We start from the raw sequence: 57671 nt of genomic DNA, 5'->3' as shown, positions 1-57671 counted from the left end.
CTGCAGGACCTGCGGGCGGCGCTGGAGCGCAAGCAGTTCCGGCTGGTCTACCAGCCCAAGTTCAGCCTGCCCGATGGCCCGGTTCTGGGCGCCGAGGCGCTACTGCGCTGGCAGCATCCCGAGCGCGGACTGGTGGGACCGGACGAATTCATCGGCCTGGCCGAGCGCTCCGGCCTGATCATCCCCATCGGCGCCTGGGTGCTGGACGAAGCCTGCCGCCAGATGCATGAATGGCTGACGCTGGGCTATACCGACTGGAAGATCGCGGTCAACCTGTCGGCGGTGCAATTCGCCGACCCGCATCTGGTGGAGGTAGTGCGCTCGGCCCTGGAGCGCCACCAGCTGCCACCGCCCTGCCTGACGCTGGAGGTGACCGAATCGACCGCCATGCACGATACCGAAGCCAGCCTGGAGACCTTGCAGAAGATCGCCGACCTGGGGGTGGAGATTGCCATCGACGACTTCGGGACCGGCTATTCCAGCCTGCTGTATCTCAAGCGCCTGCCGGCCAATGAATTGAAGATCGACCGCGGTTTCGTACGCGATCTGAGCGACGGCACCGAGGACGCCGCCATCGTCTCGGCCATCGTGGCCCTGGGGCGTACGCTGAACCTGCGCATCGTGGCCGAGGGTGTGGAGACCGAGCGTCAGCAGCAATTTCTCACGGCGGTGGGCTGCGACGCCCTGCAGGGTTATCTGATGGGACGGCCGATGGCGCCCGACCTGTTCCTGCAGACCATGCGCGAGCAACACAAGAGCGCGGCCTGATCCTGGAAATTGGCCGTCCCATCACCTGCTATTCCGCGAATTGCCTGACAGCGCTTGATGTGAAGATCACGACATGGAGAAACGCGGGAAGGACGGCGTTTCAGGCAGGCTCCTGAGGGGGAGGTTGGGGCGGACGGCTCGTGATGGCGTCCGTCCCTTTTTGTTGCCGGCCCGTATGGCGCGGGTCCCGCCGGCTACAGCACCTTGCCCGGATTCATCAGCTGTTGCGGGTCCAGGGCCTGCTTGATTGCGCGCATGAGCCGCAATTCCACCGGCGACTTGTAGCGCAGGATTTCCTCGCGCTTGAGCGCACCCAGTCCGTGCTCGGCCGAGATCGAGCCACCGAAGCGGTCCACGCTGTCATGCACCACCAGGTTGATGGCCGACTGCTGGCCGAGGAATGCGCTATCGGCAACGCCCACCGGCGGCGAGACGTTGTAGTGCAGGTTGCCGTCGCCCAGGTGGCCGAAGGTCACCATGCGGCAGCCCGGCGCGGCCTGCTGCACCAGCACGTCGGTGGTGGCGATGAAGTCGGCGATGCGCGAGATCGGCACCGAGATGTCGTGCTTGATGTTCTTGCCTTCGTGCGCCTGCGCCATGGAGATGCTTTCACGCAATTGCCACAGTGCCCGCGATTGCGCCAGTGAGGCAGCGATCACGGCATCGTTGGCCAGGGCCTGTTCCAGGGCCTCGCCGATGACGCTTTCGAAGAGGGCGCGGGCGTGCTCTTCCGATTCGCTGTCCGACAGTTCCAGCAGGACGTAGTGCGCATGCCGCTGGGCGAAGGGCAGGCGCTGCTCGGGGAAGTGCTTGCAGACCAGCTGCAGGCAGAAATCCGACATCAGCTCGAAGCCGGTCAGTGCCGACGCACAGCGCGACTGCGCCAGTTGCAGCAGCTGCAGGGCCTGGGCCGGGGTATCCAGCGCCACCAGTGCCGTCACCTGCGCAAGCGGTTGCGGGAAGAGCTTGACCACGGCGGCGGTGATGATGCCCAGCGTACCTTCGGCACCGATGAAGAGGTCGCGCAGGTCGTAGCCGGTATTGTCCTTGCGCAAGCCCTTCAGGCTGCTCATCACCTCGCCCCCGGCGGTGACCACTTCCAGACCCAGGCACAGTTCGCGGGTATTGCCATAGCGCAGCACGCCGGTGCCGCCGGCATTGGTGGAGAGGTTGCCGCCGATGGTGCAACTGCCCTCGGCTGCCAGCGACAACGGAAACAGTCGCCCCACGGCAGCAGCCTGCTCCTGCAGATGCTGCAGCACGCAGCCGGCTTCCACGGTCATCGTATTGTTGATCGGGTCGACGGCGCGGATGCGGTTCAGGCGCCGCAGCGACAGCACCACGGCATTGCCCTGCTGGTCCGGCACACTGCCTAGCACCAGGCCGGTATTGCCGCCCTGCGGCACCAGCGGCACGGCGTATTGCGCACACAGGGCGACGATGGCCGCCACTTCGTTGGTATCGGCCGGCCGCAACACGGCCAGCGCGCGGCCGGTATAGCGACCGCGCTGGTCGGTCAGGTAGCCACCGGTGTCGGTGGCCTCGGTGAGGACATGGGAAGCGCCGATGGCAGTGCGGCAGGCGGCGAGGAATTCGGTGGTGGTGGCGGTCATGGCAGGCGGCGGCGCGCCACCGTCGGGTGGCGCGTGATCAGGCGAGGGTGGGCGGGGCGCTTGGTGGCAGATTTACTGGGAGGCTTTCTGGATGGCCTGGCGGGCGATTTCCTTGGCGGCCTTCTTGAAAGGGTGCAGGTAGGCCAGCGCGCAGATGAAATAGATCGTGGTCAATGCCACCTCGACCCAGGCCAGCCAGACCGAGGTGTGATTGGCGTCGCTGGTGGCGCGTACCAGGCCCTCGGCCAGGTAGACCAGGATCAGCATGGACGACCATTGCAGGGTATAGACATCGCGTTTGAGGATGCCGCGCAGGGGCAGCAGCAGCGGCACCACCTTGAGCACCATCCACGAGCCGCCCGGGCGCAGCGGCGCCAGCGCCAGTTCCCATGCCACGCAGAGCAGGATCAGGCCGACCAGGCTGGAACTGGCCCCGAGATGGAAGTAGCGCGCGCTGGTGTTCATGATGGTCTCCGTAGTTTTAATGCAGTCTCTGCCAGCCGTTTGCCCAGCGCGATGGCCAGGGCACGCGAGTCGTCCGACAGTGGCTGGTTGCCGTTGACGCCCGCCCAGTGACTGGCGCCGTAGGGGCTGCCGCCGCTGTGGGTATTCATCAGTTCGGGATGTGCATAGGGCAGGCCCAGCAACAGCATGCCGTGATGCAGCAGGGGAATCATCATGGTCAGCAGCGTCGACTCCTGGCCGCCATGCAGGCTGCCGGTGGAGGTGAACACGCAGGCCGGCTTGCCGGTCAGGGTGCCGGAGAGCCACTGGGGCGAGGTACCGTCCCAGAAATACTTCATGGCCGCGGCCATGTTGCCAAAGCGCGTGGGCGAGCCCAGGGCCAGGCCGTCGCACTGCGCCAGGTCGGCCGCTTCCACATAGGGCGCGCCGGAGCTTGGCACGTCCGGCTCCACCGCCTCGGTGACGGTGGAGACCGCCGGCACGGTACGCAGGCGGGCATCACAGCCGGGGACGCTTTCCACGCCCTGGGCGATCAGTTCGGCCAGCTTGCGGGTGGCGCCATGGCGCGAATAGTAGAGCACCAGGATGGTGGCGTTGGAGGGAGCGTTCACGGAAGAGGGGGAGGAGCTGGTCATCATGTGACTTATTATATTTCCGTTTTTTTCCTCCCAGCGTGAGGGAAAAAGAGAGAAATCTGCCCGACCGCTGCCTTTTGCTGCACCTCATTGAGGTCATAACTGCAACTTTAGGATTCAGCTTCGATTTTTGCGGGATTTTGCCGGCGGCTTGGGCGATAATCGCCAAACTTGTCATCCTGCCGCCTGTCGGCGGGAAAGAACCCGGGTGTGGCGCTGTTGCTTGCCGTCCCCCCATGAAGTCGAACCGATGCCCTCTTTGCGTTTTCCCTTTTCCCGTATGCGTGGTCTGTCCCGAGAACAGTTGAGCGATCTGTTGCGCTTCGCCGGCCGGCGACTGCGCGAGGATCGCCTGCCCCAGGTGGCCGGCAGCCTGACCTTCACCACCATCCTCTCGCTGGTGCCGGTGCTGACCATCGCGCTGGCGCTGTTTACGGCCTTCCCGCTGTTCTCGACCTTCCGCGCTTCGCTGGAAGCCTATTTCGTCGAAAACCTCATGCCCAAGGGGGTGGCCAATACCATCCTGGGCTACCTGAACCAGTTCGCGGCCAAGTCGGCACGCATTTCGGCGGTGGGCGGGGTGGTGCTGATCCTGACCTCGGTGCTGACCATGTCCACCATCGAGAGCGTGTTCAACCAGATCTGGCGGGTCAAGAAGTCGCGGCCGCTGGTGCAGCGGGTGCTGGTGTACTGGGCCATCATCACCCTGGGACCGCTCTTGATCGGGGTGTCCATCAGCGTGACCTCCTACCTGTCCAGCGCCACCGGTGGTGCGGTCAAGAGCCTGCCGTGGCTGGGCGCGGGTTTCTATACGCTGGTCTCGCTGATGTTCTCGACGCTGGCCTATACGCTGCTCTACAGCACCGTCCCCAACCAGACCGTGGACTGGCGCGACGCCCTGGCCGGCGGCCTGCTGGCCGGTGTCGGCCTGGAAATCGCCAAGCGCCTCTTCGCGGTCTACATCATGCAGTTCCCGACCTACACCATGGTCTATGGCACGGTGGCGGTGCTGCCGATCTTCCTGGTGTGGATCTACATGATGTGGATGATCACCCTGTTCGGCGCGCTGCTGACGGCGGCGCTGCCGGTGGTGCGCTACGAGCGCTGGTGGCATGTGGCCTCGCCGGGGGCGGAGTTCATCGATGCGGTGAAGGTCCTGAAATTCCTGCATGCGGCCCGCGTGGGGGTGGAGTCGGCGGTGGTGAGCATGGATGAGGTGCGTCGCGCCACGCGACTGGGGCTGGGCGAATTGCAGCAGTTGCTGAGCCGGATGAGTGAAGAAGGCTGGGTGGCCTCGGTCAAGCCGGAGACCAGCCGCCGCACCGGCTGGAACCGCCGTATCACCGATGATATGGACCGCTGGACGCTGGTGGCCAATCCCAGCACGATCCGGCTGGCGCGGGTCTATCGCCTGTTCGTGTTCGATCCCGCCGTGCTGGCGCAGGCGGGTGAGGAGGAGGCGCTGGTGAGGCGGGTGGAAGACGCCATCGACGGCGTGCTCGGCCAATCGCTGGATGATTACTGCGGCGGCGCGGGCGGTGCCAGTGCCGACCCACAGGCGCAGAGCACCGTGGCCGCCATGCCCTATGCCGCCGTGCCGCTGGATGAGCGGCGCCGCATGTGGGAGCGCTGAGGGCTCAGAACGAGACCTGCCCGGTCAGCATCTGCCAGTACATGACCCAGTCGCCCATGAAGGAATACAGGGGATGGCGGAAGGTGGCCGGCTGGTTCTTCTCCACCATGAAATGCCCGACCCAGGCAAAGCCGTAGCCACAGAACAGGGCCACTGCCAGCCACCACCACTGGTGCGTGATCAGCAGCAGCAACAGGCTCAGCAGTGCCAGCGTCGAACCCAGGAAATGCAGCTGCCGGTTGACCCGGTGCGCGTGTTCGCTGAGATAGGTCGGATAGAACTCGCTGAAGCTGGCGTAGTGACGGTCGGGCAGGGTGGCGGCCATGGGCTTCTCCAGGTGGACCTGACTGTTCCAGCTTAGTCAGCGCGGCGTGCATATGCAAACCTTGTGCTGAAGCAAGCTTCGTATGATTGCTGGAAATACTGCATGGCAGCGCGATTCCCGGTTGCCCAAAGGGCGCGCTTGACCGTACCATGTGCAGGCATCCCGGCATGGGCGGGCGCGTAACCGGTGGACGGCACTGTGGCCTCGCCAGCGGCAGCATCCAGGATCAGTTATCCTGTTGCCCCCATGAATTGGATTTTCCGGGCGTCATCGCCTACAGTCAAAACAGCTTCATACAACTAGGACGACATCATGAAAGTCTCTGAAATCCTCAAGGTCAAAGGCAACATTCTCTTCACCGTCACGCCGGACACCCCGATTCAGGAGGCGGTCGCCGCGATGGCAGAGAAAGACATCGGCTCGCTGGTGGTCATGGAATATGGCGACCTGGTCGGCATGCTGACCTTCCGCGAAGTGCTGCTGACGCTGCACAAGAACGGCGGCGCCCTGGGCGGCTCGACCGTGCGCAAGCACATGAACGACGCCCCCATCACCGTCACCCCCGATACCGATCTGAACGAAGTGCGCCGCATCATGCTGGAAAAGCACGCGCGTTACGTGCCCGTGATGGAAGCGCGCACCGTGCTGGGCGTGATGTCCTTCTACGACGTGGCCAAGGCCGTGCTGGATGCGCAAGGCTTCGAGAACAAGATGCTCAAGGCCTACATCCGCGACTGGCCGGCCGAGGAAGAAGAGCGCGAAGGCAACGCCTGAGTGCTGCCGGCCCGCTGGCGGGCGCCGCTTGCCCTGGCAGGCGGCGCGCTCATGACCGTTCCTGCTGGAGCGGTTTTTTATTGCCCGTTAGGGTTGTTGTCATTCCGGCCCGGCCTGCGTAGGCTGCGCATTCCGCTTTCCCTGACCTGATTGCCCATGCAAAAGAACAGCCAGTTCACGCTTTTCTCCCAACGGCGTTTCGCTCCCTTCTTCTGGACCCAGTTCCTCGGCGCGCTCAACGACAATGTCTTCAAGACCGCGCTGCTGACCATCCTCACCTATGACGCTCTGTCCTGGACCGCGATGGATCCGGGCCTGCTCAACAACCTCATCCCGGGTTTGTTCATCCTGCCGTTCTTCCTGTTCTCGGCCACCTCCGGCCAGTTGGCGGACAAGCTGGAAAAGGGCCGCGTGGCGCGTTTCGTGAAGCTGCTGGAAATCGTCATCATGGGTATCGCCGCCTATGGCTGGATGACGCACCACCTGTGGCTGCTGATTGCGGCGGTGGTCGGCATGGGCATCCATTCCACGCTGTTCGGGCCGGTCAAGTATGCCTACCTGCCGCAGCAGTTGAAGCGCGAGGAACTGATCGGCGGCAATGGCCTGATCGAGATGGGGACCTTCGTCGGCATCCTGCTGGGGGAAATCCTGGGCGCGGTGCTGGTGGTGCACAAGCCCTGGGGGCTGCACCTGGTAGCCGGCGTGACCATCGGCATTGCCGTGCTGGGCTGGCTGGCCAGCCTGCGCATTCCGCTCTCGCCGGCCCCGGCGCCGGAGCTGAGGGTGAACTGGAATCCCTTCACGGAAACGGTGCGCAACCTCGGTTTCTCGCGCCGCAACCGGCCGGTGTTCCTCTCCTTGCTGGGCAATTCCTGGTTCTGGTTCTATGGCGCCATCATGCTGGCGCAATTCCCTGTCTATGCGAAGAACTACCTGCACGGCGACCATAGCGTCTTCGTGCTGCTGCTGGCGGTGTTCTCGGTAGGCATCGGCGTGGGTTCGCTGCTGTGCGAGCGGCTGTCGGGCCACAAGGTGGAAATCGGGTTGGTGCCCTTCGGCTCCATCGGCCTGTCGGTCTTCGGGCTGGAGCTGTATTTTGCCAGCCAAGCCTACGTGACGCCGGCGGCGATGCTGGACCTGGGCGGTTTCCTGGCGCACGGCGGCAGCTGGCGCATCCTCGGCGATTGCCTGGGTATCGGCCTGTTCGGCGGGCTCTACATCGTGCCGCTGTTTGCGCTGATCCAGACCCGCTGCGATCCGGCGCACGTCTCGCGCACCATCGCCGGGATGAACATCATGAATTCGCTGTTCATGGTGGTGTCGGCGCTGGTGGCCATGGTCATGCTCAAGTCGGGGATGACGATTCCGCAGATCTTCCTGGCCACGGCCATCATGAACGGCGTGGTGGCGGTCTACATCTTCTCGCTGGTGCCGGAATTCCTGATCCGCTTCCTGGCCTGGCTGTTGATCCATACCTTCTACCGGGTGCGCATTGTCAATGGCCAGGCCATTCCCGATCAGGGCGCGGCGGTGCTGGTGTGCAACCATGTGAGCTATGTCGATGCCATCGCCATCATGGCGGCCAGCCCGCGCCCGGTGCGCTTCGTGATGGATTACCAGATCTTCCGGATCCCAGTGATGGCCTGGCTGTTCCGCAATGTGCGGGCGATCCCGATCGCACCGGTCAAGGCCGACCCCTGGCTGACCGAGAAGGCCTTCGTCGATATCGCCCAGGCCTTGCACGAGGGTGAATTGGTGTGCATCTTCCCGGAGGGAAAACTGACGCGTGATGGTGAGCTCAACCCCTTCCGGGGCGGCGTGCAGAAGATCATCGACCGCAGCCCGGTGCCGGTGGTGCCGCTGGCCTTGCGTGGCTTGTGGGGTAGCCTGTTCTCGCGCGATCCCAGCAACCCGGTCACGCGCACCTTCCGGCGCGGCTTGTTCTCGCGGCTGGAACTGGTGGCCGGCGAGCCCATCCCGGCCGAGCAGGTCAGCCCCGAGCTGCTGCAGGAAAAGGTGCGCGAACTGCGCGGCGACTGGAAGTAGGCATCAGGCGGGGAGGGCGCCGTGGCTCGTCGGCGGCGCCCGGGGCTGGTAAAATCGCGTCTTTCTCCCCTTTTGCGCGAATTCCATCATGTCCGGCAATACCTTCGGCACGCTCTTCACCGTCACCACCTTCGGCGAATCCCACGGCCCGGCCATCGGCTGCGTGATCGATGGCTGCCCCCCGGGGATGACGCTGTCGGAAGCCGATATCCAGCCGGAACTGGATCGCCGCCGTCCCGGCACCTCGCGCCACGTCACCCAGCGTCAGGAGCCCGATACCGTCGAGATCCTCTCCGGCGTCTATGAAGGCAAGACCACCGGTACCCCGATTGCGCTGCTGATCCGCAACCAGGATCAGCGCAGCAAGGACTACGGCAATATCCTCGACACCTTCCGTCCCGGTCACGCCGACTACACCTACTGGCACAAGTACGGCATCCGCGATCCGCGCGGCGGTGGCCGTTCCTCGGCACGCCTGACCGCACCGGTGGTGGGCGCGGCGGCCATCGCCAAGAAGTGGCTGTTCGAGAAGTACGGCACCACCTTCAAGGGCTGCATGAGCCAGCTGGGTGAGATCGCGATTCCCTTCGAATCCTGGGAGCATGTGCCCAACAATCCCTTCTTCGCCGCCAATGCCAGCATCATCGGGCGCCTGGAAGACTACATGGATGCCCTGCGCAAGGACGGCGACTCCATCGGTGCGCGCATCGACGTGGTGGCGCAGAACGTGCCGGTCGGCCTGGGTGAGCCGCTGTATGACAAGCTGGACGCCGAGATCGCCTTTGCCCTGATGGGTATCAACGCCGTCAAGGGCGTGGAAATCGGCGCTGGCTTCCGCTCGGTGGCGCAGAAGGGTTCCGAGCACGGCGATGCGCTCACGCCGGAAGGCTTCGTCGGCAACAACGCCGGTGGCATCCTGGGCGGCATCTCGACCGGCCAGGACATCACGGCCTCGATTGCCATCAAGCCCACTTCCAGCATCCGCACCCCGCGCCCTTCCATCGACAAGAACGGCCAGCCGATCGCGGTGGAAACCTTCGGTCGTCATGACCCCTGCGTAGGCATCCGCGCCACGCCCATCGCCGAAGCCATGCTGGCCCTGGTGCTGATGGACCACGCCTTGCGCAACCGCGCCCAGTGCGGTGATGTGAAGGTCGATACACCGGCGCTGCGCTGAACCGGGCAGGACCGAGCGCAAGCCGGCCATCGCGCAAGCGGTCGCCGGCTTTTTCCTGCCTGAAACAAATTGCGGCGAGCCGGGTCGAAGCCGCTCACGGCCGGCGGGCAGCGGTCCGCCGGTCGATGGACCCGGAATCAAGATCAATTATTCAATGGAGGCGGGCATGAAGCTCAAACCTATCGTCAAGAACAGTCTGCTGGCCCTGGCCGTGGTCGGCCTGGTGGCATGCGAGACCGTACAAACCACCCAGGGCGGCGCCGTGGGCATCGACCGCAAGCAGCAGATGCTGGTGTCCTCGGCCGAGATGGAAGCGGCATCCAGCAAGGAATATGCGCAGGTATTGGCCGAGGCCAAGGGCAAGGGCCTGCTCAACCGCAACGCCGCGCAAGTGCAGCGGGTGCGTGCCATCGCCAATCGCCTGATCCCGCAGACCGGGGTGTTCCGCCCCGATGCGCTGAAGTGGAACTGGGAAGTCAATGTCCTGACCTCGGACGAAACCAATGCCTGGTGCATGCCGGGCGGCAAGATCGCGGTCTATACCGGCCTGATCGACAAGCTCAAGATCACCGACGATGAACTGGCCGCCGTGATGGGCCACGAGATCGCCCACGCCCTGCGCGAGCATGCCCGCGAACGCGCCTCGCAGCAGGTGGTGGCCAATTCGGCCATTTCCATCGGTGCGGCCCTGCTGGGGCTGGGCGACGTGGGCAAGCAGGGTGGCCAGTATCTCTACATGGGCCTGATGGGCTTGCCCAATTCGCGCGCCAACGAGACCGAGGCCGATCGCATCGGCGTGGAACTGGCCGCACGCGGCGGCTATGATCCCAAGGCGGCGGTGACCCTGTGGCAGAAGATGGCAAGCCTGGGCGGCGAAGAACCGATGAAGTTCATGTCCACCCACCCCTCCAGCAGCGAGCGCATTGCCGACCTGACGGTCTATGCGCAGCGCGTCGATCCCTTGTATCAGCAGACCCGCAAGCGCTAAGCATTGAACCTCGCTGCGGACGGTATCGCAATCCGGCATGAGCCCGACGGGATGGGGAAATGCCGGATTTTTCATGTGGGCCGCAACTTCTGCGCTTTTTCTGCTGCCTTGCAGCATTATTGCCTGTTGTGGCGACGCGGCGGAAAACACGGCAAGGAGGTCAGACCCTTCGCTTTATGGCATAATCAAAAGCTATTTTTCCCGATCAGCACCCCTTTCCAGTTCCGCCGGACCGCAACATGCTCAAGACGCTCTACGACAAACTCTGGGAGTCGCACGTCGTTCATACGGAAGATGACGGCACCGCCATCCTGTATATCGACCGCCACCTGCTCCATGAAGTGACCAGCCCGCAAGCCTTCGAAGGCCTCAAGCTAGCCGGTCGTCAACCCTGGCGCAATTCGGCCAACCTGATGGTGGCGGACCACAACGTCCCCACCACCGACCGCGCCCACGGCATCGCCGACCCCATCTCGCGCCTGCAGGTGGAGACGCTGGACGGCAACGCCAAGGAATACAACCTGACCTACTTCGGCATGAACGACAAGCGTCAGGGCATCGTGCACGTGATCGGCCCCGAGCAGGGCGCCACGCTGCCGGGCATGACGGTGGTCTGCGGTGACTCGCACACGTCCACCCACGGCGCTTTCGCCGCTCTGGCCCATGGCATCGGCACCTCCGAAGTGGAACACGTGCTGGCCACGCAGACGCTGCTGGCGCGCAAGTCCAAGTCCATGCTGGTCCAGGTCGACGGCGCGCTGCCGGCCGGCGTGACCGCCAAGGACATCGTGCTGGCCATCATCGGCAAGATCGGCACGGCCGGCGGTACCGGTTATGCGATCGAATTCGCTGGCTCGACCATCCGCTCGCTGTCCATGGAAGGCCGCATGACGGTCTGCAACATGGCCATCGAAGCCGGTGCCCGCGCCGGCATGGTGGCCTTCGACGACACCACGTTGAATTACCTCAAGGGCCGTCCTTATTCGCCCTCCGGCCCGCACTGGGAGCGCGCCGTGTCCTATTGGCGCACGCTGCATTCCGACCAGGGTGCCAAGTTCGACATGGTGGTCACGCTCAATGCCGCCGACATCAAGCCGCAAGTCACCTGGGGTACTTCGCCCGAGATGGTGGTGGCTGTGGATGCCCGCGTCCCCGATCCGGACAAGGAAAAGGATGCCACCAAGCGCGACGGCATGGAAAAGGCCCTGGCCTACATGGCCCTGAAGCCCAATACCCCGATCGAGGACATCCGCATCGACAAGGTCTTCATCGGCTCCTGTACCAATTCCCGCATCGAAGACCTGCGCGAAGCCGCCAAGGTGGTGCGCGGCAAGTTCCGCGCCTCCAACGTCAAGCTGGCGATGGTGGTGCCGGGCTCCGGCCTGGTCAAGGAACAGGCCGAGCGCGAAGGCCTGGACAAGATCTTCCGCGACGCCGGTTTCGAGTGGCGCGAACCGGGCTGCTCCATGTGCCTGGCGATGAACGCCGACCGCCTGGAACCGGGCGAACGCTGCGCCTCAACCTCGAACCGCAACTTCGAAGGTCGCCAGGGTGCCGGTGGTCGTACCCACCTGGTGAGCCCGGCCATGGCCGCGGCGGCCGGCATCGCCGGTCACTTTGTGGATGTGCGCTCGCTGTAAGCGCGGAAGCGGGCCATGTGGCCCGTAGCTTCAGTTTTTGAACAGAAATCAGGAAGGACTGGGCGGCCGGATCGCCCGTCCAACCCAAGGTCAAGACCATGAATAAATTTATCCTGCACGAAGGACTGGTGGCGCCGCTGGATCGCGCCAACGTCGATACCGATGCGATCATCCCCAAGCAGTTCCTGAAGTCGATCAAGCGCAGCGGCTTCGGCCCCAACCTGTTCGACGAATGGCGTTACCTGGATCATGGCGAGCCGGGCATGGACAACAGCAAGCGCCCGCTGAACCCGGACTTCGTGCTCAACCAGGAGCGCTATCAGGGCGCGTCGATCCTGCTCTCGCGCAAGAACTTCGGCTGCGGTTCCTCGCGCGAGCACGCGCCGTGGGCGCTGGACCAGTTCGGCTTCCGCGCGGTGATCGCGCCCAGCTTCGCCGACATCTTCTTCAACAACTGCTACAAGAACGGTCTGCTGCCCATCGTCCTGACCGAGCAACAGGTCGATCACCTGTTCAATGAAGTCAAGGCCTTCCCGGGTTACCGCCTGGTCATCGACCTGGAAAAGCAGGTCGTCAGCACCACCAATGGCAGCCTGTCCTTCCCGTTCGAGATCAGCGAGTTCCGCAAGTATTGCCTGCTCAACGGTTTCGACGACATTGGCCTGACCCTACGCAAAGCCGACACCATTCGTGCCTACGAAGAGAAACACCTGCACGAACAGCCCTGGCTGAGCAACACGATCTGACAGGATCGTTGAAACAACAGCAAAGGGCGGTCAGATGACCGCCCTTGTCATTGATAACCCGAATTCGCTGCATAACTGAGAAAGAGAAGCCATGAAGATTGCTATCCTGCCGGGCGACGGCATCGGTCCTGAAATCGTCGATGAAGCCGTGCGTGTGCTCAATGCACTGGACGAGAAGTTCGAGATGGAATCGGCCCCGGTCGGCGGCGCCGGCTACGAGGCCCACGGCCACCCGCTGCCGGATGGCACCCTGAAGCTGGCCAAGGAAGCCGACGCCATCCTCTTCGGCGCCGTCGGCGACTGGAAGTACGACAAGCTGGAGCGCGCCCTGCGTCCGGAGCAGGCCATCCTGGGCCTGCGCAAGCACCTGCAGCTGTTCGCCAACTTCCGTCCCGCCATCTGCTATCCGGAACTGACCGGTGCTTCGTCGCTGAAGCCCGAGCTGGTGGCCAACCTGGACATCCTGATCGTGCGCGAACTGAACGGCGACATCTATTTCGGCCAGCCGCGTGGCATGCGCGAAGCGCCGGACGGTCCTTTCAAGGGGGCACGTGAAGGATTTGATACCATGCGCTATTCGGAACCGGAAATCCGCCGTATCGCGCATGTCGCCTTCCAGGCTGCGGCCAAGCGCGGCAAGCGCCTGTGCAGCGTGGACAAGGCCAACGTGCTGGAGACTTTCCAGTTCTGGAAAGACGTCGTCGCCGAAGTGGGCAAGGAATACCCGGACGTGGAGCTGTCGCACATGTATGTGGACAACGCCGCGATGCAACTGGTGAAGGCACCGAAGAACTTCGATGTCATCGTCACCGGCAACATGTTCGGCGACATCCTCTCCGACGCCGCCGCCATGCTGACCGGTTCCATCGGCATGCTGCCCTCGGCTTCGCTGGATGCCAACAACAAGGGCCTGTACGAGCCCTCGCACGGCTCGGCACCGGACATCGCCGGCAAGGGTATCGCCAATCCGCTGGCGACCATCCTGTCGGCGGCGATGATGCTGCGTTTCTCCTTGAACCGTGCCGAACAGGCCGACCGCATCGAGAACGCCGTGAAGAAAGTGCTTGCGCAAGGTCTGCGCACCGCCGATATTTATGAAGAAGGCTGCACCAAGGTCAATACCCAGCAGATGGGCGAGGCCGTGGTCAAGGCCCTCGCGTAAGCTCGGTGCCTCGTCCGCCCGCACAAGCCGGGCAGGGCGGGGCGCCTGAAATGCCGGATGGTCCGGCGCATATGTGTTTAATCTGAGTTGTTCACCATGGATGTTCTAAATAGGGAAAGATGATGAAACTGGTTGGTTTGGTTGGCTGGCGTGGAATGGTGGGTTCGGTCCTGATGCAACGCATGCAGGACGAGGGTGATTTCGATCACATCGAACCGGTATTTTTCTCGACGTCGAATGCGGGCGGCGAAGCGCCGTCGTTTGCCAAAACGGCAACGACGCTCAAAGACGCCAACAGCATCGATGAGCTGAAGAAATGCGACATCATCATTACCGCACAGGGTGGCGACTACACCAACGAGATCTTCCCCAAGCTGCGTGCAGCCGGCTGGGACGGCTACTGGATCGACGCCGCCTCCTCGTTGCGCATGAAGGATGATGCCGTGATCGTGCTGGACCCGGTCAACAACAACGTCATCAAGGACGCACTGGCCAAGGGCGTGAAGAACTACATCGGTGGCAACTGCACCAACTCCATCCTGTTGATGGGCGTGGGTGGCCTGTTCAAGGAAGGCCTGGTTGAGTGGGTCAGCTCCATGACCTACCAGGCAGCCTCCGGTGGCGGCGCCAACCACATGCGCGAACTGTTGAAGGGCATGGGCGTCATCAATGCCGCTGTGGCTGAAGAGCTGGCCACGCCGTCCTCGGCCATCCTGGACATCGACCGCAAGGTTGCCAAGACCATCCGTGAAGACGTGCCCACCGAGTTCTTCGGCGCACCGCTGGCCGGCGGCCTGATCCCCTGGATCGACGCCCAGCTGGAAAACGGTCAGTCCAAGGAAGAGTGGAAGGGCCAGGCCGAAGTCAACAAGATCCTCGGTAACGAGAAGATCATCCCGGTCGACGGCCTGTGCGTGCGTATCGGTGCCATGCGTTGCCACAGCCTGGCGCTGACCATCAAGTTGAAGCGCGACCTGCCCCTGGCCGAGATCGAGTCCATCATCCGTGCTGGCAACCAGTGGGTGAAGTGGGTTCCCAATGACCGCGCCATCACGGTCAAGGAACTGACCCCGGCAGCCATCACCGGCGGCCTGGAAATCGGCGTGGGCCGCGTGCGCAAGCTGAACCAGGGTCCGGAATACATTTCCGCCTTCGTCATCGGTGACCAGTTGCTGTGGGGTGCGGCCGAACCGCTGCGCCGCATGCTGCGCATCATCCTGGGCAACCTGGAGTAATGCGACGGCCGGAAAATATCCGGCCGGCAACTGCCGTGCGTTGCTGCAATGCGAATAGGGCTTGCCTATCCCGTTGTCAGTCTGCAACAATAGCCCGCCAGCTTTTCCGCAAGGAGAGGCTGGCGGTTTTTTCTCATCTTGAGAACTTAAGTACACTTGCGGGTGTAAGTTCTTGATGATAATTTGAAAAAGCCCATTCATTTCATGAAAACCAACATGGCGGCGCGCGTGATAAGCGCCTGCTGGATTTGATGAAATGGATCTGCATTTCCGTTCCCTGAGCTGCAAAACGATGTTTCCACAACAGCAAGGGCAGCAGGGACAGGAGCAGCGCGAGCCGGCACGACAGGGCCGCGCGGCACATGCCCCACTCACGGCTTCCACCGGATCGAACGCGAGCGTGACGGGTTTCAAGCGGAACGTTTCTCTAAGCCATATAAAACATGCCTCTGAATACTAACAAGAAGCTTCCCCTGTCCCAGATGAAGACCCTGAGCGCCGCCATTGCGCTGGCCCTGGCCCTGCCGCTGGGCGCGCAGGCGGCCGGGCTGGGCAAGCTCACCGTGCTGTCGGCCCTGGGCCAGCCCCTGCGGGCCGAGATCGAGGTCACCGCCGTAAGTCCCGAAGAAGCCGGCAAGCTGTCGGCCCGGCTGGCACCGGCCGAAGCCTTCCGCCGCGCCAACATGGAGTACAACCCGGTGCTGGGCTCGCTCTCGTTCGTGGTGGAGCAGCGCCAGGGCCGTCATTTCATCCGTATCAGTTCATCCCAGCCGGTCAGCGATCCCTTCGTCGATCTGCTCATGGAGCTGAGCGCGGGCGACTCGCGCCTGCTGCGCGAATATACGTTCCTGCTCGATCCGCCTGACAGCAAGGCCCCGCGCAATGCCCAGGTGGCGCCGCTCACGCCAGGCACCGCCGCCGCGGCCGCGCGCAGCGAGAGCGCCGCTGCGGCGGCTCCTGCAGCGACTGCTCCGGCGGCGGGAGCACCCGCAGCTGCAGCGGCGGCTCCAGCTGCAACTACGACCCCGACCCCCTCGGCCGACGCCGAACCGACCTCGGCGCCGACCCCGACCCCGGCTGCACCGTCGACCGCCACACCCGCTGCCACGGCCGCGTCCAACACGGCGCCCATTCCCGTCAGCGGTGAAGAGCCGGCGCCCACCATCGTCCAGCGCGCCGCACCGTCGGCGCTGGCCGAAGAACTGATCCGCCGCCAGCAGGCGGCTCCCGAGAACACCCCGGCGTCGGCCAGTCCCGATGCGGTGGCCGCCGCCCAGCCGCCGGCCCAGAGTGCCTCCGGCAGCATTACGCCGGCCGCTCCGGCTGCTGCTGCCGGTTCCCCCGCCGGCAAGGGCGCCGACTATCGCGTCAAGCCGGGCGATACCCTGGGCGCGATTGCCGCCCGCAACCAGCCGGCCAATGTCTCGCTGGACCAGATGCTCATCGCCCTGTATCGCGCCAATCCCGACGCCTTCCAGGGCAACAACATCAACCGCCTGCGAGCCGGCAGGATCCTCAGCATTCCCGATCAGCCCACCGCCGCCGCCGTCGATCGCGATGAGGCACGCGGCATGGTCGTGGCGCAGGCGCAGGACTTCAACGCCTACCGCAACAAGCTGGCCGGCCAGGTCGCCAACGCGCCGGCGGGCAAGCCGGGCGCCAGCCGCCAGAGTGGCGGCGGCAAGATCACCACGCGGGTGGAAGAACGTTCCGGCACCCAATCGGCGCGTGATCGCCTGGAGCTGTCCCGCGCCAACAAGGGCAATGGCAAGACCGGCAGCGCCGGCGCTGCCGCCGAAGACAAGGCCGCCAGCGAGCGCGCTCTGGCTGAAGCCAATGACCGCGTCAAGGATCTGGAAAAGAACGTCGACAATCTCCAGAAGCTGCTGGAGCTGAAGAACAAGACCATCGCCGAATTGAGCGCGCAGCAGAAGGATGGTGAAGCCGCCAAGCCAGCCGCAGCCCCGGCGACGACTGCCGCCGCCGATGCCGCTGCGCCCAAGACCGAGGACAAGCCCGCCGAGGCGCCGGCTGCACCGGCACCGGCCGTCGCGTCCTCGACCACACCGCCGGCGGCCAGCGCCAAGCCGGCGGACAAGAACGGCGGCAGCTTCATCGACAAGGTCAAGGAAAACCCCGCCATCCTGGCCGGTGCTGGCGTGCTGGTCGCGCTGCTGGCCGCCGGTGGTGGTGTGCTGGCCATGCGTCGTCGCAAGAAGAAGTCCGAGGAAGGCGCCGTCGAACCTGCCGTCGAACCCGAGCCTGCTTCTCCTGCACCTGCAGCAGCGGCTGCGGCAGCGGTGGCTGCGGCGGAGCCTGAAGCAGAACCCGAGGTTCCGGCGACCGCAGCGGTCGTCGAGCCCGTGGTCGAGGAGGCCGCTCCGGTGGCCGCCGTGGTTCCGGAAGAGCCGGTCGATCCGATCTCCGAAGCCGACATGTACATCGCCTATGGCCGTGACGAGCAGGCCGAGGACATTCTCAAGCTGGCCCTGCAGACAACGCCCGAGCGCCAGGCGCTGCACGCCAAGCTGCTGGAAATCTATGCCAAGCGCGGCGATGTGGCGAACTTCAACAAGGTCGCGCTCGACCTGCATCAGCTCAGCGGCGGTCTCAACGAAACCTGGGTCAAGGCCGCAGCCCTGGGCCTGGAAGTCGATCCCACCAATCCGCTGTACGGTGGTGTCCCGGCCGAAGAGGAACCGATCCTCGGCAGCGAGGAAGAGCAGGGCATGGAGTTCGACCTCAGCGACTTCAAGGGCGCCGAGCTGCAAGCCACGCCGGCCCCGCCGGCAGGCGCGGCCATGGACCTGGGCAAGGACATCGATTTCGACCTGGACCTGGAAAACGGCGCCAAGCCCGATGCCGACGAGCCCATCCTGCCGGCATCGAGCGGCGCCACCTCGGCATCGGCCCTGCTGGACAGCCTGGATGAGACGCCCGCTTCACCTGCTCCCGCTCCCGCTACGGATCTGGCCGATCTGGACCTGAGCCTGCCGGAGCAGGACGCAGCAGCGCCAGCCTCCACCAACCTGCTGGAAGAAGATGAAGAATCCGCCTTCGAGGCCGAGATGACCACCAAGCTCGACCTGGCCGCCGCCTATGAGGAAATCGGCGACAAGGAAGGTGCTCGCGAATTGCTGGAAGAAGTCATGCGCGGCGGCAACGATACCCAGATTGCACGTGCCAAGCAAATGATGGCCGCCCTGGGCTGAAGCCCGCGGCCGCAGCGATTACAATAGCTTCATCTCGCGGGCAGCTCGCATGAGCTGCCCGTTTGTTTTCATCGTGCCGCCTGAGCCTGGCAAGCAGCGCAAGGGCGGCCTGCAGTGATCACCATGACAGACATTCCCCCCCAAGCCGACGGCCTGAGCCGGGTGGTACTGGGCGTGCAATACGACGGCGCCTGCTGGCAGGGCTGGCAGACCCAGCCGCACCGCCAGACCGTGCAGGATCAGCTGGAAGCGGCCCTGCTGCGCTTCAGCACCCAGCCCATCGCCACCACCTGTGCCGGCCGCACCGACTCCGGCGTGCATGCGCTGGAGCAGGTAGTCCATTTCGACACCGCCATCGCCCGCGACAGCTTTTCCTGGGTACGCGGCACCAACGCCTTCCTGCCGCCGACGATTGCGGTGCGCTGGGCCTGCGAGCTGCCTTATGTGGATGACGCGGCCATTGCCAACGCCAGCGCCGGTGCCGGCATAGGCGAGGTCGCCGCGTTGCATGGCGCCGAGCGCGAAGGGGCGGCGCAGCTGGCGCAATTCGGCTTCCATGCGCGCTTTTCGGCCATCGCCCGCACCTATCACTACGTGCTCTACAACCATGCGGTCCGTTCGCCGCTGCTGGCCGGCAAGGCCGGCTGGACCTTCCGGCCGCTGGACGCGGACCGCATGCACCGCGCGGCCCAGCATCTGATTGGCGAGCACGATTTCACCAGCTTCCGGGCCGTGGAGTGCCAGGCCAAGTCGCCGGTGCGCAAGATGGAAAGCATCGCCGTGCGTCGCCATGGCGACATGATCGTCTTCACGCTCAAGGCCAATGCCTTCCTGCATCACATGGTGCGCAACATCGTCGGCTCGCTGATCGTGGTCGGCAGCGGCAAGCAGGGGCCGGAGTGGATAGGGCAGGTGCTGGCCCTGCGCGACCGCAGCCGGGCCGCCCCGACCTTCATGCCGGACGGCCTCTACCTGGCGCGGGTAGACTATCCGGATGCCTGGGCGCTGCCGCAGGAGAATCGCTCCTGGCCCTGGCTGTAGCGCGTTGGGCCGCTGCGCGCACCCCTGAAATTCTTGCAAAAAGGCAATATCGATGAGCTTGCGTACCCGTATCAAGATCTGTGGGCTGACCCGCGAAGAGGATGTCCGCGCCACCGTGGCCGCTGGCGCCGATGCGCTGGGCCTGGTGTTCTATCCAAAAAGCCCGCGCTACGTCACGCCGCAACGCGCCGGCGAGCTGGCGCGGGCGGTGCCGCCGCTGGTGAGCATCGTCGGCCTGTTCGTCAACCCGACCCTGGAAGAGGTGCAACAGGTGCTGGCCGAGGCGCCCCTGACGATATTGCAGTTCCACGGCGACGAAACGCCCGAGCACTGCGCCGCGATCGCCCGCGCCGTTGTCAGACCCTTCATGCGCGCGGCCAGGATAGGAAGTTCGACGCAGCCCTCGGATTTGTTAGAATATGAACAGGCATATCGCTCCGCCAGTCCGTTTTTCACCGGACTGCTGCTCGACACCCTGGTCGAGGAGTATGGCGGCAGTGGAAAGGTTTTCGATTGGTCTCTCATTCCAAAAGAACTCGCGCCTCGGGCCGTTTTGAGTGGTGGCTTGAGCGTACACAACGTCACTGAGGCGGTGACCCGCGTTCGTCCCTACGCGGTCGATATCAGCAGTGGTGTCGAAGCCGCCAAGGGCATCAAGGATGCCGCCAGGATCGAGGCCTTCATCCAGGCCGTGCGTCTGGCGGACGCTACCCCCGCGTAGCACACCCCCCAAAGAGTTTCAGAGGAACACCATGAAAGAATTGAATCCCCTCGGCGGTTTCGCCGAGCGTCAAGCCATTCCCGCCGCCGCCTTGCATCAGACGGCCCACTACAACCTGCCCGACGCGCGCGGCCACTTCGGCCCCTACGGCGGCAGCTTCGTCTCCGAAACCCTGACCCTGGCCCTGAACGAGCTGCGCGAGGCCTATGCCCGTTACCAGCACGATGAACAATTCCTCGCCGAATTCCACACCGAACTGAAGCATTTTGTCGGCCGTCCCAGCCCCGTGTACCACGCCAAGCGCTGGTCCGAGCAAGCCGGCGGTGCACAGATCTACTTCAAGCGTGAAGACCTCAACCACACCGGCGCCCACAAGATCAACAACGTGATCGGCCAGGCATTGCTGGCCAAGCGCATGGGCAAGAAGCGCATCATCGCCGAGACCGGTGCCGGCCAGCACGGCGTGGCCACGGCCACCATCTGTGCGCGTTTCGGCATGGAATGCATCGTCTACATGGGCGCAGAAGACGTGAAGCGCCAGCTGCAGAACGTGTATCGCATGAACCTGCTGGGCGCCAAGGTGGTGCCGGTGGAATCCGGCTCCAAGACCCTGAAGGATGCCCTCAACGAAGCCATGCGCGACTGGGTCACCAATGTCGAGACCACCTTCTACATCATCGGCACCGTGGCCGGCCCGCACCCCTACCCGATGATGGTGCGCGACTTCCAGTCGGTGATCGGCAACGAGTGCATCCAGCAGATGCCCGAGATCGCCTCGCGCCAGCCGGACTACGTGGTGGCGGCCGTCGGTGGCGGCTCCAATGCCATGGGTATCTTCTATCCCTACATCGACTATGCCGATGTGAAGCTGGTCGGCGTGGAAGCCGCCGGCGACGGGCTTGATACCGGTCGCCATTCGGCCTCGCTGACCCTGGGCTCGCCCGGTGTACTGCACGGCAACCGGACCTACCTGCTGCAGGATGCCAACGGCCAGATCATCGAGACCCACTCGGTCTCGGCCGGCCTGGATTATCCGGGCGTGGGGCCGGAACACGCATGGCTCAAGGACAGCGGTCGCGCCAGCTATGCCTGCATCACTGACGAAGAGGCACTGCAGGCCTTCAACACCTGTTGCCGCATCGAAGGCATCATCCCGGCGCTGGAGTCCAGCCATGCCCTGGCCCATGCGGCCAAGCTGGCGGCGACCCTGCCCAAGGATCAGATCGTGCTGGTCAACCTGTCCGGCCGTGGGGACAAGGACATGCATACCGTGCAACAGCGCCAGGGCTGATCGCCGACCCTGCCTGACGCGTGCCGGCTGCCCGACGGGTGGCCGGCTGGTTCGACAAAATACTTCACCATCATGTCCAGAATCCAGACTACCTTTTCCCAACTGGCCGAGCAGAAGCGCAAGGCCCTGATCACCTTCATCACCGCCGGCGACCCGGCCCCGGAGCTGACCGTGCCGCTGCTGCACGCGCTGGTGGCCGGCGGCGTCGACATCCTCGAACTGGGTGTGCCGTTCTCCGACCCCATGGCCGAAGGCCCGGTGATCCAGCGCGCCTGCGAGCGGGCCCTGAAGTTCGGTATCAGCACCCATGATGTGCTGGGCTATGTGCGCGAATTCCGCAAGACCAATACCCATACCCCCATCGTATTGATGGGCTATGCCAACCCCATCGAACGCTTCGGCGTGGATGCCTTCATCGCCGCCGCCAGCGAGGCGGGTGTGGACGGCACCATCGTGGTGGACTATCCGCCCGAGGAATGTGAAGAATTCGCCCAGAAGATGCAGGCCAATGGCATGGACCCGATCTTCCTGCTGGCCCCGACCTCGTCGGAAGAGCGCATCCGCCAGGTGGCGGCCGTGAGCAGCGGCTTCTGCTATTACGTCTCTCTGAAGGGCGTGACCGGTGCCGGCCATATCGACACCGCCGAAGTGGCCGAGCGCATCGCCGCCATCCGCCAGCACGTCAAGCTGCCCATCGCGGTGGGCTTCGGCATCCGTGACGGCGCCACCGCCCGCACCGTGGGCAGCGTGGCCGACGCGGTCGTGATCGGCAGCCGCATCATCGCCGAGCTCGAAAATACCCCGCAAGAGAATGCCTGCGAGGCGGTGCAGACCTTCGTCACGGGCATTCGCCAGGCGCTCGATGCCTGAGCCTGGCCGGCAGGCGTAATCGGACAGAAGGCCTCCGGGTGCACTGAACTGCGCCCGGAGGCTTTGTCTTTTGATAGGGCGCAAGCGGCCGGTCCTTCATTTCTTGCCGGATGGAAAGCATGACCGTGCTTTACGTCCCGCCCCGGTCGGCTCTGGTACAATGCGCGCCACCGGAAAAATCTATGAGGTATCTATGAGCTGGCTCGAGAAGTTACTGCCACCCCAGATTCAACGCGGCTCCACCAGCCGCAAGGCCATCCCGGAAGGTTTGTGGGTCAAATGCCCCTCCTGCGAGGCCGTGCTGTACCGTACCGACCTGGAGTCCAATCTCCACGTCTGCCCCAAATGCAGCCACCACATGCGCATCCGCGCCCGCGCTCGTCTCGATGCCCTGCTCGACGAAGGCGGCCGCTATGAGATCGGCCAGGAAGCCCTGCCGGTCGACACCCTGAAGTTCAAGGACAGCAAGAAGTACCCCGACCGTCTCAAGGACGCCATGGAATCCACCGGCGAAACCGATGCCATGGTGGTCATGGGCGGCGCCATCATGACCCTGCCGGTCGTGGTGGCCTGCTTCGAATTCGAATTCATGGGCGGTTCCATGGGCTCGGTGGTGGGTGAGCGCTTCGCCCGCGGTGCCCAGGCGGCACTGGAACAGAAGGTTCCCTTCATCTGCATCACCGCCACCGGCGGCGCCCGCATGCAGGAAGGCCTGCTGTCGCTGATGCAGATGGCCAAGACCACCTCCATGCTGACCAAGCTGTCGGAAAAGAAGCTGCCCTTCATCAGCGTGCTGACCGACCCCACCATGGGCGGTGTCTCGGCTTCCTTCGCCTTCATGGGCGACGTGGTGATGGCCGAACCCAAGGCCCTGATCGGCTTTGCCGGCCCGCGCGTGATCGAGAACACGGTGCGTGAGAAACTGCCGGAAGGCTTCCAGCGTGCCGAATTCCTGGTCACCAAGGGCGCCATCGACATGATCGTCGACCGCCGCAAGATGCGCGAGGAAATCGCCCGTCTGCTGGCCCTGCTGCAAAACCAGGCCGCCGAAACGGTTTCCTGATAAGCGGATATACTTCAGGCCCGGATTTGCAGAAGTGCAAATCCGGGCCTTGTTTTTTCATGCATGTTTCGAATGTCTGACTACCGTTCGGCCTGAGCAGGCCCGGTCAGGGCCGTATCGAAGGCGCTCCCGCGCTTGCCGAAGGACTAGGACGGAGCGCCTTCGATACGCGGCGATGCCGCTACTCAGGACGAACGGACACTTGTGTCATCCTCATTCGGAACAGCTGTCCAGTAATCCGTATTTCGTTTTTGTGCTGTAGCTTCACCGACCGAGACGCGCCATGACTTCCCAAGCTTCCCCGAGCCCTGCCACCCCCGCCACCTTGAGCGAATGGCTGGCCCTGCTGGAACAACGCCACTTCAAGCAGATCGACATGGGCCTGGAGCGGGTCATGCAGGTCAAGCAGAAGCTGGACATCCAGTTCGACTGCCCGGTCATCATGGTGGCCGGTACCAACGGCAAGGGCTCCACCTGTGCCATGCTGGAATCGATCCTGCTGCGCGCGGGCTATCGCGTGGGCCTGTACATGAAGCCGCATTTCCTGCACTTCAACGAACGCGCCCGCATCAGCGGCGACATGGCCAGCGATGCGCAACTGATCGCGGCCTTCGAGGCGGTGGAGGCGCAGCGCGGTGACATTTCCCTGACCTATTTCGAATTCACCACCCTGGCCATCATGAAGCTGCTGGCCGATGCGAAACAGGATGTGGTGATCCTGGAAGTGGGCCTGGGTGGCCGCCTGGATGCGGTCAACGTGATCGATGCCGATGTCTCCATCGTCACCAGCATCGACATCGACCATACCGAATACCTGGGCGAGACCCGCGAAGAAATCGGCTTCGAGAAGGCCGGCATCTTCCGTCCCGGCAAGGTCGCCGTGTGTGGCGACCCGCTGCCGCCCAAGTCCCTGATCGCGCATGCCGAGAAGATCGGCGCCGACCTGTGGCTCATGGGGCGCGACTTCAACTATCAGGGCGACAAGCAGCAGTGGGCCTACGGCGGACGCGGCATGCGCCGCAATTCGCTGGCCTATCCCAGCCTGCGCGGCGCTAACCAGTTGCTCAACGCCTCGGCCGCCCTGGCCGCACTGGAAGCCTTGCGCGAAGTCTTGCCCGTGGGTGCGCAGGAAGTGCGCACCGGGCTGGCCACGGTGGAGTTGCCGGGACGCTTCCAGGTCCTGCCGGGCCAGCCGCTGGTGATCCTGGACGTGGCCCACAACCCGCATGCGGCCGCCACGCTGGCGCAGAACCTGGACAACATGGGCTTCCATCCCTACACCTATGCGGTGTTCGGCTCCATGCTGGACAAGGACATCGAAGGCGTCATCGGTCATCTGAAGGACAAGATCGACCACTGGTGCGTGACCGACCTGCCGCTGCCGCGCGCGGCCACTGCGCAACAGCTCAAGGACGCCCTGCTGGGGGCCGGCGTGGCGCCGGAATTCAGGCGGGACGCGGCGCGCAGCATCGAAACCTTCACTTCGCCGGCCGACGCCTATGCAAATGCATTAAGCAGAGCAGGGGAGAATGATAGAATTGTGGTTTTCGGGTCCTTCCTGACCGTGGCCGGCGTGATGCAGGCCCGCCGCCCCGGTCTGCACTGATTCCGAACCCGATTTCCGGAGCCGGCCGCCCCGCCCGACGGCGCCACGACCCGCCGGGTCAGGCAGGTTTTCCTAGATATTCAGATCAATTCAAGACGACTCCGCATGGGCTTGTTCTCGTTTTTCCGTAAAAACAAGCAGGACTCTGCTTCCGATCAGGGCACTTTCCGTTCGCGTTCCGACGAGCAATCGTCCGTCATTCGCAGCCGCGGCAGCCGCAGTGCCGCCAATACCTCCGGCCGGACAGCAGGCGGGCGGGCCAAGGCCGGCAAGGAGGCCGCCGCCGATCCCCTGTTGCCGGAAAAGAAACGCGCCCGGCGCCGCCTGATCGGCGCCGTCGCGCTGGCGCTGGCAGTGGTGATCGTGTTGCCGATGATCCTCGATTCCGAGCCCAAGCCGCTCAACGACGATATCGCCATCCAGATCCCATCCAAGGATCAGGCTGGCTCCGGTGTGGCGCCGGCCCCGGCGGGCGATGCCAAGCAGGCTTCGCTGGACCAGAAGGAAGAGATCGTCGAGCCGGCCAGCATCGCTCCCGAGCCGGGCACGGCACCCACCCAGCCGGCTGCGCCGCCGGTGGCTGCAGTGGCGCCCAAGGTGGTGGAGAAGCCGGTTGAAAAGTCGGTTGAAAAGTCGGTTGAGAAGCCGGCGCTGGAAAAGCCGGCCGACAAGCCCGTGGCCAAGGTCGAGGAAAAGAAGCCTGTCGTCGCCGAGCACAAGGAAGAGCCGCGCAAGGAAGCCGCCAAGCCCAAGACCCCGGCCCCCGCTGCCGCGCCTTCGGCCCATGACGATTCGGCCCGCGCGTTGGCCATCCTGGAGGGCAAGACCGGCGCTGCGGCAGCCCCGGCCGAGAAGAAACCGGCCGCCGGCGGCGGCAAGTTCGTCATCCAGGTCGCCGCGCTGGCGACTCAGGACAAGGTCAGTGAATTGCGCAACAAGCTCAGTGCGGCAGGCATTCACTCCTATACGCAAAAGATCGCGACCCAGGCCGGCGAACGTACGCGCATCCGCGTCGGTCCCTTCGGCAGCCGCGATGAAGCGGAGCGCATGGGAGCCCGAATCAAGAAGCTGGGCCTGAATGCCACGATTGTTCCTGCTTGAAATTGGCTGCAGATAGCCGCATATTGTTGTCATCGTGACGATATTTGACTACCTGGTGCTCCTGATCCTGGCGTGTTCCGTGATCATCGGCACCCTGCGCGGACTGGTGCGCGAGGTATTGTCGCTGGCCGGCTGGATCGTGGCGCTGGTGGTGGCCAACCTGTACGGCGAGGCGCTCTCGACGATGTTGCCGGACGTGGTGCCGGGCGAATTGACGCGGCTGATCGTGGCCTTCATCGTTCTGTTCATCGCCACGCGGCTGTTGATGGCCCTGGTGGCCAAGACCGTGAGCGAGCTGGTCAAGGCCACCGGCCTGACCTTGCTGGACCGGACACTGGGCAGTATTTTCGGCGTGGCGCGTGGCGTCCTGCTGGTAGTGGCAGTGGCATTGCTGTGCGGCACGACCTCGATTCCGCAGCAGGCGTTCTGGAAAGAGGCCATGTTCAGTCCCTGGGTCGAACAGGCCGCCGTGGCGGTGCTGCCCTACCTGCCGGGAAAACTGGCCGAGCATGTGAGTTTTTCCACCCCCGTCTGATGCCGGCCCCTGGCGGGGACGTCTGGTCGTGGGTAGCAGTCGTGGTTCATTTTCGTTTTCGTTTTTCGTTAGGAGTCCACCATGTGTGGCATCGTCGGTATCGTCTCTCATAGTCCCGTCAACCAGATGCTGTATGACGCGCTGCTGCTGCTGCAGCACCGCGGTCAGGATGCGGCGGGGATCGCAACCAACCACACCAACGGTTTCTCGATGCACAAGGCCAATGGCCTGGTGCGCGACGTGTTCCGTACCCGCAACATGCGCTCGCTGCCCGGCAACACCGGCATCGGCCAGGTGCGTTACCCGACCGCTGGCAGCTCTTCCTCGGAAGAAGAGGCGCAACCGTTCTATGTCAACGCCCCCTTCGGCATCATCCTGGCGCACAACGGCAACCTGACCAATGCGGAACAGTTGAAGATCGAGATGTTCAAGAACGATCGCCGCCACATCAATACCGATTCCGATACCGAAGTGCTCCTGAACGTGCTGGCCCACGAAATCCAGCAAGCCACCACCGGCTACTCGCTGGACCCGGCGGCGCTCTTCAAGGCCGTGGCCATGGTGCACAAGCGCGTGCGCGGCTCCTACGCCGTGGTGGCGCAGATCGCCGGCTATGGCCTCTTGGGCTTCCGCGATCCGTACGGCATCCGTCCGATGTGCCTGGGCTTCAACGAAAGCGACAAGGGCATCGAATACATGATGGCCAGCGAATCGGTGGCCCTGGAAGGCATGGGCTTCCGTTTCCTGCGCGACGTCAACCCGGGTGAAGCGATCTTCATCGACAACGACGGCAAGCTGTACAACCAGCAATGCGCCGAGAACCCGACGCTGAACCCCTGCGCCTTCGAATACGTCTACCTGGCCCGTCCCGACTCGATCATCGACGGCGCCTCGGTCTACGCTACCCGCCTGAAGATGGGTGAATTCCTGGCCGAGAAGATCCGCAAGCAGTTCAAGCACGGCGAGATCGACGTGGTCATGCCGATCCCCGACTCCTCGCGTCCGGCCGCCATGGAACTGGCGCTGAAGCTGGGTATCGAGTACCGCGAAGGCTTCATCAAGAACCGCTACATCGGCCGTACCTTCATCATGCCGGGCCAGGCCCTGCGCAAGAAGTCGGTGCGCCAGAAGCTCAATGCCATCGGCAGCGAATTCAAGGGCAAGAACGTGCTGCTGGTGGATGACTCCATCGTGCGTGGCACCACCAGCCGCGAGATCGTGCAGATGGCGCGCGAATCCGGCGCCAAAAACGTGATCTTCGCGTCGGCCGCGCCGCCGGTGAAGTTCCCCAACGTCTACGGTATCGACATGCCGACCCGCGACGAGCTGATCGCCTTCGGCCGCAGCGAAGAGGAAGTGTGCCGCGAGATCACCGCCGATGCCCTGGTCTACCAGGACGTGGAAGCGATGAAGCGCGCCATCTCCGACGCCAACCCGGCCCTCAAGGACTTCGAGGCATCCTGCTTCGACGGTCACTACATTACCGGCGACATCACCCAGGAATACCTGGACCGCATCGAATATGCCCGCAAGAATCCCAAGCCGGCACTGGAAGATGCGGTGCGTTCGCAGCTGAACCTGAACCTGGCCCGCGTGGATTGATCCGCGCCTGACCAGAGGCTGGAACAGCACGCCGGTGGCCGCTTCTGCGGCGCCGGCGTTTTTCTTTCGTGCGCAGCCGGTGGGAAACTGGCTTATCATTTTGCCTTTGGCCCGTGCTTGCCGCTTCCGCCCACCCTGCCATCCTGCCCACCCTGCATTTCCGAATCCCGCGATGAACGATAAAAAGACCTACGGCTTTACCACCACCATCCTCCACAGCGACCGCCAGAAGGGCATCGAGCACGGCTCGCTGCACAAGCCCATCCACACTTCCGTGACCTTCGGCTATAAAGACGCGCGCCAGCTGGCCGAAGTCTTCCAGGGCAAGCAGCCGGGCTATCGCTACGGTCGCCAGGGCAACCCGACGGTGTCGGCGCTGGAAGAGAAGATCACCAAGATGGAAGACGGCAAATCCACCATCTGCTTCGCCACCGGCATGGCCGCCATCGGCGCCATTGTCCAGGGGCTGCTGCGCGAGGGCGACCATGTGGTGTCCTCGGCTTTCCTGTTCGGCAATACCAATAGCCTGTGGATGACAGTCGGTGCGCAGGGCGCCAAGGTGTCCATGGTGGATGCCACCGATGTGAAGAACGTAGAAGCGGCCATCACGCCCAATACCCGCCTGGTGTTCGTCGAGACCATCGCCAATCCGCGTACCCAGGTGGCGGACTTGAAGCGCATCGGCGAACTGTGCCGCCAGCGCGGCATTCTCTACGTGGTGGACAACACCATGACCTCGCCCTACCTGTTCCGTCCCAAGACGGTCGGCGCCGGGCTGGTGGTCAATTCACTGACCAAGTCCATCGGTGGCCACGGCAATGCGCTCGGTGGTGCCCTGACCGATACCGGCGAATACGACTGGACCCGCTATCCGCACATCGCCGAGAACTACAAGAAGAACCCGGCGCCGCAATGGGGCATGGCACAGATCCGTGCCAAGGCGCTGCGCGACTTCGGCGCCACGCTGGGCCCGGAGGCGGCGCATCACATCGCCGTCGGCGCCGAGACCATGGCCCTGCGCCAGGAGCGCGAATGCAAGAACGCCCTGGCCGTGGCGCAGATGCTGGAAGCCGATGAGCGCGTCGCAGCCGTCTATTACCCGGGGCTGGAGTCCCATCCGCAACATGCCTTGTCCAAGGAGTTGTTCCGCTCCTTCGGCAGCCTGATGTCCTTCGAACTGAAGGACGGCATCGACTGTTTCGATTATCTCAACCGCATGCATCTGGCGGTGGCTGCCAGCAACCTGGGCGACACCCGCACCCTGGTGATCCCGGTGGCCCACACCATCTTCTATGAGATGGGCGCCGAGCGCCGCGCCAGCATGGGCATTGCCGAGTCGCTCATCCGCGTCTCGGTGGGCCTGGAAGATACCGAGGATCTGGTGGCCGACTTCCGTCAGGCGCTGGAGGCCTGAAAGCCTGGCTAAGCCCGGGTTTGGGCCAAAAGTGAAGAAATGAGAACGCCCGTCGCCTCGCAGGAGGGACGGGCGTTTTGCTTGCTGAAACGATATGAAGAAACGCAAATGAAATCTGCAAGCGTTCCCGCTTCGGCGCAGTGCGAGCTTAAGGCACCAGGTTAGCCACCGCCTCGCGATCGGCCCACTTGGTCTTGTAGGTCGGCTTGAAGTTCTGGAAGCGCTCGATCAGCGTGGCCGGATCGGCTTCATGCATCATCAGCCCGGACTGGTCGGGACTGACGAAACGTTGCGACACCAGATGGTCGACGAAGGCGATCAGGTTGTTGTAGAAGCCTTCCACGTTGTACAGGCAGATCGGCTTGTAGTGGAAGCCCAGCTGGGCCCAGGTCAGCACCTCGAACAGTTCTTCCAGCGTGCCCATGCCGCCGGGCATGGCCACGAAGCCGTCGGAAAGCTCTGCCATCATGGCCTTGCGTTCGTGCATGTCCTTGACGATGTGCAGGCGGGTCAGGCCGTCGTGGCCCAGTTCCTTGTCCAGCAAGGCCTTGGGGATGACGCCGGTGGCCTCGCCCCCGAGTTTCATGACTTCGCTGGCGATGATGCCCATCAGGCCGACATTGCCGCCGCCATAGACCAGGGCGATGTTGTTCCTCACCATTTCCTGCGCCAGTTTGCGCGCCGCCTCGGCGTAGGCGGGCGATGCACCAGGGGAAGAGCCGCAATATACGCAAATCGATTTCATGTGTCCTCTGCAGTGTCCGTCGTGACGTCTTTACTTCGTTACAATGGCCGAGCTGTCTTTTGGGCCCGTCAACATGTTGCCTGTCGGCAGCCACTGTTCGCCAGCCATGTTCCTGTTATACCATGATAGTGCAGTGCAGCATAAGTGAAAGTCGTGACGCGGGCGTGACCGGCCCCGGGATGTGACCGAAGAAAAGGACATCATGTCGAACAAGATCGTCAGTCTGGCCCTGCAGGGCGGCGGCTCGCACGGCGCCTTCACCTGGGGCGTGCTGGACCGCCTGTTGGAAGATGGCCGGCTGGGACTGGAAGGCATCAGCGGCGCTTCTGCCGGCGCCATGAATGCGGCGGTGCTGGCGCAGGGCTTTGTCCAGGATGGCCGCGACGGCGCGCGGGCGGCGCTGGAGCGTTTCTGGACGGCGCTGTCCACCGGCGCGCCGCTGGATTACCTCAATGCCGAGGGCGCTCCGGTGGTCGCCAATCCGGCGCCCATGCCGGGCATGCAGGCGCTGCTGGCGATGACCCGCTTCTTCTCTCCCACCCAGCTCAATCCGCTGGACATCAACCCGCTGCGCGACATCCTGCTGGAGCAGGTGGATTTCGAACGGCTGCGCCGGCAGCGCGAGTTGAAGCTCTTTATCGCCGCCACCCAGGTCAGCACCGGCACCCTCAAGATATTCCGCAATCCCGACCTGTCGGTGGACGTGCTGCTGGCCTCGGCCTGCCTGCCTTCGCTGCACCGGCCCATCGAGATCGATGGCGAGGCCTACTGGGATGGCGGACTCACCGCCAATCCCCCGATCTTCCCCTTGCTGCACGCCTGCGCCGCGCGCGATGTGATGGTGGTGCTGCTGCACCCCAGCCGCCGCGCCGGTACGCCGACCAGCAGTCATGACATCGGCCAGCGACTCTCGGAAATCAGTTTCAGCTCGGCCTTCTTCACCGAGCTGAGCGGGCTGGCCCTGGCCAAGCGCGAGGCGGAGAATTCCACCCTGGCCTTCGGTGCGCTGGAGCGGCGCCTGCGCCAGCTCAATATCCACATGATCGATGCCAACGAACTGATGGAGCAATTGACCAATCTCTCCAAGCTCAATACCCAGGCCAGTTTCATCGGCAGCCTGTTCCAGCAGGGACGGGAGCGCGGCTCCGAATGGCTGGAGCAGAACTTTGCCGAGATCGGCCATCGTTCCACCTTCGATCTGGGGCGCTTCCTGCCCTGAAGCCTCCATTGCCAGGGGCTTCACGCACGATCGTTCACTTTTGTCTATACTTTGCTGCTTGATCTTTCGTAGCCCCGCCTCGCAGCACCGATAACAAAGAAAACGACATGCATCCGACCATCGCCAAGCAAGCTTCACGCTCCGAATTCCTTACCGTACGCGGCCTGCGCTATCACATCCGTCACTGGGGCGACCCACAGGCGCCCAAGATCTTCATGTGCCACGGCTGGATGGATATGTCGGCCTCGTTCCAGTTCATGGTCGACGCACTGCAGGGCCAGTGGCAGGTGATCGCGCCCGACTGGCGCGGCTTCGGCCTGAGCCAGCGCAGCCCGGCAGATTCCTATTGGTTTCCGGACTACCTGGCCGACCTGGAAGCCATCATTGACCACTACGCCCCCGACGAGACCATCAACCTGCTGGGTCACAGCATGGGGGGCAACGTGGTCATGCTCTATGCGGGCCTGCGCCCGGAGCGCATCGGCCGCCTGATCAACCTGGAAGGGCTGGGCCTGCCTGCGGCCAAGCCGGAACAGGCGCCGGGCCGCTTCGTGCAATGGCTGGACGAGATCAAGAACCCGCCCCTGCTGCGCGGCTATGACACGCTGGAAGAAGTGGCCACGCGCCTGCAGAAGAACAATGCGCGCCTGTCCGACGAGCGTGCCGCTTTCCTGGCACAACACTGGGCGCAGCAGGATGGCAGCGGACTGTGGCAGATCCTGGGTGATCCGGCGCACAAGCAGGTCAGCCCCATCCTGTATCGGGTGGACGAGATGATGGCCTGCTGGAGCCGCATCACCGCGCCGGTGCTGTGGATCGAAGCGACCGACAGCGACATCGGCCGCTTCTTCGGTCCGGCCGCGATCAAGCGTGAAGAGATCGATCGTCGCATTGCCTGCATCGCCCGCACCCAGGTCGAGATGATTGATCACGCCGGCCACATGCTGCACCACGACCAGCCCGAGCGGCTGGCGCAGCTGATCGAGACCTTCCTGGCGCAGCCGGCCTGAGCGGGGCAGGGAGGAAGGGCGTAGAATGGAGACATTCCAATCACCCCGCATTCCCTGATCGGCGGCAGCCACAAGCGACCGGCCCGAGTCATCGCGCATTCCTATGTCAGAGCTCAAGTTCGACCTGCATTGCCATTCCAACGTCTCCGATGGCCTGTTGCCGCCGGAGGAGGTGGCCGCGCGTGCCAAGGCCAATGGCGTGGGCGTGTGGGCGCTGACCGATCACGACGAAGTCGGTGGCGTGGCGCGCGCGCGTGCGGCGGCGCAGGCGCTGGACATGCTGCACGTGGGCGGGGTGGAAATTTCGGTCACCTGGGCCGGGCATACGGTGCATATCGTGGGTTTGCGCATTGACGAGACCAACCGTGCGCTGGTCGAAGGACTGGCGGCCACCCGCAACGGTCGCGAGCGCCGCGCGCGCGAGATCGCCGAGGCGCTGGGCCGGCACGGCATATGCGGCGCCTATGAAGGCGCGCTCAAGCATGTGGGCAATCCGGACCTGATCTCGCGCACCCACTTCGCCCGTTATCTGGTCGAGTGCGGCCAGTGTGGCGATACCAAGGAAGTGTTCGCCAACTACCTCACCGAAGGCAAGCCGGGCTACGTGCCGCACCGCTGGGCCACGCTGGAAGAGGCGGTGCGCTGGATCCGCGGGGCCGGCGGGGTGGCAGTGATCGCCCATCCGGGCCGCTACAAGTACAGCCAGACCCAGTTTGGCGCGCTGTTCGATGAATTCAAGCAGTTCGGCGGGGCCGCCATCGAGGTCAATACCGGCAGCCACACACCGGAGCAGTATCAGGAATACGCCCAGGTGGCGCGCAGCTACGGCTTCCTGGCGTCGATGGGCTCGGACTTCCATGGCCCCGGCGAGTCGCGTGTGGACCTGGGCGGTCTGCCGGCCTTGCCGACGGGCGTCAAGCCGGTGTGGCACGACTGGGGACTGTAAGTCGGGGCTGCAGGCCGGCGAAAACTGCGCCCATGGCCGAGCTTGCCCTTGATTTACCGGGCCGGACTCCTATCTAATAACCACTTTCCCGATAGGAGTTTTCCCCATGAAACGCATCTTGTTGTTTATTGCGACCAATATCGCCGTGCTGGTCGTGATGAGCGTCATCTTGTCGCTGTTGGGCGTGGACCGCTTCCTGACCCGGTCCGGCCTGAACCTGCCGATGCTGCTGGTGTTCTCGCTGGTGGTCGGCTTCACGGGCTCCATCATTTCCTTGCTGATGAGCAAGAGCATGGCCAAGTGGTCCACCGGCGCCAGGGTGATCGAGACGCCCATGAACGGCACCGAGGCCTGGCTGCTGCAGACCGTCGGCAAGCTGGCCCAGCGCGCCGGCATCGGCATGCCGGAAGTGGCGGTCTATGATGGCGAGCCCAATGCCTTCGCTACCGGCGCGTTCAGGGACTCGGCCCTGGTGGCGGTGTCCACCGGCCTGCTGCAGGGCATGACGCAGGACGAGGTGGAAGCCGTGCTGGGCCACGAGGTGGCGCACATCGCCAATGGCGACATGGTCACCATGACGCTGATCCAGGGCGTGGTGAATACCTTCGTGGTGTTCCTGTCGCGGGTAGTGGGTTACTTCGTCGATTCGGCCCTGCGCCGCAATAACGACGAATCCGGTCCGGGCATCGGCTATACCGTGACGGTGCTGGTCTGCCAGATTGTCTTTGGCATCGGTGCTTCGATGATCGTGGCCTGGTTCTCGCGCCACCGCGAGTTCCGTGCCGACGCCGGTGCGGCCCGACTGTTGGGTACGCCGCAGCCGATGATCAATGCGCTGGCGCGGCTGGGCGGTTTCTCGCCGGAAGGCCTGCCGCAGAACATGGCGGCCCTGGGTATCAGCGACAAGCCCGGCTTCATGGAACTGTTCTCGACCCACCCGCCGCTGGAACAGCGTATCGCCGCCCTGCGCGGCCAGCGTTAAGCCCGGCGGGCAGCGACAACGGCGGTGGCGACACCGCCGTTGTGCTTTTTACGAATTGAAATCGATTTGGTATTGGAAATGGAAACGGAAACCGCATCATGAGCCAGTTTTTCGAGATTCACCCCGACAACCCGCAACTGCGCCTGATCAAGCAAGCCGCGCAGATCATCCACAAGGGCGGCCTGGTGGCCCTGCCGACCGACTCCTGCTATGCGCTGGTCTGCCAGCTCGACAACAAGGATGCGGTGGAGCGCGTGCGCCGCATCCGCGGCGTGGACGACAAGCACCACCTGACCCTGCTGTGCCGCGACCTCTCCGAGATCGCCCAGTACGCCAAGGTCGACAATCGCCAGTACCGCCTGCTCAAGGCCGCCACGCCGGGTGCCTATACCTTCATCCTGGAAGCCACCAAGGAAGTGCCGCGCCGCCTGTCGCATCCCTCGCGCAAGACCATCGGCCTGCGCGTGCCGGAAAACCGCATCGCCCACATGCTGCTGGAAGAACTGGGCCAGCCGCTGCTGGGCACCACCCTGATCTTGCCGGACGAAGACCTGCCGCTGACCAGTGCCGACGATATCCGCAGCCATCTGGAAAAGCAGATCGACCTGGTCATCGACAGTGGCGCCTGCAGCCTGGAGCCGACCACCGTCATCGACCTCACCGACGATGAACAGCCGGTGCTGGTGCGCCAGGGCAGGGGCGATGCTGGTATCTTCGGCTTGCAGGCCGCCTGAGTGATCGATTTTTTCGCATCAACAGCCCGCCGGGCTTGAATTCCCAAGCGCCGTGTTGCCCCTCTGATAAAATCCCCGCCCATGAACGATCTCATCCAGACTGTCGCGGTCTACGCGCTGCCCGTGCTCTTCGCCATCACCCTGCACGAGGCGGCGCACGCCTATGCGGCTAAGTTCTTCGGCGACAATACCGCTTATTCCATGGGGCGCATGAGCCTGAACCCGCTCAAGCACATCGATCCCTTCGGCACCATCCTCATTCCCATCCTGCTGTACTTCGCCACCAGCGGTGCCTTCCTGTTCGGCTATGCCAAGCCGGTGCCGATCAACTTCGGCCACCTGCGCAAGCCCAAGCGCGACATGGCCTGGGTCTCGCTGGCCGGTCCGGCGGCCAATTTCCTCATGGCATTGCTGTGGATGATTGCCATCTACGCCCTGGCGCTGGGGGGCGTGCAAGAAGAATTCTTCACCCTCATGGCCAAGGCCGGCGTGTTGACCAACCTCGTGATGTTCGCCTTCAACCTGTTCCCGATCCCGCCGCTGGACGGGGGGCGCATCCTGACCAGCCTGTTGCCCAACAAATACGCCTATAAGTTCGCCCAGATCGAGCCCTATGGCTTCTTCATCGTCATGGCGTTGGTGCTGCTCAAGGTGATCTACACCTGGTGGATGGCACCGGTGATGTACGGCGCCGGTCTGGTGCTGCAGCTCATTACCTATCCGATCACCTTGCTGTTCCACTGACTGAAGCGGCCAACGTGATGATCCGTATGATTTCCCATCCTTACCCCCTAGCCTACTGCCATGTATCCTGATCGCGTCGTCTCCGGCATGCGCCCCACCGGCGCGCTGCACCTGGGCCACTATCATGGCGCCCTGAAGAACTGGGTCAAGCTGCAATCCGAATTGCCCTGCCTGTTCTTCGTGGCCGACTGGCATGCACTGACCACCCACTACGACGATCCCTCGGTGATCGAGACCAGCACCTGGGAGATGGTCATCGACTGGCTGGCTGCCGGTGTCGATCCGGCCCAGGCGACGCTGTTCATCCAGTCGCGCGTGCCGGAACATGCGGAGCTGCACCTGCTGCTGTCCATGGCCACCCCGCTGGGCTGGCTGGAGCGCGTGCCCACCTACAAGGACCAGCAGGAGAAGCTGGCCGACCGCGACCTGGCGACCTATGGTTTCCTCGGCTATCCGCTGCTGCAGGCGGCCGACGTGCTGATCTACCGCGCCAGCCAGGTGCCGGTGGGCGAGGACCAGGTGCCGCACATCGAGATCATGCGCGAGATCGCGCGCCGGTTTAACCACCTGTACGGCAAGGAAAAGGGGTTCGAGGAAAAGGCGCTGGCCGCCACCAAGAAGCTGGGGAGCAAGCGCGCCAAGCTGTACCTGGAGCTGCGTACCCAATTCCAGGAGAAGGGCGACGATGAAGCGCTGGAACAGGCCAAGGCCATGCTGGACGATGCGCAGAACCTGTCGATGATCGATCGTGAACGGCTGTTCGGCTATCTGGAAGGCAGCCGCAAACTGATCCTGACCGAGCCGCAGGCCATGCTGACCGAGGCTTCGCGCCTGCCGGGGCTGGACGGGGCCAAGATGTCCAAGAGCTATGGCAACGCCATCGCCCTGCGCGAAGACAAGGATTCGGTCACCAAGAAGGTCAAGACCATGCCCACCGACCCGCAGCGGGTACGCCGCAGCGATCCCGGCGATCCGGACAAATGCCCGGTATGGCAATTTCACCAGGTCTATTCCCCGGCGGAAGTGAAGGATTGGGCGGCCAAGGGTTGCCGGTCGGCCGGCATTGGTTGCCTGGAATGCAAGCAACCGGTGATCGATGCCATCCTGCAGGAGCAGCAACCGATGCTGGAGCGCGCGCAGCCTTATCTGGACGACCCCTCGCTGGTGCGCGCCATCGTTGCCGATGGCTGCGAAAAGGCCCGCAAACTGGCCCAGGACACCATGCGCGACGTGCGCGAAGCGATGGGGCTGGGCTATTGAGCACCGGCAAGTCCTACCGGTGAGGGCGAAAACCGGTGTTCTTCCCGTATTTTTACGCCGGCCTTCATCTGAAGCGCCGGCAAAATTGACCAGTTGAGGCCTCTATCCGCTACAATCAGGCCTTTATTTTGACCATTACCTAAAGCACGCACACCATGATCAAGGGTAGCATTGTTGCAATCGTCACTCCCATGCATCCGGACGGCAGCCTCGACTACGATGGCCTGCGCAAGCTGATCGACTGGCATATCGCCGAGGGAACTGACAGCATCGTCATCGTCGGCACCACCGGCGAATCGCCCACCGTCTCGATGGAAGAGCACTGCGAACTGATCAAGGTCGCGGTCGAGCACACGGCCAAACGCATCCCCATCATCGCCGGCACCGGCGGCAATTCCACCGCCGAAGCGATCGAACTGACCGCCTTCGCCAAGAAGGTCGGTGCCGATGCCTCGCTGCAGGTGGTACCGTACTACAACCGTCCGACCCAGGAAGGCATGTACCTGCACTTCAAGACCATCGCCGAGGCGGTGGATCTGCCGGTCATCCTGTACAACGTGCCCGGCCGTACGGTCGCCGACATGAGCAACGAGACCATCCTGCGCCTGGCGCAGGTCAAGGGCATCGTCGGCGTGAAGGATGCCACCGGCAACATCGCCCGCGGCACCGACCTGATCCGCCTGGCCCCCAAGGACTTCGCGGTCTACTCCGGTGACGACGCCACCGCCATCGCGCTGATGCTGTACGGCGGCGCCGGCAACATCTCGGTCACCGCCAACGTCGCCCCGCGCGACATGCACGAACTGTGCGTGGCTGCCATGAGCGGCAACATCCCCCGCGCCGTGGAACTGAACAACAAGCTGCTGCCGCTGCACAACAAGCTCTTCGTGGAACCCAATCCGGTGCCGCTGAAGTGGGCCATGCAGGAGATGGGCCTGATCCCGTCCGGCATGCGTCTGCCGCTGGCGCCGCTGGGGGCGGCGTATCACGACACCGTGCGCGCGGCCCTGCGCGAGTCCGGTGTATTAAAATAATCGGCTTGGCCGCTTTGGCGCAGGTCTCCTGAAATCCGATTCCGCTTTCAATAGTAACGATATGACTAATAGCAAGAACGTTCGTCCGGTATCCCGCTCCGCGTACACACTTACCCAACGCAGTATCGTCGTCGCACTGGCGCTGGCCGGACTGGCAGGATGTTCCTCCATCGGCAACATGCTCGAAGGGGACCGTATCGATTACAAGAGTGCGGAAAAGGCCCGCGGCCCGCGTCTGGAAGTGCCGCCCGACCTGACCCAGCTGCAGCGCGACAACCGTTATTCCATCCCCGAGGCCAACAAGGGCGTGGCCACCGCTTCCGGCTACCAGCTGGAGCAGCAGAACAAGCCGACCACCGAGGTCACCTCGGTGGCGCCGACCACCAAGGGCGACGATATCCGCATCGAGCGTGACGGTTCCCAGCGCTGGCTGGTGGTCAAGCAGACTCCGGAACAGCTGTGGTCGCAGATCAAGGACTTCTGGCAGGACAACGGTTTCCTGATCAACGTCGAATCGCCTGACACCGGCATCATGGAAACCGACTGGGCCGAGAATCGCGCCAAGATTCCGCAGGACTTCATCCGCAACACGCTGGGCAAGGTGTTCGATTCGCTCTATTCGACCGGTGAGCGTGACAAGTTCCGTACCCGCCTGGAGCGTGGCCCCAACGGCACCACCGAGATCTTCATCAGCCATCGCGGCGCCGAGGAAGTGCTGACCGGTTCGGCCAAGGAAACCTCGGTGTGGACCGCGCGTCCGTCCGACCCGGGCCTGGAAGCCGAATTCCTGTCGCGCCTGATGGTGCGCCTGGGCGCCGAAGAGACCAAGGCCAAGGCGGCCGTCGCCAATGCGCCGTCGCTGCAGGCGCGTTCGCGTCTGCAGAAGGGCGTGGCCGGTACCAGCCTGCAAGTCGATGAAGGCTTCGACCGCGCATGGCGCCGCGTCGGTCTGGCGCTGGACCGCGTCGGCTTCACCGTGGAAGACCGCGACCGCAGCCAGGGCATCTACTATGTCCGTTACGTCGACCAGAACCAGGATGCCAAGGACAAGAAGGACGAGGGCTTCTTCTCGCGTATCTTCAGCTCCAAGGACAAGGACAAGAAGGCCAGCAAGTACCGCATCGTGGTCAAGGGCGCCGGTTCGGACAGCAGCAACATCACCGTGCAGAACGGCGAAGGTGGACCGGATACCTCGGGTATCTCGGACAAGATCCTCGGCCTGCTCAACGACCAGCTGAAGTAATCAGGACCCGGGGCTCAGATGAAGTTCGCGAGCCTCGGTAGCGGCAGCGAAGGCAATGCGCTGCTGATCTCGGCCGCAGCCGGCGACCAGCGTCCCTCCGCAGGGACGACGGTCATGCTGGACTGCGGCTTTACCTTGCGCGAAGCCGAAAGGCGCATCCTGCGCCTGGGGCTGGATCCTTCCGACGTTTCGGCCATCGTCGTCACCCACGAGCACTCGGATCACGTCAGCGGGGTCTTCAAGTTCGCCCGGCGTTACCGCATTCCCGTCTGGCTCAGTTATGGCACCTGGCAGGCGGTGGCCGAGCAGGCCGGCGATGTCGATGTGCGCTTCTGTGCCGATGGACAGAAGATCGCCATCGGCGATCTCGAATTGTCTCCCTATACCGTTCCCCACGACGCCCGCGAGCCCATCCAGTATGTGGCCGGTGACGGCGACCGGCGCCTGGGCGTGCTGACCGATGCCGGCCAGCCGACCGCTCATCTGGTGCAAGCGCTGGGCGCCTGCGACTCCCTGCTGCTGGAGTGCAATCACGACCGCGAAATGCTGGACCGCTCGCCTTACCCCGCTTTTCTCAAACGTCGCATCGGCGGCGATTATGGCCATCTGGCCAACGACGCCAGTGCCGACATCCTGCGTCTGCTCGACAAGAGTCGGCTCAAGCGCGTGATCGGCGCCCATCTCAGCCAGCAGAACAATACGCCTGAGCTGGCGCGCGCCGCCATCGAGAGCGTGCTGGGTACCACCTTCGGCGGAATCGGCATCGCCTGCCAGGCAGAAGGTTTCGGCTGGCTGGACGTCTGAAACGCGAGTTGGTCAGCTTCCTGTCAGTCCTGCCGGCGATGCCGCGCAAACCGTTCCCTGCACTTCCTTGATGTTCTTTCCTAAGCTTACGCTGCGGCTGGGTGTCCCGCCCATGACCACGCCGTACCCGGTCGATATCGCCAGGGACGTCTGTGTGGCTGTCAGGGCTTTGTCAGTACGAAGGGGAGGATGGGGCGTCGAACATCGCTTGTAGCGCGCCTATGGCCTTCTGCGGACCTGCAAGCATGTTGTGCGGGAAAGCCGGCGGGAGAGCGAGCGCGAACAGGGGGAGGGGATGGAGCGGATATGCGCAGCAGGGACGAAAAAAAACCGGCCTTGCGACCGGTTCTCTTGGCAATAATCCGAAGATTACTTGGCCGGAGCGGCTTCAGCCGGCTTGGCATCAGCGGCCGGAGCAGCGTCGGCAGGCTTTGCGTCAGCAGCAGGAGCAGCGGCCGAAGCGTCAGCAGCGGGAGCAGCAGCAGGAGCGGCGTCAGCCGGCTTTGCGTCAGCGGCGGGAGCAGCAGCGGCCGGAGCTTCAGCGGCGGGAGCGGCAGCAGGTGCCGGAGCTTCTTCCTTCTTGCCGCAAGCAGCCAGTGCAACAGCCAACAACGAAGCGATCAACAGAGTCTTTTTCATGAATATTCCTTCAATATTTAAAAATTGTGCGATGAATAATTACCGGTAATTATCGCTCTACTGGGAGGCTTTCGCCGCAGGTTGGGACCTTGCGGTCGGGCTTCGGTTCTTGCTTCTTTTTACTGCCGAAACTTCTCCGGACAACGAAAACTTTCCAGCCCATCATTATAGCTATTTTTTTCCGAAATCGCAGCGCAGACTATCTTTTTCGTAAGAATTTGTAAGTTCTTACATCTAAATCCATACGGCCGGAAGGCCTTTGCCGGCGCCGCTTTCAAGGATTTTTAAAAGTGAATTTGAGATCGCTTTGACTTAAATCTGAAGCAATCTCAAACAAATTCGATCCAGCCACTTTCATACCATTGATGCAGCGCTTCGAGCAGATCTTCCGAGGCCCGCTCGAAGTCGGTTTTTTCGAGCGCGCGGGTGTCGGCCAGGCGGGCCAGAATCGTCTTGTCGTTGCGACCGACCTGGAACGATTCGCCGTTGATGAAGACGTGCGAGCCGCGATACAGCATGCGTGTCTTGCGGTGTAATGCCAGCCCCCGCTTCTTGGCCCCCTGGAAAAAGCGAGCAAACGAGATCTGATCAGCCGGCGGTTCGAAGAAGACGCTGGGTTTCGGTTCCGACAGATGCTCGCCCAGGAAGATGGTGATGTCGTCGTCGGTGAAGCGGATCTTGTTGAGTTCGTCGCGGATGCGCCTGATCATCTCGCCCTGCAGCTCGGCCGGGCGGGCGCTGGTCTTGAGGTCCGGATCGGCGTAGCGGCCCGGCAGGTCGATGGTATCCATCATGAATTCCAGGAAGGACTCTCCCAGCTCCTGGTAGGCCGGTGCGCGGAAGCCGATGGAATAGGTCATGCATTCGCCCACGGCCACGCCGTCGTGCGCGTAGTGGGGTGGCAGGTAGAGCATGTCACCTGGTTCCAGCACGAATTCCTCCTCGGGCTGGAAGTGGCTCAGGATCTTCAGTGGCACGCCTTCTTCCAGCGTCAGGTCGTCCTGGGCGCTGATGCGCCAGCGGCGCTGGCCGTGGGCCTGCAGCAGGAAGACGTCGTAGGAATCGAAGTGCGGACCGACCCCGCCGCCATCGCTGGCATAGCTGACCATCAGGTCGTCCAGGCGCGCGTCCGGCACGAAGCGGAACTGGCGCAACAGGGCGTCGGCGGCCGGGTGATGCAGGTTGACGCCCTGCACCAGCAGGGTCCAGGCCTTCTGCCTGAGTGCCGGCAGCTTGTTGAACGGGCCGTGCTGCATGTCCCAGCCGTCGGCGCGGTGAGTGATCAGGCGCGACTCGACATCGTCGCGGCGGGCCAGGTCGAACAGTTCCTGGCGCGGCAGCGGCGCGGAGAACCCGGGGATGGCATTGCGGATCAACAGAGGCTTCTTGTGCCAGTAGTCACGCAGGAATTGGGCGGGCGTGATGCCGCCGAGCAGATCGAGTTTTTTCATGCCCGCCATTATAGGCGCGCGGGGCACACCGCAAGCGGGAGAAGGCCAGCAAGTTTGATGCAGGTATAATCGCGGGGTCGAGAAACCGTTTGAAAGAGTCCTTGCCTCGCGGGAATGGCAAGGGGATGGTTCTTAGGCCCCAACCCGGGTGGCAGTTACCCGCGCTTCGACCGCCGCACCTGCCGCTCCCGCACCACTATCGATACAAAGGACCCTTACGATGAAGATCGCGAAGAATACCGTCGTTTCCGTCAACTACAAGCTGTCGGATGCCCAGAACAACCTGATCGAGCAAAGCAGCGAGCCGATGGTCTACCTGCATGGCGGCTATCACAACACCCTGCCCAAGATCGAGGAAGCGCTGGACGGCAAGGAAACCGGCTACAGCACCACCATCCAGGTCGAACCGGAAGATGCCTTCGGCGAATACGATTCCGAGCTGGTCAAGATCGAGCCGGTCGAGCGCCTGCCGCAACCGCTGGAAGTGGGCATGCAGTTCGAAGGTTCGCCCGACGACGACAGCGAAGAGTCGGTCATCTTCACCGTCACCGAAGTGGCTGACGGCAAGGCCGTGCTGGATGGCAATCACCCGCTGGCCGGCATCGCGCTGCGTTTCGAGCTGGCCGTGACCGAAGTGCGCGCGGCTTCCGAAGAAGAAGTCGCCCACGGTCACGTGCACGGCGCCCATGGTCATCATCACCACCATGATGATGACGAAGGTGAAGCCGGCGATCACTTCCGCAGCCAGCCGCTGAACTGATCGGATGCCTGCCTGGCGCGCCAGGCGCATCGGAAAGCAAAACGCCCGCAGCGTTCACTGCGGGCGTTTTTCATTTTTGCATCCAGCGTTGTGTGGTGAGCGAGCCGGAGCATTCAGCGTCGTTCCCCGTCCGCATCGGCCACTGCGAACAGCTGCGGCAGGTGATCGTCCACCACGATCTTGAGCCAGCGTTCGCCCACGCCCACATTGCCGAGATTGCCGGTCCACAGGATGTGCGCCGGCGTCCTGGGTTTGAGGGCCTGGGCATGCACCAGCAGCACGCGGCCCGGGAATTTGCCTGCCAGTTCCGAGAACAGCCGCCGCGTCTCCGCAAAGCCGTCGCGCTGGGTGCGGAAGAAGGAGCGCTTGGGCGGAGGCCCGAAGGGGTTGCCATCGCTGAAGAAGACGATGGCCGCGCTCTTCTTCAGCGCGGCGAAGGCGAACAGGTGTTGCAGCCAGTTGCGGTTGGCGATGAGCCTGTCCTCGAATTCATTGTTGCGCCCGCCGTCGAGCAGGAAGTGATTGTTGCCGGCTGGCAGGTTGACGGTGGCGAAGAGTACGTTGCCGACTTCCCAGCGGGTGTTCTCGGCGTAGCTGCGGAACTTTGGGGTAAGCGACTGGCGCAGCATGGGCAGCCGGGTTGCACCCAGGGAAAACTCGCCGGAATAGAAGATTTCGCGCATGCGCGCCAGGCGCTCGATGGCGTCCGACCGGTTTTCGCGGTCGCGGCAGGTGATCCAGTCACTGCCGGCCAGGGACATGAACACCCCGTTCTGCGCCTGTGACAGCATCTCGTGGCGGGCATTGTAGAGGCTGTCGTCGCAGCTTTCGGAGGGCGACTTGATGCCATTGACCACCACGAAGGCCAGATTGTCAGCATCGGTCTCGGCAATGGCCTGGCGCAGCGTGTCCGCGCCCCTGGCCCCGGCAGCGGCGTGATTGATGACCCCGAACGAGAAATCCTGCGATGCCGCCGATGCCGGCCCGGCCGTCAGGACCAGGGCGGCCAGCAGGGTGCGGAGCAGGAAGCGGCGTGGAGTCATGCGATCTTTCCGTGAAAGCAGCGGATGGGCCGCAGCGCCTCAATGGCTGCGCTGCAGGGCCTTGAGCTGGTAGAGCGCCTCCAGGGCCTGGCGCGGGGTCAGCGCATCGGGGTCGATCTGTTCCAGCGACTGCAGCAGCGCCTGGGCCAGCGGATCGGGTTCGACCGCAGGCGCGGCACCGCGTTCATCGTCTTCAGCCGTCGTGGCTTGGATGGAATCGTCCGGGTCCACAGCTTCGACGAATTGCGGCGAGCTGAACAGGTCGAACTGCGGCGTCGCCTGCATGGACTGACTCTCCAGCAGGGACAGGTGCTTGCGCGCCGCGCGGATCACCGGCGCCGGCACGCCGGCCAGCTGCGCCACTTGCAGGCCGTAGCTCTGCGAGGCCGGGCCGCTTTGTACCGCGTGCAGGAAGACGATGCTGTCCTTGTGCTCCACCGCCGAGAGGTGGACGTTGGCCGCCGTGGGATGGATGTCCGGCAACTGCGTCAGTTCGAAATAGTGGGTGGCGAAGAGCGTAAAGCTGCGCGTCACGTCGATGAGGTGCTTGGCGATGGCCCACGCCAGCGCCAGGCCATCGAAGGTGGAGGTGCCGCGCCCGACCTCGTCCATCAGCACCAGCGAATGCTCGGTGGCGTTGTTGAGGATGGCGGCCGATTCGGTCATCTCCACCATGAAGGTGGAGCGCCCGCCGGCCAGGTCGTCGGCTGCGCCGATGCGGGTGAAGATGCGGTCGATGGGGCCGATCACGGCACCGCTGGCCGGCACGAAGCTGCCCACGTAGGCCAGCAGCGTGATCAGCGCCACCTGGCGCATGAAGGTCGATTTACCGCCCATGTTGGGGCCGGTGATCAGCAGCAGCTTGCGCTCGGCCGCCAGCTGGCAGTCGTTGGCGATGAAGCGCTCGATCTGGTTTTCCACCACCGGGTGGCGGCCCTGCTCGATCTGGATGCAGGGTTCGTCCACCAGTTGCGGCGCGCACCAGTTGTTGCGCACGGCATGGTCGGCCAGCGCCACCAGGGTGTCGAGCTGGGCCAGCGCGTGGGCGATGGACTGCAGGCGCAGGATGTGCTCGCCCATGTCGTTGAGAAGCTGTTCATAGAGGAACTTCTCGCGCGACAGCGAACGTTCCTGCGCCGACAGTGCCTTGTCCTCGAAGGCCTTGAGCTCGGGGATGATGTAACGCTCGGCGTTCTTCAGCGTCTGGCGGCGGCGGTAGTCTTCCGGCACCTTGTCGGTCTGGCCGTGCGTGACTTCGATGTAGAAGCCATGCACCTTGTTGTATTCCACCCGCAGGTTGGCGATGCCGGTGCGCTCGCGCTCGCGGGCCTCCAGTTCCAGCAGGTACTGGCCGGCGTTTTCGGAAAGGCCGCGCAGCTCATCGAGTTCCGCATCGAAGCCGCGTGCGATCACGCCGCCATCGCGCACCATGGCAGCCGGTTCCAGCATGATGGCGCGTTCCAGCAGGTCCAGGCATTCCACCGGCGTGGCCAGGTCTTCATGCAACTGGCCCAGGAGTGGCGCATCGGCGTCACGTCCGCACATTTCCACATAGGCGCGCAGCGAGCCCAGTTGTTGCAGGCCGGCGCGCAGGCCGGCGAGGTCACGCGGACGGGCCGACAGCAGGGCGATGCGGGTGGTGATGCGTTCGATGTCGGGCACGGCCGCCAATGTGGCCGACAGGCCCGAGCAGGCGTCGGTGCGCATCAGCGCATTGATGGCGGCGTGGCGGCCGCGCGCCACCTGCTGGTCGCGCAGGGCGTGGTGCAGCCAGTGGCGCAGCAGGCGCGAACCCATGGCGGTGCGGCAGTGATCCAGCGTGGAGAACAGGGTGGGCGCCAGCGCATTGGCATCCTGGGAGCGGATGGTCTCGGTCAGTTCGAGGTTGCGGCGGGTGGCGGCGTCCAGGCCGATGAATTCGTTCTCGGATTCGACCGTCAGCGTGCGCACGTGCTGCAGGCCGCGTCCCTGGGTCGATTGCGCATAGCGCAGCAAGGCGCCGGCCGCGCAGATGGCCGGGCCCAGGCCGTCGGCACCGAAGCCGTGCAGGGTGGCCACACCTAGCTGGTCGAGCAGGGCCTTTTCGCTGCTTGGCTGGTCGAAGTGCCAGTCCGGTACCGTCACGGCGCGGTTGGGCAGGAGCGGCTCGCACTGCTCCAGCTGGCCGTCGGCCACCAGCACCTCGGCCGCCGAGATGCGTTCCAGTTCCTGCTTCACGCGGCCGTCCAGCAGGGTGGTCTCGACCGTGAATTCCATCATCTTCAGCGCGCCGCTGGCCATGGACAGCCAGGCCAGGCCCACCTGCATCTGCTTGCGTGACTTGGAGGGCAGCAATTGCATGGCCAGCAGGCAGCGTTCGGCCTTTTCGGGCAGCAGGTCAGAGTCGGTCAGGGTGCCGGGCGTGACCACCCGTACCACCTTGCGCTCCACCGGCCCCTTGCTGGTGGCGGGGTCGCCGATCTGCTCGCAGATCGCCACCGACTCGCCCAGCTTGATCAGCCGCGCCAGGTATTGCTCCACCGAGTGGAAGGGCACACCGGCCATCTTGATCGGGTTGCCGTTGGAGGAGCCGCGCTGGGTCAAAGTCACGCCCATCAGGCGCGAGGCCTTCTCGGCGTCGTCGAAGAACAGTTCGTAGAAATCGCCCATGCGGTAGAACACCAGCGTGTTGGGGTGATCTGCCTTGATGCGCAGGTACTGCTGCATCATCGGCGTGTGGGCGGCGAGGTCTTTGGTCATTGGTCACTCATGGCGATGCGTGGATCGCGTCTTGCAAGTTCGGGAATGCGGTGCCGCGCGGGCTGGCCTGGATCGGTGGCGATCGACAGGCCACGGCTGGCGGCGGGAAGTCAGTCGGGCGGCCCGGCGCGCGGGTCACCATAAATCAAAAATGCGGACCGTGGTCCGCATGCTTGAGCCGGGATTGTACGCGCTTGGCCGGGTGCAGCCAAGCGCGCAGCCGGAGCCTGCCTCGAATTCAATCGAACGAAATGACGATCTTGCCCGCATGTTCGCCCCGTTGCATGCGGGCAAAGCCTTCGGCCGCCTGCGCCAGCGGGAAGCTGGAGTCGATCAGGGGCTCGATGCGGTGCATCGCCATCATCCGAATCATGGCTTCCAGCCCTGCGCGCGAGCCCACGACCACACCCTGCATGCGGATCATCGGGCCGATCAGCTGGCGGATGTTGAGCGGGGTCTCCATGCCGCCGACGAAGCCGATGACACCCACAAAGCCATTGAAGCGCACCGCCGTGAGCGATTCGCCCAGGCTGCTGCCGGTGGTCTCGACCACGATGTCCACGCCGCGCCCCTCGGTGGCGGCGCGCACGGCCTGGCCCCAGGCCGGGATCTGCCTGTAGTTGATGACGGTGTCCACGCCCATGTCGCGCATCAATTGCGCCTTCTCGTCCGTCGAGGTCAGGCCGATCACCCGTGCGCCGGCGGCGCGGGCGAACTGGGCCGCGAACAGGGCCACTCCGCCGGTGCCTTGCACCAGCACCGTCTGGCCGGCCTGCAGGCCGCCTTGCTGCAGGCAGGACCAGGCGGTCAGGGCGGCGATGGGCAGGGTGCTGGCCTGGGCGTCGGAGAGGTAGTCCGGCGCGGCCACGGCGTCTTCGGCCGGCACCACCACGTAGTCCTGCAGCACGCCGGTCAGCGGTCCGCCCAGGCTGCCGCTGCTGCGTTGCTCGGGCGTGAGCGCGCCATCGCGCCAGCCCTGGATATAGACCGGGATGACGCGATCACCGGGCTTGAAACGGGTGACATCCTCGCCCACGGCTTCGACCACCCCGCAGGCATCCGAACAAGGGGTGTAGGGCAAGGGCAGGGAAGGCATGTAGCCGCCGCAGAGGATGGCGAGGTCGCGATAGTTCAGGCTGGCGGCCTTGACCTTGACCAGGATCTCGCCGCGTCGGGGCGTCGGGGTGGGCAGATCGACCAGGCTGAGACGGTCGATGGCGAAGGCGTCGGCTTGCAGTGCTCTCATGCGCACAGTCTCCTCGGGAGGTGAAGGAATGGGATGGCGCAGTCTAGCAAAATCGCTGCCGACGTGTCGGAGCGCAAAAAAACAGGCGGCCACCGAAGTGGCCGCCTGCCCAGTCCGCAGGGGGTGGACGGACTGTGGGGGGGAGGGGGAGCGGGTCTCGTCAGTGCGCAGACGAGGTATCGGCCACGCGGCTGGGTTTGGGCGCCAGCCACACTGCCAGGGCGGCCAGCGAGAAGGACACCGCCGCCATCATGAAGATGTGATTGGTGGCCAGCATCACTGCCTGGTTCTGTACCGTCTGTGCCAGCGAGGCGGTGGCCTGATCGGGACTCATGCCCGCAGCCACCATGCTGTTGACGGCTTCGCCACCGCGATCGACCAGGCCGGACAGTTCGGCATGGAAGAAGGTCGCATCGTTCTCCCAGCTGGTGTTGACGATGGAGGTGGCAATCGCCCCGGCCATGGTGCGGCAGAAACTCATCAGACCGGCCGCCGAGGCGGTTTCTTCCTCATTGACGCTGGACAGCGCCAGCCCGGTCAGCGGCACGAAGAACAGCGGCAGCCCGATGCCCTGCAGGAACAGCGGCCAACCGATCTGGAAGAAGGACATGTCGGTCGTGTTGAAGGCGCGCAGGAAGGTGATGAAACCCAGCCAGGTCACGCCGATGCAGACCAGCTTGCGGGCATCGATGGTGGTGGACATCTTGGCCACCATGGGCGCCGTCATCACCGCCAGGATGCCGGTCAGGGCCGAGATGCAGCCCGACCAGGTAGCGGTATAGCCCATGTAGCCCTGCAGCCAGAGCGGGGTCAGCACCACCGAGCCGAAGAAGGCACCAAAGGCCAGGCAGATGGTGGTCACGCTGGCCGTGAAGCCGCGATGACGGAATACGCGCAGGTCGACGATGGGGTTGCGTTCGGTCAGTTCCCAGATCAGGAATGCGATGAAAAACACCACCGCCGTCACCGCCAGCAGCACGATTTCAGTCGAAGCGAACCAGTCCTTTTCCTTGCCTTCATCCAGCATCAGCTGCAGCGCCGCGACCCACACCACCATCAGGATCAGGCCCACGCGATCGATCGGCAGCTTGAACATCCTGGTTTCGAAGCGCTTGAGCATGCGCCAGCCGATGTAGCCGCAGATCAGGGCCACCGGCACGTTGATCCAGAAGATGTAGGGCCAGCTGTACTGGTCGCACAGCACGCCGCCCAGGATCGGGCCGGCAATCGGTGCCACCAGCGTGGTCATGGCCCACAGGCCGACCGCAGCGGGCGCTTTTTCCTTGGGGAAGATGCGCAGCAGCAGGGTCTGCGACAGCGGCATCAGGGGACCACCGGCCAGGCCCTGCATCACGCGGAAGGCGATCAGCATGCCCAGCGAATTGGCCAGGCCGCACAGGGCTGAGAACAGCCCGAACATGACCATCGACAGGATGAAGACGCGCACCGTGCCGAAACGGTTGGCCAGCCAGCCGGTCAGTGGCACCGTGATGGCTTCGGCCACCGCGTAGGAGGTGATGACGTAGGTACCCTGGCTGGTGGAGGCGCCAAGTGCCCCGGCGATGGTCGAGACCGAGACGTTGGCGATGGTGGTATCGAGCACGGCGATGAAGTTGGCCGCCGCCAGCAGGATGCCGGCGCCGACCAGTTGGCCGCCGCTCAGTGGTGCTTCGAACGGTGCCGGCCGGGCCGTGGGCGGAGGTGCGGGCGGCGAGCCGGCATCTGCGCTGAGTGTGGATGACATGGGAAACCTCTTCTTCTCGTGGGGCCTGGCTTACAGCGCGGCGGCCCTGGTCTCGGTGTTCTGCGCGGTCTTGGGCTGGACGTCGCCGGCCTGGATCTGGCCGCGGGTATCGATTTCCACCTCCATCGACAGGCCCACCGACAGCGGGCGCTGCGCCAGTTCCTTGGGATCCAGCGAGATGCGGACCGGCAGGCGCTGGACCACCTTGATCCAGTTACCGGTGGCGTTCTGCGCCGGGATCACGGCAAAGGCCGAGCCAGTACCGCCGGAGAGGCCCGTGACCACGCCGTGGTATTCCACCGAGCCGCCGTAGAGGTCAGCCTTCATGGTCACCGGCTGGCCGATGCGCACCTTGGTCAACTGGCCTTCCTTGAAGTTGGCGTCCACGTGCATCTGCTGCAGCGGCACCACCGACAGCAGGGTGGCGCCACTCTGCACGCGCTGGCCGACCTGCACCTGGCGGCGGGCGATCACGCCGTCGACGGGGGCGCGCAGGACGGTACGTTCCAGGTCCAGGCGGGCCTGGTCGAGCTTGGCGCGGGCCAGTACCACTTCGGGGTTGTCTTCCACGGTGGTGTTGGCGGTCAGCACCGTGCTGGCCTTCTGCGCGCCCTGGGTGGCCTTGATGTTGGCGCGTGATTGCACTTCGGCCGCTTCGGCTGCCTTCAGGTTGGCCTGGGCGGTCAGCAGGGCGGTGCGGGCGTTGCTCAATTCCTCGCCCGAGACCGAGCCCGACTTGGCCAGTGCTTCGCGGCGCTGCAGGTCGATCTCGGCACGCTTGAGGTCGGCCTGGGCCGACAGCAACTGCGCACCGGCGCGCTTCTGCTCGGCTTCGCGGGCCAGCACCTGGGCTGCCAGGCCGGCGTCATTGGCGAAGAAGCCCTTGACCTTGCGCTCGGTGCGGTCCAGGTCGGCAGCGGCCTGGTCCACTGCCAGCCGGGCGTCGGCGTCATCGATGCGCACCAGTACCTGGCCCTTCTTGACGGCCTGGGTATCGACCACGTCCACGGCCGACACGATGCCGTTGACGGCCGGGGTGACGGTGGCGATCTCGGTGGCGGTGTAGGCATTGTCGGTCTCGACATAGCGCGAGCCGATCAGGTACCAGTAGGCGCCGTAGCCGACGGCCGCGATGGCGACCACGCCGCCGAAGATGGAGAAGAGCTTCTTGCGCTTTTGCGCGGCCGCAGCCTGGGCCGCGGCTTCATTGCGTTGCTTGGCGTCGTCGGCCAGGGTCTGGGTCGCTTGGGAGTCGCTGTGGGACATGATGATCAACCTTTCGCTTGCGTATGTGGCATATCGGTATGGGGCGCGTCGGCGCTGTTCTGGCTGCTGCGGTCGTCGGCGACGCGGTAGCCACCGCCCAGGGCGCGCACCAGCGCGACATCCAGGGTGAACATGCGCGAGCGCAGGTCGGAGAGCTGGCGCAGGTTGCTGATGAGCGTGTCCTGCGCATTGAGTACGTCGAGGTAGTTGGCCAGGCCGCCGTTGTAACGGTTGCTGACGATGCGATAGGCCTCCTCGGCCGCATCGGCGGCGGCTTGTACGTCGGCCAGGCGACCGGCCAGGGCCTTTTCGCTCACGCCGACATCGGCCACGTCCTGCAGGGCCTGGGTGACGGCCTGGTCGTAGTTGGCCACGGCTTCGTCATAGCTGGCGCTGGCCGAGCGGAACTGTCCGCGCAGGCGACCGCCGTTGAAGATCGGCAGCGAGATCGCCGGGCCGACGCTGCCGATGTCCGAACCGCTGCGCGTGAGCATATCAATGCCCAGCGACTGGAAACCGAAGTAGGCCGTCAGGTTGACGTTGGGATAGAAGGCCGCGCGCGCCACCTTGATCTGCTTGCCAGCGGCTTCTGCACGCAGGCGTGCGGCCACGATGTCGGGCCGGCGGCCCAGCAGTTCTACCGGCAGTTGCGCAGGCAGGGCGAAGGGCTTGGACAGGTCGATCTTCGGGCGGACCAGTTGCAGGCCACGATCCGGCCCGGCGCCCAGCAGTGCGGCCAGCTTGTTGCGCTGCAGGCCGATGGATTCGTCGGTGGCCTTCAGGTCGGCCTGGGCAATCGCGCGACGCGCTTCCATCTGCTTGACCGAACCGCGCGTTTCCAGGCCGTTGCCGAAACGCTGGTTGAACAGGTCCAGGCTTTCCACCCGCACCTTCAGGGCGGCTTCGTTGGTATCGCGCTGGGCATACAGCTGGGCTAGGTCGGCATAGGCCGAGGCAATCGAGGTGGCCAGCGTGATGCGGGCCTGGGCGGCATCGGCGCGGCTGGCTTCCAGTTCCGAGGTGGCCGAGGCCAGTGCGGCGCGGTTCTTGCCCCAGAAGTCGATCTCGTAGCTGAAGTCCAGGGTGGTGCGGGTTTCGTTGTTGTAACCCTTGGGGACGAAATCGGGCGGCACGCCATTGTTATAGGACTGCTTCATCCGGTCCAGCGATGCATTGGCGCTGATCTGCGGAGACAGCGCTGCACCCTGCTGCTGGGCCGCGCCTTCGGCCTTCATCAGCCGCGCCTTGGCCACGGCCATGGAGGGCGCGCCTTGCAGGCCTTCCGCGATGAGGGCATCCAGTTGCGCATCTCCATAGACCTTCCACCATTGGTCGCTCGGCCAGGCCGCCTGCACGGCGCTGGCCGCCAGCGTCTGGCTGCTCTGGTATTGGCCGATGGTCTTGGGCTCGGCGCGCGGGCCGAGATCGGTGAAGGACGCGCAACCGGCCATGAGGACTGCCGTCAGCGCGGCGACCGAGACCGTCCTGGCTCGGCGCCAGGGCAGGGCACCTGGCCCCGCTGGGCCTCGTGGAGATGAAGATCTATTCATGATTTTGTAATGTGGGGTGAACAACTGAATCAGGAATTATTGGGTTTTAAAACTGTACAGTTCAGTATAGTATTGGGTTTTATGAATAGTCAAGATCGATTGCGATAAATTGCTCGTCTTTGTGCGGCAATGCCGCAACAGTGATTTCCTACAGGCATTTGATGTGATTCCGGCGGCTTTGGATGGCTTCTCCGCCTATAATTCGATATTGGCCGCTACCCCGGCCTGCATCACAGGAAAATTCATGCGCAAGAAAAGCGAAGAACGCCGGCAGGCGATGATCGACACGGCTGCCGAGGTGTTCAACGAGATCGGTTTCGAGGCCGCCTCGATGGCGGAGATCTCGGCCCGCATCGGCGGCTCCAAGGCCACGCTCTACAACTATTTCAACTCCAAGGAAGAAATCTTCGTGGAGGTGATGATGAAACAGGTGGGGTGCCAGTTCGAAGAACTGTTCATGGCCTTACGCAACGAAGACGATCTGAAAACCGGTTTATTGCGTCTGGCGACGCATTATTTGAGTGTGGTGTTCCGGCCCGAGGTGATTGCCGTCAAACGGCTGGCGTCGTATTACGCCGGCAAGTCCGATCTGGGCCCCATGCTCTACGAGCGCGGTCCCCGTCGCGGCTGGACCCGCATCGCCGAGTTCCTGAAGGTCAAGATGGACGAGGGCAAGCTGCATGGCGGCGATCCCTGGATCGCCGCCATGCAGTTCCGGGGCTTGATGGAGGCGGAATGGATGGAGATGCGCGTGCTCAACGTGGTCACCGACATCACGCCGCAACAGCAGCGCGAATCGGCCGAGCGGGCAGTCCTGGCATTCATCTACCTGTACCAGCCGCGCTGAGGCGGGTTTTCAGAAGCTCAATGCGGCCGCGTGCTGGTAGCCGATCGTCATGCCCATCGGTGTGGCGATCCAGGCCTCTTCCCGGTGGGAGGCTTCCGAGATATCGTTGGCCGTCATTTTGGCAAAGCGCTTCTTGATATCGAGCAGCAGGGCCAGTTCCTCTTCATCGAAGCAGTTCCGGTCCGACGCCAGCAGCGGCAGGACCTGTGTTCCCTCAATGACGCCCACCTTCACTTCCACCTGGCGAATCAGGCCACGTTGTTCCAGCAGCGAGAACAGCAGCCGAAACGCCGAAGGCACCGGTCCATACGGCAGGCGTTCATAGGCCAGTCCGGACAGGCTGCGTCCCCGTTGCTTATAGAAACTGAAGTCGCTGTAGAACAGCAGCTTGTTGAGTTTCGTGACGAAGACGCCTTCCGGTTCGCTCAGCAGCAGCACCAGTTGCCCCAGCTTCTCCAGGTGGATGCCCTCGGCCGGTGCAGTACGCACGCTGGCCAGAAAGGCCTTTTCCAGCGCCTGGGCGGCGGCCTTCTTTTCGAGATCAGCCAGCAGGCGGGAACGCACCTGCGGTGCCAGGTCGGCGGCGGTGCGCACCAGTTCCATGGCGGTCTCGGCCGAGCTCATGGCCATGCGCATGGCCTTGTCATGGGCATCGGACTGCAGCTTGCCGTTCTCGTAGCGACTGACGGTGGCCACGCCCCAGCCGAGTACGGCCGCCAGTTCGACCTGGGACAGTCCGAGCGACTTGCGCCACGCCGTCAGTTGCGCCGGCCGGACCATGCCGTGCTTGTCGCGATACAGATCGCGCGCCAGGGCCAGGCTGTCGTCCATCTCCATCGTCTGGAAACTTTCGCCGCAGCGCTGGCAGGCGAAATAGTTCACCGGAACCTCGAAGGCTTCCTTGTTCACCGTCCGGATTTCGGTCGTACTCACGGCCTGTACCGTGCCTTCGCCGGCACAGTTGGGGCAGATATCGAAAAGCTTGTTGTCCATCAGACGCTCCATTGAACGAGGGGCTTGGAGAGGGGAAAGGTCATCGTCCTCTCAGGGGGATGGAAGGACATGCAGGTGGTCTTGCGGCCGTCCTTGCTGACTGCCAGGCAGAGCTTGATGTACACCCGCCGAACTACCTGTTCCTCATCGACCCACTGGATGACGGCCTTGCCGAAGTGCCACACCCAACCCGCACCCCAGTCGTTCTGATTCGGGCCGTAGCTGTAATCTTCCACGCGCAGTTGTCTGAGCGCCTTGATCACGTCGCGCATGTCGAAATCGAGTTCATCCAGGAAATCCAGCGTCTTGCGCTGGCGCGAAAGGATGATTTCCTTCGGGTTGATGGCAGACAGCTGATTGAGAAAACCTTGGACCTGCAAGCGGGTGGCAGACATCGTATGGGCTCCAATATAAATCAATTGATAAGTAAATGGTTGATACATATCAAATGATGTTTCTCAGTAGATACATTTGAGCTTTGGATGCTCCATCAATTAGCGTCCGTGTGGTCACGAAAAGGTTGGAAAAAAATAAAGAAAAAGGCAGGCGTAAAAAAGCCCGGCTTACCGCAAGGGCAAGCCGGGCCACATGATGGCGGCCTGATGTGAAGCGATCAGCGCTGATGCACCTTCACTCCGGCCGAATAGGTCGCGGCAATGGCGCGGTCGTCCCCCAGGATAGCCAGGGCGAACAACTGTTCTTCCAGGCTGTCGGTGGTCGCACTGCGGCGCGCCAGCAAGGGCGTGGCCTGCGGATCGAGGACGACGAAGTCGGCGTCGCAGCCCGGCGTGAAGCTGCCGATGGTCCCCTCCAGTTGCAGGGCGCGTGCACCGCCCAGGGTGGCGAGGTAGAACATGCGCTGCGCCGGCAGATAGGTGCCGCCCATGCGCGCCACCTTGTACAGCTCGTTCATGGTCTGCAGCATCGAGAAGCTGGTGCCGCCACCGACGTCGGTGGCCAGCGACAGCGGTACGCGGGCCGCGTCGGCGCGGGCAAAGTCGAACAGGCCACTGCCCAGGAACAGGTTGGACGTCGGGCACAAGGTCGCAGCCGACTGCGTGGCCGCCATGCGCGCGCGGTCCTGGTCGTCCAGCCAGATGCAGTGTGCATACAGGGCGCGCTGGCGCATGAGGCCGTAGCCATCATAGACGTCCAGGTAGCTGCGCGCGTCGGGGTAGAGCTCCTTGACCCACTTCACTTCGTCGGTGTTCTCGGCCACATGGGTCTGGATATACGTATCCGGATATTGCGCCGCCAGTTCACCGGCCAGCTTCATCTGCGCAGGCGTGGACGTCGGTGCGAAACGCACGGTGATGGCGTAATGCTGGCGTCCCTTGTTGTGCCAGCGCTGGATCAGCGCCTCGCTCTCGCGTACGCCGCTCTCGGCCGTGTCACGCAGGAAATCGGGGGCATTGCGGTCCATCAGGCACTTGCCGGCCACCATGCGCAGGTTGCGCGCATGGCTGGCGCTGAAGAAGGCATCCACCGACTGCGGATGCACGGTGCAATACACCGCCGCACTGGTGGTGCCATTGCGCAGCAGTTCACTGAGGAAGAAATCGGCCACTTCGGCCGCATGCTCGGGCTGCTGGAAGCGACGTTCGGCCGGGAAGGTGTAGTTTTCCAGCCAGGGCAGCAGGCCCGGCGCGGGGGAACCGATGATGTCGGTCTGCGGGTAGTGGACGTGGGTGTCGATGAAGCCGGGGCAGAGGATCTTGCCGCGCAGGTCCTCGATGGCGGTGCCAGGCGGCAGGCTGGCGGCCAGCGCGGCATGGTCGCCGGCGGCCTGGATCTTGCCGTCCCGGACCAGCAGCAGGCCGTCGCTGTGCCAGTGCGTGGCGTGTTCGTCGAAGGCAGGATCGTTGCTGAAGTACAGCAGGCTGGCGCGGTAGGCTTGCAGGGATGGGCTCATGGTATTTCCTCGTTGCAGGCGGCCTGGCGCTCATTGGGCGCAGACCGTCGATTCAATATTCATCATACTGGAAGGCACAGACGTGAAGATGCTTTCCGTACAGGGATAGGGTGGAATCGATGGGGAAATCCGATTGTGTCTGGCGCCTGGAGCGGGACCGGTGATGCGGATTTCCGGAGGGTGACGGCAGGGTGTTCCTTCAGCCTCTGCCGTCCAGAGCGTGTGTGACCAGGGAAGAGGGATGGCGTTGCGCGGCCGGCTGGCGGGACCGCAATTCCCACAACTGCATCAGTTGGGCTACCACCGCGATGGCGATACTGGCCGGCTCCTTGCCGTAGATGCCGGGAATGCCGATGGGGCAGGTGATGCGTTCCAGCTGCTGCGCACTGAAGCCGCGTTCGGCCAGGCGATGTTCGAACTGCCTGCGCTTGGTGATCGACCCGATCAGGCCGAACCAGGCCGCATCTCCGCGCTTCAGGATGCGTTCGGTCAGTTGCTGGTCGAGGGCGTGGCTGTGGGTCATCACGAGATAGTACGCACCCGGCTCGGCCATGTCCACCGCGGCATTGGGCACGTCGGTGGCTTCGGTGCTGATCTGCGCCGGCAGGTCGGGCGGGAACATGTCTTCCCGCTCATCCACCCATAGCACCCGGCAGGGTAGCGTGGACAAGACCTTGACGATGGCGGCACCCACATGGCCGGCGCCGAACAGCACCACCTGCGGCTGGTGCGCACGACACAGGTCCAGCAGCCAGCGGCGGCCCTGTTGGTCGCGCACCAGCTGCGTCTGGCTTGCTGTACGCACCCTGTCCTGCAGCGTGTGCTGCGGGCCATCAGGTTGCAGCAGTTGCATGGGCTCGGGATGGTCCAGTGGCAAGGCCCGCCACCGGTCATTTCCACGGGTCCATGATTGCTCCAGTGCCTGCCACAGCTGCAATGCCTCGGCATCGCTGGCTATCCGTTCGAAACAGAGAAACACCACGCCACCGCAGCATTGTCCCAGGCTGGGACCCAGCGCGATGCGCTCCAGCCGCCGCTGCCCATCCAGCCGGGCGGGATCGTCCTGCAGCATGGCGCGTGCGATCTGCGCGGCGCGC

The 57671-nt window shown here is 63.9% G+C and carries 50 protein-coding genes (1 of these 50 running past the window's edge); 33 read left to right on the top strand and 17 right to left on the bottom strand.

What is annotated here, in order from left to right:
* Nucleotides 1–768: the end of a putative bifunctional diguanylate cyclase/phosphodiesterase gene (locus tag VE092_RS09715; protein WP_324876150.1), read on the top strand. Its footprint begins 1320 nt before the window's first position; 768 of the gene's 2088 nt are visible here — the last part of the coding sequence; its start codon lies beyond the left edge, outside the window; it ends in the stop codon at nt 766–768.
* Between the two features lie 194 nt (nt 769–962).
* Here the strand turns inward: VE092_RS09715 and VE092_RS09710 are convergent, their stop codons facing one another.
* From VE092_RS09710 to wrbA, 3 genes are all read right to left on the bottom strand, one after another.
* Entirely contained in the window at nt 963–2381 is a 1419-nt protein-coding gene (locus VE092_RS09710) for an FAD-binding oxidoreductase (RefSeq protein WP_324876148.1), read from the bottom strand.
* 72 nt (nt 2382–2453) lie between these two features.
* Nucleotides 2454–2846: a DUF2069 domain-containing protein gene (locus VE092_RS09705; RefSeq protein ID WP_324876146.1), complete on the bottom strand. Its 393-nt coding sequence runs from the start codon at nt 2844–2846 to the stop codon at nt 2454–2456.
* Entirely contained in the window at nt 2843–3481 is a 639-nt protein-coding gene (wrbA, locus tag VE092_RS09700) for an NAD(P)H:quinone oxidoreductase (RefSeq protein ID WP_324876196.1), read from the bottom strand. The genes VE092_RS09705 and wrbA overlap by 4 nt, the downstream gene beginning before the upstream one ends.
* Nucleotides 3482–3761: 280 nt before the next feature.
* On the opposite strand from wrbA, the gene VE092_RS09695 reads away from it, so the two are divergent.
* Nucleotides 3762–5114, top strand: a complete 1353-nt coding sequence (locus VE092_RS09695; protein WP_324876144.1) for a YihY family inner membrane protein — start codon at nt 3762–3764, stop codon at nt 5112–5114.
* 4 nt (nt 5115–5118) lie between these two features.
* Here VE092_RS09695 and VE092_RS09690 read toward each other — a convergent pair whose 3' ends face one another.
* Nucleotides 5119–5439 (bottom strand): DUF962 domain-containing protein, encoded by a 321-nt coding sequence (locus VE092_RS09690; protein ID WP_006462728.1) that lies wholly within the window; start codon nt 5437–5439, stop codon nt 5119–5121.
* Nucleotides 5440–5751: 312 nt separating this feature from the next.
* On the opposite strand from VE092_RS09690, the gene VE092_RS09685 reads away from it, so the two are divergent.
* The 19 genes from VE092_RS09685 to VE092_RS09595 all read left to right on the top strand — a co-directional run bounded on the left by VE092_RS09685 (nt 5752) and on the right by VE092_RS09595 (nt 29663).
* Nucleotides 5752–6213, top strand: coding sequence for a CBS domain-containing protein (locus tag VE092_RS09685; RefSeq protein ID WP_006462727.1), 462 nt, complete (start codon nt 5752–5754; stop codon nt 6211–6213).
* A 156-nt stretch (nt 6214–6369) separates the two neighbouring features.
* Entirely contained in the window at nt 6370–8259 is a 1890-nt protein-coding gene (locus VE092_RS09680; protein ID WP_324876141.1) for an MFS transporter, read from the top strand.
* 88 nt (nt 8260–8347) lie between these two features.
* Nucleotides 8348–9436: a chorismate synthase gene (gene aroC / locus VE092_RS09675; protein ID WP_006462725.1), complete on the top strand. Its 1089-nt coding sequence runs from the start codon at nt 8348–8350 to the stop codon at nt 9434–9436.
* A 166-nt stretch (nt 9437–9602) separates the two neighbouring features.
* A complete protein-coding gene (locus tag VE092_RS09670) occupies nt 9603–10424 on the top strand; it encodes a M48 family metallopeptidase (protein WP_324876139.1) in 822 nt (273 codons plus the stop codon).
* Nucleotides 10425–10663: 239 nt separating this feature from the next.
* Nucleotides 10664–12064 carry a 3-isopropylmalate dehydratase large subunit gene (gene leuC / locus VE092_RS09665; protein ID WP_006462723.1) on the top strand — a complete coding sequence of 467 codons (1401 nt, stop codon included), beginning with the start codon at nt 10664–10666 and terminating at the stop codon, nt 12062–12064.
* Between the two features lie 98 nt (nt 12065–12162).
* Nucleotides 12163–12810, top strand: a complete 648-nt coding sequence (gene leuD / locus VE092_RS09660) for a 3-isopropylmalate dehydratase small subunit (RefSeq protein WP_324876136.1) — start codon at nt 12163–12165, stop codon at nt 12808–12810.
* A gap of 91 nt (nt 12811–12901) precedes the next feature.
* Nucleotides 12902–13972 carry a 3-isopropylmalate dehydrogenase gene (leuB, locus tag VE092_RS09655; protein ID WP_324876133.1) on the top strand — a complete coding sequence of 357 codons (1071 nt, stop codon included), beginning with the start codon at nt 12902–12904 and terminating at the stop codon, nt 13970–13972.
* A 122-nt stretch (nt 13973–14094) separates the two neighbouring features.
* Nucleotides 14095–15207, top strand: a complete 1113-nt coding sequence (asd, locus tag VE092_RS09650; RefSeq protein ID WP_324876131.1) for an aspartate-semialdehyde dehydrogenase — start codon at nt 14095–14097, stop codon at nt 15205–15207.
* Nucleotides 15208–15650: 443 nt separating this feature from the next.
* Nucleotides 15651–18419 carry a FimV/HubP family polar landmark protein gene (locus tag VE092_RS09645; protein ID WP_324876129.1) on the top strand — a complete coding sequence of 923 codons (2769 nt, stop codon included), beginning with the start codon at nt 15651–15653 and terminating at the stop codon, nt 18417–18419.
* Between the two features lie 123 nt (nt 18420–18542).
* Entirely contained in the window at nt 18543–19460 is a 918-nt protein-coding gene (locus tag VE092_RS09640; protein WP_324876127.1) for a tRNA pseudouridine synthase A, read from the top strand.
* Nucleotides 19461–19512: 52 nt separating this feature from the next.
* Nucleotides 19513–20181: a phosphoribosylanthranilate isomerase gene (locus VE092_RS09635; RefSeq protein WP_077236334.1), complete on the top strand. Its 669-nt coding sequence runs from the start codon at nt 19513–19515 to the stop codon at nt 20179–20181.
* Nucleotides 20182–20212: 31 nt separating this feature from the next.
* Nucleotides 20213–21472, top strand: coding sequence for a tryptophan synthase subunit beta (gene trpB / locus VE092_RS09630; protein WP_324876125.1), 1260 nt, complete (start codon nt 20213–20215; stop codon nt 21470–21472).
* Nucleotides 21473–21544: 72 nt separating this feature from the next.
* Nucleotides 21545–22342 (top strand): tryptophan synthase subunit alpha, encoded by a 798-nt coding sequence (gene trpA / locus VE092_RS09625; RefSeq protein ID WP_324876123.1) that lies wholly within the window; start codon nt 21545–21547, stop codon nt 22340–22342.
* A 193-nt stretch (nt 22343–22535) separates the two neighbouring features.
* Nucleotides 22536–23405 (top strand): acetyl-CoA carboxylase, carboxyltransferase subunit beta, encoded by an 870-nt coding sequence (gene accD / locus VE092_RS09620; RefSeq protein WP_077236336.1) that lies wholly within the window; start codon nt 22536–22538, stop codon nt 23403–23405.
* A 283-nt stretch (nt 23406–23688) separates the two neighbouring features.
* Nucleotides 23689–25011 carry a bifunctional tetrahydrofolate synthase/dihydrofolate synthase gene (gene folC, locus VE092_RS09615; RefSeq protein WP_324876120.1) on the top strand — a complete coding sequence of 441 codons (1323 nt, stop codon included), beginning with the start codon at nt 23689–23691 and terminating at the stop codon, nt 25009–25011.
* Nucleotides 25012–25116: 105 nt separating this feature from the next.
* Nucleotides 25117–26112, top strand: a complete 996-nt coding sequence (locus VE092_RS09610; protein ID WP_324876118.1) for an SPOR domain-containing protein — start codon at nt 25117–25119, stop codon at nt 26110–26112.
* Nucleotides 26113–26146: 34 nt separating this feature from the next.
* Entirely contained in the window at nt 26147–26647 is a 501-nt protein-coding gene (locus tag VE092_RS09605; RefSeq protein ID WP_324876116.1) for a CvpA family protein, read from the top strand.
* Nucleotides 26648–26728: 81 nt separating this feature from the next.
* Nucleotides 26729–28249 (top strand): amidophosphoribosyltransferase, encoded by a 1521-nt coding sequence (purF, locus tag VE092_RS09600; RefSeq protein ID WP_324876114.1) that lies wholly within the window; start codon nt 26729–26731, stop codon nt 28247–28249.
* A gap of 172 nt (nt 28250–28421) precedes the next feature.
* A complete protein-coding gene (locus VE092_RS09595; protein ID WP_324876112.1) occupies nt 28422–29663 on the top strand; it encodes a cystathionine gamma-synthase family protein in 1242 nt (413 codons plus the stop codon).
* Between the two features lie 148 nt (nt 29664–29811).
* On the opposite strand, the gene VE092_RS09590 is transcribed toward VE092_RS09595, so the two are convergent.
* Nucleotides 29812–30408 (bottom strand): TIGR00730 family Rossman fold protein, encoded by a 597-nt coding sequence (locus VE092_RS09590; RefSeq protein WP_324876110.1) that lies wholly within the window; start codon nt 30406–30408, stop codon nt 29812–29814.
* A gap of 202 nt (nt 30409–30610) precedes the next feature.
* Here VE092_RS09590 and VE092_RS09585 point away from each other — a divergent pair, with 202 nt between their 5' ends.
* The 10 genes from VE092_RS09585 to VE092_RS09540 all read left to right on the top strand — a co-directional run bounded on the left by VE092_RS09585 (nt 30611) and on the right by VE092_RS09540 (nt 40384).
* Entirely contained in the window at nt 30611–31627 is a 1017-nt protein-coding gene (locus VE092_RS09585; RefSeq protein ID WP_324876108.1) for a patatin-like phospholipase family protein, read from the top strand.
* Between the two features lie 107 nt (nt 31628–31734).
* Nucleotides 31735–32637, top strand: a complete 903-nt coding sequence (locus tag VE092_RS09580) for an alpha/beta hydrolase (protein ID WP_324876106.1) — start codon at nt 31735–31737, stop codon at nt 32635–32637.
* 103 nt (nt 32638–32740) lie between these two features.
* The gene (locus VE092_RS09575; RefSeq protein WP_324876104.1) at nt 32741–33583 is read left to right on the top strand and encodes a 3',5'-nucleoside bisphosphate phosphatase; all 843 of its coding nucleotides are present in this window, start codon (nt 32741–32743) and stop codon (nt 33581–33583) included.
* Between the two features lie 106 nt (nt 33584–33689).
* A complete protein-coding gene (htpX, locus tag VE092_RS09570; RefSeq protein ID WP_324876102.1) occupies nt 33690–34565 on the top strand; it encodes a protease HtpX in 876 nt (291 codons plus the stop codon).
* Nucleotides 34566–34663: 98 nt separating this feature from the next.
* On the top strand, nt 34664–35299 hold the full coding sequence (locus VE092_RS09565) for an L-threonylcarbamoyladenylate synthase (RefSeq protein ID WP_077236344.1): 636 nt from the start codon (nt 34664–34666) through the stop codon (nt 35297–35299).
* Nucleotides 35300–35380: 81 nt separating this feature from the next.
* Nucleotides 35381–36043, top strand: coding sequence for a site-2 protease family protein (locus VE092_RS09560; RefSeq protein WP_006462702.1), 663 nt, complete (start codon nt 35381–35383; stop codon nt 36041–36043).
* Between the two features lie 60 nt (nt 36044–36103).
* Nucleotides 36104–37303, top strand: coding sequence for a tryptophan--tRNA ligase (locus tag VE092_RS09555; protein ID WP_324876099.1), 1200 nt, complete (start codon nt 36104–36106; stop codon nt 37301–37303).
* A gap of 155 nt (nt 37304–37458) precedes the next feature.
* The gene (dapA, locus tag VE092_RS09550; RefSeq protein ID WP_324876097.1) at nt 37459–38337 is read left to right on the top strand and encodes a 4-hydroxy-tetrahydrodipicolinate synthase; all 879 of its coding nucleotides are present in this window, start codon (nt 37459–37461) and stop codon (nt 38335–38337) included.
* Nucleotides 38338–38398: 61 nt separating this feature from the next.
* The gene (bamC, locus tag VE092_RS09545) at nt 38399–39580 is read left to right on the top strand and encodes an outer membrane protein assembly factor BamC (protein ID WP_324876095.1); all 1182 of its coding nucleotides are present in this window, start codon (nt 38399–38401) and stop codon (nt 39578–39580) included.
* A gap of 18 nt (nt 39581–39598) precedes the next feature.
* The gene (locus tag VE092_RS09540; protein WP_324876093.1) at nt 39599–40384 is read left to right on the top strand and encodes an MBL fold metallo-hydrolase; all 786 of its coding nucleotides are present in this window, start codon (nt 39599–39601) and stop codon (nt 40382–40384) included.
* 369 nt (nt 40385–40753) lie between these two features.
* On the opposite strand, the gene VE092_RS09535 is transcribed toward VE092_RS09540, so the two are convergent.
* Both VE092_RS09535 and VE092_RS09530 read right to left on the bottom strand, forming a co-directional pair.
* On the bottom strand, nt 40754–41023 hold the full coding sequence (locus VE092_RS09535; protein ID WP_324876091.1) for a hypothetical protein: 270 nt from the start codon (nt 41021–41023) through the stop codon (nt 40754–40756).
* Between the two features lie 329 nt (nt 41024–41352).
* The gene (locus tag VE092_RS09530; protein ID WP_324876089.1) at nt 41353–42474 is read right to left on the bottom strand and encodes a cupin domain-containing protein; all 1122 of its coding nucleotides are present in this window, start codon (nt 42472–42474) and stop codon (nt 41353–41355) included.
* A 220-nt stretch (nt 42475–42694) separates the two neighbouring features.
* On the opposite strand from VE092_RS09530, the gene VE092_RS09525 reads away from it, so the two are divergent.
* Nucleotides 42695–43234 (top strand): peptidylprolyl isomerase, encoded by a 540-nt coding sequence (locus VE092_RS09525; RefSeq protein WP_324876087.1) that lies wholly within the window; start codon nt 42695–42697, stop codon nt 43232–43234.
* A 113-nt stretch (nt 43235–43347) separates the two neighbouring features.
* Here the strand turns inward: VE092_RS09525 and VE092_RS09520 are convergent, their stop codons facing one another.
* From VE092_RS09520 to VE092_RS09495, 6 genes are all read right to left on the bottom strand, one after another.
* Nucleotides 43348–44277: a hypothetical protein gene (locus tag VE092_RS09520; RefSeq protein WP_324876085.1), complete on the bottom strand. Its 930-nt coding sequence runs from the start codon at nt 44275–44277 to the stop codon at nt 43348–43350.
* 39 nt (nt 44278–44316) lie between these two features.
* Nucleotides 44317–47016, bottom strand: a complete 2700-nt coding sequence (mutS, locus tag VE092_RS09515; protein ID WP_324876083.1) for a DNA mismatch repair protein MutS — start codon at nt 47014–47016, stop codon at nt 44317–44319.
* A 238-nt stretch (nt 47017–47254) separates the two neighbouring features.
* The gene (locus tag VE092_RS09510) at nt 47255–48262 is read right to left on the bottom strand and encodes an NAD(P)-dependent alcohol dehydrogenase (protein WP_324876081.1); all 1008 of its coding nucleotides are present in this window, start codon (nt 48260–48262) and stop codon (nt 47255–47257) included.
* A 160-nt stretch (nt 48263–48422) separates the two neighbouring features.
* Nucleotides 48423–50006 carry a DHA2 family efflux MFS transporter permease subunit gene (locus VE092_RS09505; protein WP_324876078.1) on the bottom strand — a complete coding sequence of 528 codons (1584 nt, stop codon included), beginning with the start codon at nt 50004–50006 and terminating at the stop codon, nt 48423–48425.
* A gap of 30 nt (nt 50007–50036) precedes the next feature.
* A complete protein-coding gene (locus VE092_RS09500) occupies nt 50037–51272 on the bottom strand; it encodes an HlyD family efflux transporter periplasmic adaptor subunit (RefSeq protein ID WP_324876076.1) in 1236 nt (411 codons plus the stop codon).
* 5 nt (nt 51273–51277) lie between these two features.
* On the bottom strand, nt 51278–52822 hold the full coding sequence (locus VE092_RS09495; RefSeq protein ID WP_324876074.1) for an efflux transporter outer membrane subunit: 1545 nt from the start codon (nt 52820–52822) through the stop codon (nt 51278–51280).
* Nucleotides 52823–53066: 244 nt separating this feature from the next.
* Between VE092_RS09495 and VE092_RS09490 the strand changes: the two genes are divergently transcribed.
* A complete protein-coding gene (locus VE092_RS09490; protein WP_324876072.1) occupies nt 53067–53669 on the top strand; it encodes a TetR/AcrR family transcriptional regulator in 603 nt (200 codons plus the stop codon).
* A gap of 9 nt (nt 53670–53678) precedes the next feature.
* Here VE092_RS09490 and VE092_RS09485 read toward each other — a convergent pair whose 3' ends face one another.
* From VE092_RS09485 to xdhC, 4 genes are all read right to left on the bottom strand, one after another.
* Entirely contained in the window at nt 53679–54662 is a 984-nt protein-coding gene (locus tag VE092_RS09485) for a type II TA system antitoxin MqsA family protein (RefSeq protein WP_324876070.1), read from the bottom strand.
* The gene (locus tag VE092_RS09480; protein WP_324876068.1) at nt 54662–55057 is read right to left on the bottom strand and encodes a hypothetical protein; all 396 of its coding nucleotides are present in this window, start codon (nt 55055–55057) and stop codon (nt 54662–54664) included. The genes VE092_RS09485 and VE092_RS09480 overlap by 1 nt, the downstream gene beginning before the upstream one ends.
* A 218-nt stretch (nt 55058–55275) precedes the next feature.
* The gene (gene guaD, locus VE092_RS09475) at nt 55276–56574 is read right to left on the bottom strand and encodes a guanine deaminase (RefSeq protein WP_324876066.1); all 1299 of its coding nucleotides are present in this window, start codon (nt 56572–56574) and stop codon (nt 55276–55278) included.
* Nucleotides 56575–56773: 199 nt separating this feature from the next.
* Nucleotides 56774–57671: xanthine dehydrogenase accessory protein XdhC (gene xdhC, locus VE092_RS09470; RefSeq protein ID WP_324876065.1), on the bottom strand; the 898-nt coding region annotated here is incomplete at its 5' end.

It is taken from the genome of Herbaspirillum sp., assembly GCF_035644555.1.
Classification (GTDB): domain Bacteria; phylum Pseudomonadota; class Gammaproteobacteria; order Burkholderiales; family Burkholderiaceae_D; genus Herbaspirillum.
This window is presented reverse-complemented; position numbering and strand designations above follow the sequence as displayed.

What these genes read in the sequence shown, in the direction of transcription:
- VE092_RS09710 (WP_324876148.1), bottom strand. Translation starts at nt 2,381, where the DNA reads ATGACCGCCACCACCACCGAATTCCTCGCCGCCTGCCGCACTGCCATC.
- VE092_RS09705 (WP_324876146.1), bottom strand. Translation starts at nt 2,846, where the DNA reads ATGAACACCAGCGCGCGCTACTTCCATCTCGGGGCCAGTTCCAGCCTG.
- wrbA (WP_324876196.1), bottom strand. Translation starts at nt 3,481, where the DNA reads ATGACCAGCTCCTCCCCCTCTTCCGTGAACGCTCCCTCCAACGCCACC.
- VE092_RS09695 (WP_324876144.1), top strand. Translation starts at nt 3,762, where the DNA reads ATGCGTGGTCTGTCCCGAGAACAGTTGAGCGATCTGTTGCGCTTCGCC.
- VE092_RS09690 (WP_006462728.1), bottom strand. Translation starts at nt 5,439, where the DNA reads ATGGCCGCCACCCTGCCCGACCGTCACTACGCCAGCTTCAGCGAGTTC.
- VE092_RS09685 (WP_006462727.1), top strand. Translation starts at nt 5,752, where the DNA reads ATGAAAGTCTCTGAAATCCTCAAGGTCAAAGGCAACATTCTCTTCACC.
- VE092_RS09680 (WP_324876141.1), top strand. Translation starts at nt 6,370, where the DNA reads ATGCAAAAGAACAGCCAGTTCACGCTTTTCTCCCAACGGCGTTTCGCT.
- aroC (WP_006462725.1), top strand. Translation starts at nt 8,348, where the DNA reads ATGTCCGGCAATACCTTCGGCACGCTCTTCACCGTCACCACCTTCGGC.
- VE092_RS09670 (WP_324876139.1), top strand. Translation starts at nt 9,603, where the DNA reads ATGAAGCTCAAACCTATCGTCAAGAACAGTCTGCTGGCCCTGGCCGTG.
- leuC (WP_006462723.1), top strand. Translation starts at nt 10,664, where the DNA reads ATGCTCAAGACGCTCTACGACAAACTCTGGGAGTCGCACGTCGTTCAT.
- leuD (WP_324876136.1), top strand. Translation starts at nt 12,163, where the DNA reads ATGAATAAATTTATCCTGCACGAAGGACTGGTGGCGCCGCTGGATCGC.
- leuB (WP_324876133.1), top strand. Translation starts at nt 12,902, where the DNA reads ATGAAGATTGCTATCCTGCCGGGCGACGGCATCGGTCCTGAAATCGTC.
- asd (WP_324876131.1), top strand. Translation starts at nt 14,095, where the DNA reads ATGAAACTGGTTGGTTTGGTTGGCTGGCGTGGAATGGTGGGTTCGGTC.
- VE092_RS09645 (WP_324876129.1), top strand. Translation starts at nt 15,651, where the DNA reads ATGCCTCTGAATACTAACAAGAAGCTTCCCCTGTCCCAGATGAAGACC.
- VE092_RS09640 (WP_324876127.1), top strand. Translation starts at nt 18,543, where the DNA reads ATGACAGACATTCCCCCCCAAGCCGACGGCCTGAGCCGGGTGGTACTG.
- VE092_RS09635 (WP_077236334.1), top strand. Translation starts at nt 19,513, where the DNA reads ATGAGCTTGCGTACCCGTATCAAGATCTGTGGGCTGACCCGCGAAGAG.
- trpB (WP_324876125.1), top strand. Translation starts at nt 20,213, where the DNA reads ATGAAAGAATTGAATCCCCTCGGCGGTTTCGCCGAGCGTCAAGCCATT.
- trpA (WP_324876123.1), top strand. Translation starts at nt 21,545, where the DNA reads ATGTCCAGAATCCAGACTACCTTTTCCCAACTGGCCGAGCAGAAGCGC.
- accD (WP_077236336.1), top strand. Translation starts at nt 22,536, where the DNA reads ATGAGCTGGCTCGAGAAGTTACTGCCACCCCAGATTCAACGCGGCTCC.
- folC (WP_324876120.1), top strand. Translation starts at nt 23,689, where the DNA reads ATGACTTCCCAAGCTTCCCCGAGCCCTGCCACCCCCGCCACCTTGAGC.
- VE092_RS09610 (WP_324876118.1), top strand. Translation starts at nt 25,117, where the DNA reads ATGGGCTTGTTCTCGTTTTTCCGTAAAAACAAGCAGGACTCTGCTTCC.
- purF (WP_324876114.1), top strand. Translation starts at nt 26,729, where the DNA reads ATGTGTGGCATCGTCGGTATCGTCTCTCATAGTCCCGTCAACCAGATG.
- VE092_RS09595 (WP_324876112.1), top strand. Translation starts at nt 28,422, where the DNA reads ATGAACGATAAAAAGACCTACGGCTTTACCACCACCATCCTCCACAGC.
- VE092_RS09590 (WP_324876110.1), bottom strand. Translation starts at nt 30,408, where the DNA reads ATGAAATCGATTTGCGTATATTGCGGCTCTTCCCCTGGTGCATCGCCC.
- VE092_RS09585 (WP_324876108.1), top strand. Translation starts at nt 30,611, where the DNA reads ATGTCGAACAAGATCGTCAGTCTGGCCCTGCAGGGCGGCGGCTCGCAC.
- VE092_RS09580 (WP_324876106.1), top strand. Translation starts at nt 31,735, where the DNA reads ATGCATCCGACCATCGCCAAGCAAGCTTCACGCTCCGAATTCCTTACC.
- VE092_RS09575 (WP_324876104.1), top strand. Translation starts at nt 32,741, where the DNA reads ATGTCAGAGCTCAAGTTCGACCTGCATTGCCATTCCAACGTCTCCGAT.
- htpX (WP_324876102.1), top strand. Translation starts at nt 33,690, where the DNA reads ATGAAACGCATCTTGTTGTTTATTGCGACCAATATCGCCGTGCTGGTC.
- VE092_RS09565 (WP_077236344.1), top strand. Translation starts at nt 34,664, where the DNA reads ATGAGCCAGTTTTTCGAGATTCACCCCGACAACCCGCAACTGCGCCTG.
- VE092_RS09560 (WP_006462702.1), top strand. Translation starts at nt 35,381, where the DNA reads ATGAACGATCTCATCCAGACTGTCGCGGTCTACGCGCTGCCCGTGCTC.
- VE092_RS09555 (WP_324876099.1), top strand. Translation starts at nt 36,104, where the DNA reads ATGTATCCTGATCGCGTCGTCTCCGGCATGCGCCCCACCGGCGCGCTG.
- dapA (WP_324876097.1), top strand. Translation starts at nt 37,459, where the DNA reads ATGATCAAGGGTAGCATTGTTGCAATCGTCACTCCCATGCATCCGGAC.
- bamC (WP_324876095.1), top strand. Translation starts at nt 38,399, where the DNA reads ATGACTAATAGCAAGAACGTTCGTCCGGTATCCCGCTCCGCGTACACA.
- VE092_RS09540 (WP_324876093.1), top strand. Translation starts at nt 39,599, where the DNA reads ATGAAGTTCGCGAGCCTCGGTAGCGGCAGCGAAGGCAATGCGCTGCTG.
- VE092_RS09535 (WP_324876091.1), bottom strand. Translation starts at nt 41,023, where the DNA reads ATGAAAAAGACTCTGTTGATCGCTTCGTTGTTGGCTGTTGCACTGGCT.
- VE092_RS09530 (WP_324876089.1), bottom strand. Translation starts at nt 42,474, where the DNA reads ATGAAAAAACTCGATCTGCTCGGCGGCATCACGCCCGCCCAATTCCTG.
- VE092_RS09525 (WP_324876087.1), top strand. Translation starts at nt 42,695, where the DNA reads ATGAAGATCGCGAAGAATACCGTCGTTTCCGTCAACTACAAGCTGTCG.
- VE092_RS09520 (WP_324876085.1), bottom strand. Translation starts at nt 44,277, where the DNA reads ATGACTCCACGCCGCTTCCTGCTCCGCACCCTGCTGGCCGCCCTGGTC.
- mutS (WP_324876083.1), bottom strand. Translation starts at nt 47,016, where the DNA reads ATGACCAAAGACCTCGCCGCCCACACGCCGATGATGCAGCAGTACCTG.
- VE092_RS09510 (WP_324876081.1), bottom strand. Translation starts at nt 48,262, where the DNA reads ATGAGAGCACTGCAAGCCGACGCCTTCGCCATCGACCGTCTCAGCCTG.
- VE092_RS09505 (WP_324876078.1), bottom strand. Translation starts at nt 50,006, where the DNA reads ATGTCATCCACACTCAGCGCAGATGCCGGCTCGCCGCCCGCACCTCCG.
- VE092_RS09500 (WP_324876076.1), bottom strand. Translation starts at nt 51,272, where the DNA reads ATGTCCCACAGCGACTCCCAAGCGACCCAGACCCTGGCCGACGACGCC.
- VE092_RS09495 (WP_324876074.1), bottom strand. Translation starts at nt 52,822, where the DNA reads ATGAATAGATCTTCATCTCCACGAGGCCCAGCGGGGCCAGGTGCCCTG.
- VE092_RS09490 (WP_324876072.1), top strand. Translation starts at nt 53,067, where the DNA reads ATGCGCAAGAAAAGCGAAGAACGCCGGCAGGCGATGATCGACACGGCT.
- VE092_RS09485 (WP_324876070.1), bottom strand. Translation starts at nt 54,662, where the DNA reads ATGGACAACAAGCTTTTCGATATCTGCCCCAACTGTGCCGGCGAAGGC.
- VE092_RS09480 (WP_324876068.1), bottom strand. Translation starts at nt 55,057, where the DNA reads ATGTCTGCCACCCGCTTGCAGGTCCAAGGTTTTCTCAATCAGCTGTCT.
- guaD (WP_324876066.1), bottom strand. Translation starts at nt 56,574, where the DNA reads ATGAGCCCATCCCTGCAAGCCTACCGCGCCAGCCTGCTGTACTTCAGC.